Below are 57294 nucleotides of genomic sequence, written 5' to 3' on the forward strand. Positions count from 1 at the left end.
GTCCCTGACGGCCGGCGACGCGGAGCGGCCGGGCCTGCTCGGCTACATCAACGGGCTGCGGTTCATCCGTATCGAGGCGTTCGACACCGACGCCGCGGTCACCGCCACCGACCTGCTCCGGTTCGGGCACTCCTGGGCCGCCGTCCACGCCATCCACGCCGCCCGCCCCTTCCCCACCCACCCCACCGGCTGGTACCTGCTCACCCTGACGCCCAAGGCCTACGCCGGCACCGGCGTCCACCCCGACCCATAAACGCCGGCCGCCCGGCGACAGGGCCCGGGCCTGGTCGGCCGCGACCTGACAGCCGCGAACACCCGGTGCTGCCCAGAGTTGTGGCTGGATCAGGGCGAAGGCCAAGCAGACCGCGGCCACCACCGGCGGCATCATGACCGATGTCCAGGCCCGCTTCGGCTACACCGCCGCCCCCGGCACCACCGACGACGCCCGCATCCGCCACCTCACCCTCGCCCTGCCCCCACAACACGCCGCCCGCCGCTTTACGGCCCAACAGGACGGCCTCACCGAGGACCAGCCACCGGATCGCCGCCGAGGCCCTCGGCGAGGTCAACTTCCGCGACAACGGCCACCGCGCCCACGGCCTCGAAGTAGAACTCACCGACCTCCTCCACCTGGAATTCGAGCTGTGGCTGGGGCCGGCCGCGCGGGCGCCAGAACGCGGAGATGAACCAAGCGGAGTTGAGATCTCCGGTGGCCTGCGGGAGCGCACCTCCGGTGGTCGGGACCGCAGGTGCGCCGTGGGGGCAGCCCGGGTGAAGGATCCGGCTTACACGGCCAGCCAGGCCGCTTGGTCGGGCTCGAGCAGGCCGTTGTCGATGGGGCCGCTGGAGAGCAGCACCGAGGTGTGGGCCGGCAGGGGGCAGGCCTCGGGCGAGAGGTTGACCACGCAGGTGAAACCGGGGTCACGGGCGAGGGCCAGGACACCCTCGGGGGCGTCCAGCCAGGTGAGGGTGCCGTCGCCGAGCGCGGGGTGTTCGCGGCGCAGACGCAGAGCGCTGCGGTAGAGCTCCAGCATCGACGTGGTGTCGCCGGTCTGGGCCTCGACGCTCAGCTCCGCCCACGCGGCGGGCTGGGGCAGCCAGGGTGTGGCGGGGGAGCCCTCGGGGCTGAAGCCGTACGGTGCGGTGTCTCCGGACCAAGGGATGGGCACGCGGCAGCCGTCGCGGCCCCGGTCGGTGTGTCCGGACCGCTCCCAGACGGGGTCCTGGAGCACGTGCTCGGGCAGGTCCTCGACCTCGGGCAGGCCCAGTTCCTCGCCCTGGTAGATGTAGGCGCCGCCGGGCAGGGCGAGCATGAGCAGGGCCGCCGCACGGGCGCGCCGGGTGCCCAGTTCGAGGTCCGTGGGGCCCTCGGGGCGGTACGGCTCGTTGGTGGTCCACTGCCTGACCGCCCTGCGGCCGTAGCGGCTCGGGTGGCGCATGACGTCGTGGTTGGACAGCACCCAGGTGGCCGGCGCGCCCACCGCGCCAAGCATGGCGAGTGAGTCGTCGATGACCGCGCGCAGGTCCTTCGCGCTCCAACTGGACATCAGGAAGTCGAAGTTGAACGCGGTGTGCAGGCCGTCCCGGCGGACGTACGCGGCGAGCCGTTCGGGGGTGTCGGCCCAGGCCTCGGCGACGAACGAGCGGTCGCCGGGGAACTCGTCGGCCACCCTGCGCCAGGCACGGTAGATGTCGTGGACCTCCTCGCGGTCCCAGTGGGGGTGGTCGATGTGCTGCCTGGGTGCTGTGTCCGAGGGTTCCCGGGGGGCGAGGGGGCCCAGCACCGCCGGTTCATGGCGGGACGGGAGATCGGGCAGCTCGGGGTGCTTGACGAGTCCGTGGGCGACGTCGATACGGAAGCCGTCCACTCCGCGGCTGAACCAGAAGCGCAGGATCGACTCGAACTCGGCGTGAACGTCGGGGTGTTCCCAGTTGAGGTCGGGCTGCTGCGGGGCGAACAGGTGCAGGTACCACTCGCCGTCGGGCAGCCGGGTCCAGGCCGGGCCGCCGAAGCAGGAGACCCAGTCGTTGGGCGGTTCGGCGCCGTCGGTGCCGCGGCCGGGGCGGAAGATGTAGCGCTCACGTTCCGGGCTGCCGGGTCCGGCCGCCAGGGCGGCCTGGAACCAGGCGTGCTGGTCGGAGGTGTGGTTGGGCACGATGTCGGGGATGACACGGATTGCGTGCCGGTGCGCTTCGGCGATGAGTTCCTCGGCCTCGGTCACCGTGCCGAACAGCGGGTCGATCGCGCGGTAGTCCGCCACGTCGTAACCGTGGTCGGCCATCGGCGACTTATACCACGGATTGATCCAGATGGCGTCGATCCCGAGGGACTTGAGGTAGGGCAGTTTGGAGCGGATGCCGGCGATGTCGCCGACGCCGTCACCGTTGGCGTCGGCGAAACTGCGGATGTAGACCTGGTAGATGACGGCGCTGCGCCACCACGGTGCGGTGCTGGGCATGGTGTGGAGTGGGCCCTTCGAGGTGTGGGAGGGGCGGGGTCTACTTGGCTGCGCCGGCGGTGAGTCCGGCGACGATACGGCGCTGGAAGAGCAGCACCATCACCACCAGCGGAACGGTGACCAGGACGCCCGCCGCCATCTGGCTGGCGAACGGGGTCTCGAACTGGGTCGCGCCGGCGAACTTGGAGATGGCGACCGGTGCTGTCTGTATGGCGGACTTGTTCGTCATCGACAGGGCGATGAGGAACTCGTTCCAGGCGGCGATGAACGTGATGATCGCGGTGGTGAAGATGCCCGGCGCGGCGAGCGGGATGATGACCTTGCGGAACGCCTGGCCGCGGGTGCAGCCGTCGATCATCGCGGCGTGCTCCAGTTCGTCCGGCATCTGCCGGAAGAACGTGGTGAGGTTCCATACCGCCAGTGGCAGCGCGAACGACATGCTCGGCACGATCATCGCCTGGTAGGTGTTGATCCAGCCGATGTCGGTGAACAGCTTCAGCAGGGGAACCACGATCGACACCACCGGGAACATCGACGTGGCGATGATCAGCGTCAGGATCAACCGCTTGAACCGGAACTCCAGCCTGGCCATCGCATAGGCGGTGAACGTGGCCAGCAGCAGCGCCGATGCGGTGGTGATGCCCGCCACGATCAGGCTGTTGAGCAACGCACGGGTGAATCCCTGGGTCGGGTCGAACACCGCCCGGTAGTTCTCGAACGACACCGGCGTGGGCAGCAGCGAGGTGTCGAAGATGTCGGAGGTGCGCCGCAGACTGGAGACCACCATCCAGTAGAACGGGGCCAGGCAGTAGGCCACCACCGCGGCGACTCCCACGTACAGCAGCCGGGTGCGCCAGGTCGCCGTGCGGGTCATGCCGCCACCTCCGTGCGGCGCGGCGCCAGGACGTCCCGCAGCCTCCTACGGCTCGTCTTCCTGCCGTCGCGGGCGGCGACGAGGTCCGTGCCGAGCAGCCGGACGAAGGCGAGCGCGATGAGCAGGACGTAGAGAAAGAGGATCACGGCGTAGGCGGAGGCCGGTCCGAAGCGGACGTTGGAGGCCTCGTTCTGCGCGAGCATCGACAGGGTTTCCACCGAGTTCTTCTGCGCGCCGACGAGGATGTAGGGCAGGTCGAACATCCGCAGTGCGTCCAGGCAGCGGAACAGCACCGCCACCAGCAGTGCGGGCTTCACCAGGGGCAGGGTGACGTGCCAGAACCGGCGCAGGGCGCCGGCCCCGTCGATACGGGCGGCCTCGTGGACCTCCTTCGGGATCACCTGCAGGCCGGCCAGGACCAGCAGGCCGATGAAGGGGGCGGTCTTCCACACCTCGGCGACGATGACCGCGACCTTGGCGTGGAAGCCCTCGGTGGCCCACAGAATCTGGCGGCCGAGGATCGCGTTGGCGATGCCGTGGCTGTTGAAGATCCACCGCCACAGCAGGCCGGAGATGGCCGTGGGCACCGCCCAGGGCACGAGGATGCCCGCTCGCACCAGGGCGCGGCCCCTGAAGGCCTGGTGCATGATCAGCGCCATCGCGACACCGATCACGGTCTCCAGTCCCACCGTGACGACGGTGAAGAACGTGGTGTTCCAGAAGGCGTTCCAGAACCGCTGGCCGGCGACGCCGAAGATGTCGGCGTAGTTGTGCAGCCCGACGAACGGCTCCCTCGTGCGGATGAAGCCGGTGCTGGGGTCGAGGCCCTTGGGTCCGTAGAGCGACTCGTGCAGGGCCATCAGCGTCGGATAGAGCACCACGACGGTCAGCACCAGGATCGTCGGGGAGACGAGGAGTGCCGCCATCCGGCCCGAACCGGCGGTCGCCCGGACGTGTGTGCGGCGGCGCCGGTGCACCGGCGGGGACGGCTGCAGTGAGGCGCTGCCGCGTTCGTGCACCGTGGCGCCGGGCGGGATCGTGGTGTCCGTCATCGCCCGCTCCTCACTGCGCCGTGGACTTCTGCAGTGCGCTCTGCAGGTCCTTCAGCGCCTGGGCGCTGCTCTTGGCGCCGGTCAGCGCGGCGTACGCCTCCTGCTGGATCGCCGAGGTCGCGTCGCCGTACTGCACGACCCGCGGCCGGGGCACGGCGTGCAGGATGGACTGCTTGAGGACGGGCAGGTACGGATACTGCTTGACCAGTGAGGCGTCGTCGTACGACTTCGCGTACGGCGGGGCGAGGGAGGCGTCCTTCAAGAACGTGCTCGCACTGTCCTGGCTGCTGAAGAACTTCATGAAGTCCAGGGCCGTGGCCTTGTTCCTGGCCGAGGACGACAGGGCGAGGTTGTGACCGCCGAGGCTGGAGGAGCCGGGTCCGTTCAGACCGGGCAGCGGCGCGACCGCGAACTTGCCCGCCAGCTTGCTCTTTTCGGCGAGTGCGTACATGTAGGGCCAGTTGCGCAGGAAGATCAGCTTGCCGGACTCGAAGGCCTGGCGGCCGTCCTCCTCCTGGTAGGTGATGGCCTCCTTGGGGATCGTGCCGTCCTTGACGGCGCCGACGAGAAAGTCCAGGCCCTTGCGGGCGCCGGCCGTGTCGACGTCCGGCTTGCCGCTGGCGTCGGTGACGACGCCGCCCGCTGAGTCCACGGACTCGGCGAAGTTGACCGTCAGGCCCTCGTACTTCTGGAACTGACCGGCGTAACACGACATGCCCTTGGCCTCGGGCAGCCTCTTCACCTTGGCGCAGTCGGCTGTCATCTGGGACCAGGTGGCCGGAGACTTGGTGATGCCGGCCTTCTTCAGCAGGTCTGTGCGGTAGTACAGCAGCCCGCCGTCGGAGCTGGCGGGGACCGCGTAAAGGCCACCGCGGTACTTCGCCGTCTCCACCACCGGCTTGAGCATGTTCCGCAGCGGGAACCTCTGCTCGGGCAGGCGGTCGATCCACTGATGGGCGGCGAACTCCGACGTCCACACGACGTCGAGGGAGAGCACGGTGTAGGCGTCGGACTTCGTCTCCGCGTTCTGGATCATCTGCTGCCGCTGCGAGTCCGCGTCCGTGGGCAGTTGGACGAAGGTGACCTTCTCCTTCGGGTGCAGCATGTTCCAGCGGTCGATGACCTTCTGCACGACGCCGGAGGTGTCCTTTCCGGCCACGTACGTGATGGGGCCACGGCCCTCGAAGGACGTGCTCCCAGCGGGCTTCCCCGCATCACTGCCCCCGTTGGAGCCGCAGGCGGTGAGGAGGAGCCCGGCGGCGGCGAGCGTCGCCGCGCACTGGAGGGCTCTGGTGGTCCTGGTCTTCACTGTCTCTCTCCTGGTCGTGCGGGAACCGAGGCGCGAACGCCGTGCGAGACTGTGCTGTCACGTCACTTCAGTGATGGAAACTGCAGGTCAAAGCCGTTAATGAGCAATGGGTGAGGACGGCGTCGACCCCGTCGAGACAACGCTTGCACGCTAGGAGTGCACTCAGACGAAGTCAATCCGTAACTTGCCGGTAGCTCGAACAGTTTTGAGGCAGTGAACGGCTTATTCATGGGCAAACGGGGTGTTATCTCGGCGTGCATCCGTTGTGACAGCGCTGTCACGACAGAGGGGAGCAGGACACGTGCCTGTGCTAACTTCCGCTCATGTCACCCGCTCAACGGCACCCCACGATGACCGACGTCGCCGAACGGGCCGGCGTCTCCCCGTCCACCGTCTCCCGCACCCTGCGCGGTCTTCCGACCGTCTCGCCGGAGGTCCGCGCCCGGGTCGAACAGGCCGCCCGTGAGCTGAACTTCGCGGTCTCACGCCAGGCGGCGAGTCTCGTCACGGGAAAGACCGGAGTGGTGGCGGTGCTCGTCCCGACGCTCAACTCGTGGTTCATGGGATCGGCGCTGTCCAGCCTGGGCCCCCTGCTACGCGCGGCGGGCAGGGAACTGAACGTCTATCTCATCCCCGACATGACCGAGCGCACCTCCTTCTTCGAGCGCCTGCCGGCCCGCCGGAACGCCGACGCGCTGCTCGTCTTCGGCTTCGACCTCACCCACGAGGAGACCGCACGCCTGGACGACCTGGGAATGCCGGTCATCTACGTCAGCCAGCACGCCGAGGGCCGGCCGAGTGTCTACGTCGACGACGTCGACGGTGCCCTGAAGGCGACCCGGCACCTGCTCAACCTCGGACACCGCCGGATCGCGTTCGCGCCGACCACCGGGGCCACCGGTTTCAGCTTCAGCTCACGCGAACGCCTGCTCGGCTACCAGCAGGCGCTGACCGAGGCAGGCATCCCCCTGGACGACGAGCTCATTGTCACCATGGCGGCCGACGACACCCGCGGCCTCATCACCGGAATCGGACAGCTGCTGAGCCTGCGCGAGCCGCCCACCGCTCTCTTCGCCGAACAGGACGAGCTGGCCGTGGCCGTCATCCACACCCTGCGCCGGGCCGGCATCCACGTACCCGACCGGATGTCCGTCATCGGCTTCGACGATCACCAGGTGGCCCAGTGGTTCGACCTGTCCACCGTCGCCCAGTCACCCTCCGACATGGGCCGGCTCGCCGGAGAACTCGCCCTACACCTCATCGACGACACCGCGGCCGACCGCACCCGACACGTCATCCTGCCCACCCAGCTCATCCCACGGGCCACCACCGCGCCGAAGGCAACGCCCCAGCAGGACGAGGAGCCGGCACGGACGTCCCCGTGAGCACCGTCGGCACCGGTCCGCCCGCACGCCGTTCAGGTGCCCTGCCGGCCGTCGTCGTGCAGTACCTGCTCCAGGGGCAGTCACGGCCCCGGCCGGAAGGTGCCACGCAGCCGGTGCGCGCAGGGTGCGAAGGTTGGACGCCGACTCCGGCCAGACGGCGACGGTCCCATCGGCCCGCCGGTTCGCCGCCGCGTTCGCGTCGGCGCGGGTCTCGGTACCGATGAACTGGGCGAGCGAGCCGGCGTAGCCCAGACCGAAGTGGCTTTCGAGGTTGGTCGAGTCACGCCAGTACTCGTACGTGCGCTCGGGCGTCCACGGCGCCACGATGCTGTGCACGATGAACTGCGTCGGCCGGATCGCGGGCTGCGCGTCGCTCTCGGGCCGGAGCTCCATCGTCTTCGCAAACGGACACCAGGCCATTACGACTCCCCCGGTCCGGGCCGGGACGCGTCGGCACCCGTGTGATCGGCTCTGCCATGAGTCGCCTACTCGGCGTAGTGGATGATCAGCTTGAACTCGGCGATCCTCAGCGCAACGGGGGCGCTCGCGTTGTGCGCAACGCGCAGGGCGAGGGGGGTCGCTGGATCCACGAAGATCCCCCACACCTTCGTCCAGTACTGGCCGCCGGACGTCACCGCCCGATGGTCGGTTGCGGTGGTGTCGTTCGGGTTCGGCGTAAAGCCGAACGGGTCCCGCACGAACTGATCCCTGAACTCGGTGGCATCGGAGGGGTCCCACTGCATCAGCGCCTGTAGCGTTCCCCAGCCGGCCCGCTCCGGCCAGATCAGACCCGACCGCGGGTCCGAGTCCCAGTTAGCCGAGTCGATCACATAGCCGTTCGGCTGCCGCCTCTGGTGCATGTTGTACCGGTCCGACGGCTCGGCCGTTCCGAACGGGAACTGCACGATCTGGTACGTCGTGCCCGGGGCGATCATCTGCCGGGTGCTGCGCTTCAGCGAGCAGACGCGAACGCCGAAACCCTGCGTGGATCCACTGGTTGCCATGGCGGCCCTACTCTCCTGTGTAGCCGGACATACGGCGGGCGGTCTCGTCAGGGAGGCCGAGACCGACCAGGGCGTCTAGTCCGTCTTCGTGCGCTGCTCGTCGTCGGCCAGGAGCCGCGCGTTCGATGCGCTGCGCGTACTCCTCGGCGCTCACGAGCCTGCCAGACGTCGTCAGCTCCGGTACGCCCGCGACGGTCGTTTCCATCCCGCTCAGCGATCCGTCATCGCTTACACCGTGTCCTACATGGTCAGTTTGCCGAGGCGTTTGTAGCAGCAGAGGGCCGCTGCGGGTCCGAGGAAGGCCAGGTAGTTGCGGTGGTGTCGCTCGTAACGGGGTGACAGGCGGCGGTAGCCGGTCAGCCAGGAGTCGTGCGCTCGATGACCCACCGGCGGCGGCCCAGTCGTTCGCTTGAGTCGATTCCCTTGCGGGCGATGCGGACGCCGATCCGCTGGCTGTGCAGCCATCGCCGCAGGTCAGGAACGTCGTACGCTTTGTCGGCGTGCAGGCGCTGAGGTTTGGAATGGTCGCTGTGGGATTCGTGTCCTACGTGGAAATGAGCGACCATCGGCTTCAGCGCGAGGCTGTCGTGAGTGTTCGCCGCAGAGAGTCCGACGCGTAGGGGCAGACCGTTGGCGTCGGACAGGATGTGCATCTTGGAACCCGGCTTGCCCCGGTCCACGGGCGATGGACCTGCAAGTTCGCCCCCTTTTTGGCGCGGACGAGAGCGGAGTCGAGCACTGCCCGGGAGAGGTCGACCAGGCCCTGACTGTCAGGCAGTTCGAGCACCTTCTGGTGCAGCCGGCCCCAGACACCCGCACGCGACCAGATCAGGAACCGGCGGTGCACCGTGGACTTCGACGCCCCGAAGCACGGCGCAGGGCCCGCCAGGCGCAGCCGCTGACCAGGACGTAGATGATGGCCGCGAACACCGCCTCGTCATCGATGTTGGCCACCCCTCCGCCCTGCGGCCGAACCCGCGCCAGCGGCAGCATAGGCCTGGCGATCTCCCAGAGTCCGTCCGGAACGATCCATCCCCACCGTCCACTCCCCATGCCCAGCTCAACTGCAAACTGGCCATGTAGGACCCGGTGTTAGACCATGTCCTATGTGGTGAGGCGTCGTTGAACTTGGCATGGGGCGGGGTACGTGGAGTTGGATTGTTCCGGACGGGTTGTGGGAGATCGCGAAGCCGCTGATCCCTCCGTCGAAGGTGCGGCCGCAGGCTGGGGGAACGCAGGACACGCCTGATGAGACGCTCTTCGCCGCGATCATCCACGTCCTCGTATCCGGCTGTGCCCGGCGTGCGTTGCCGCCGTGCTTTGGTATCTCGAAGTCGACCGCCCACCGGCGGTTCTTGATCTCGTCCAGAGCCGGTGTCTGGGGCCGTCTCCGCGAGGCCGTGCTGCCCCGGCTCGACGACGCCGGCCTGGTCGACGTCACCCGGATCGTCCTCGGCACCGCCCACGTCCGGGCTGAAAAGGGGGGCGAACACACGGGTCCGAGCCCCGTGGACCGGTGCATGCCGAATTCCAAGATGCACGTCCCGTCGGACGCGAACGGCCTGCCCCTCCTCGTCGGCGTCTCCGCCGGCAACACCCACGACAGCGAAGGACTGAAGCCGATGGTGGAGGGTCACCAAACGAGACACGACCCTCACCGCGGCCGGTACTTCAAGCCCCAGCGCTTGCACGCGGACAAAGCCTACGACCGCGCTGATCTGCGTAGATGGCTGCGCGGTAAGCGCATCGGAGTGCGCATCGCCCGCAAGGGCATCGAGTCCAGCGAACGATTAGGGCGACGCCGCTGGGTCGTCGAGCGCACCATGTCCTGGCTGTCCGGCTACCGGCGGCTCAGCCCCCGCTACGAACGCGATCCCCGGAACTACCTGGCCTTTCTCGGACTCGCCGCCACCCTGTGCTGCTACAAGCGACTCGTCCGCCTCACCACATAGGACAATGGTCCTAGCAGTCCGCGGCTGTTCGGCAGGGCGGCCGCGGCCGTGGTGCGGGCCAGGTCGGCGGTCGCGACGACCGGCTGCCCGGCGCGTGTTCACCGCCGGTGCCCGCATGCTCATGCGCTGAGCTCGGTCCGTGTCGTTCGGATCAGGTCGGCTCAACGGTCCACGGCCAAGCGGCCTCGCGGCCGGCCTCGATGAGGCCGACCATCCGGAACGCGGCGTCCGTGAGGCCACCGAAGGTGTGCCGGTTAGGGCCGGTGGGGCCGTGGGCGGGCCGGTACCCCGCCAGGTTCCAGATGTAGACCGGGATGTCGGCCGGAACTGGCTCGCCCGGCTCGCCGGGGCCGTAGGGGGCGGCCTGCTCGTCGGTGACGATCAGGACCCGATCGTGGTCCCGGTAATGGGTCCGCACCGCCTTCGTGGTGTGGGTGCCTCCGAGACTGCGGAAGCGTTTCAGCACCTCGAGCACCGGCTCGCCCGGCTCGAACGGCACCTCTGCGCTGCTCCAGCCGAACTCCACTAGATCCGCCTGCTCGGCGCGCATGGCCAGCGCGGTGCCGAACACGGCCGCCGCGTCCGCCCGAGTCAGCTTGGACCGCTCGGAGACGGTGTCCCAGAACATGGAGTCGGACCGGTCCACCAGGATCAGAGTCCGGCCGGGCAGGGGCGGTACGTTGGCCAGGGAGTGCCCCAGTGCCCGTTCCAGCGCGGCCGCCCAGCGCTGCGACGGCGCGTGCTGGTGGGCGGCCAGGTAGCGGAAGGGGAACTGCCGGGACCGGGCGACTTCGGAGGCATCCGAGAGCCGTGCGGCGACCCGGGCCGCGACTTCGTCCGAGACCCCCGCCTCGTCGAAGTTCCGCAGGTTCCGCAGGAGCGCCATCGGCGCCATCGTGGGGATCACGGCTTCCCAGACCACGGCGTCCATCGGTCCGTGGAGCCAGCCCGCCAGGGCCTCCCACGTCATGCCTGCCGCGGCCAGCCGCTCGGAGCCGCCCGGTCCGGTCACCATCGCCCGCCGCTCGTCCGCAGCCGACTCCATCAGCGCCTGGTGGGCGGTCAGCAGGTGGTCGGAGGCCGGCGGAACCGCCTGCTCCGGTTGGTGGCGGCGGTCCAGGGCGTACCGGAAGAGCGCGCCCTGCCAGGGCTTGTCCGGGTCGGGGCAGGCGTGCACGAGGTTGAGCACGTCGCCGAAGCGGAAGCCCTTGGACGCGGTGTCGTACTTCAGCAAGGACCGGGACGTGTACAGTCGGCGCACGCCGTCGGCGATTCCCCGCTTCACGGGCTGCGGCACCTTCCGCCCGTGCACCGAGATCCAGTGGGCGAGCAGTTCGCCGGGCTCGTCAGCGCGCTGGAGCACCGAGTCGATCACGGACCGGTTGGACGGGCCTGCGGACGCCCCGGCCTCAAGCCGGGCCTGCACGTACGCGGCTGCGCCCACCATGGATGCCGTACGCATGTTGCCCTCGCCGCGAAGCCAGCGCAGCAAGCCGGCCGTCCACACGGGGTCCTGGACAGCGAGTTCACCGACGAGACGGGCGTACCGGTCGTCCCGCTCCTCACCGCTCTCGTAAAAGGTCCGCTGGGAGACAATGTTGCCGACCGCAAGGAGAAAAAGCTCCTCGCGGGGCTCCCGGACGAAGGCCGGACCGCCCTCGTAGGTGCACAAGTTGGACCTGGCGGGCCCGTGATGGAGCCGTGGTGGAAGCAGAGAGCCGGCGGCCGCCGAGACGTGCGGGGCCACGAGCATCTCGGGCCAGATCTTGGAGACGCGTGGGATGTAACGAGGCAGCGAATCCCCCCCGGATTCGAAAGATGGGACGGCCCCGGCCAAAAGGTCCGACGGGGCGAAGACGCCCGCGCCTGCCGAGATCAAAGAGGGCGGCGGCGTCACTTGGTTGTCAGAAGGAAGTAGCCGCAGCCGAGCGCATCGGAGGCGCGGTCGCGATGCCAACGTACAGCTGCCACCAGGCCGCACACCAGCGATTAACGCAGGCCCATGGGAGCACGCATCCCGCCCGCCCGGGCAGCACGGCAGGGTCCGGGTCGACAGCGTGTGCGCCGTCGTCGACGCCTCGGGGGCGTGGTTTCGGGCCTGGGCGGATGGTCCACCTCGCGGGCGGGCCGGCTGGAACCGCTGGTCGAGCCGATCGCCACGACCCAGTACCTGGCCGCCGCCGCGTCCGTGAAGCTGGAGGCCATCGAGAACCCGTAGTTTAGGCGGCCGATCGACGTCGCCCAGTACGGTGCCGGATCCGCCCGCCGCATGATCAGCGCCTGCGTCGCCGCGCTGAACGGACCCATCTTCCTGATGTCCACGGCCGGCGTCCCGACGATCCCCCATCCCGTCCTGTTGCCGATGCTGCTCCTGATCGCGGCGCCGCGCGGCCGGGGCGCGATGCGAGTGGCGCAGGAACGGTACGTGCCGGTGATGAGCTGGGTCGAGCACGTGCGGGCCAGCCGCCTCCTCGCAGCAGCTGATCCATGTGTTCCCTTATCAGGTCCTGTCGGTGCTCGTATGGCGATGCGTCCTACATCAGGATGTCGAACGGGACGTGGCTAGATCGACAGCGGCTCCTCAGTTCTTCCAAAGCGTGCCCCGCACGACGGTTTACCTGTGTCGTTCGGCGGCATGCCGGTGCCCACTGGTGCCGTGCCGAGTCAGTCGGTCGGAGTTCTCTCCGCATCTGGTGGAGTTCCGCCCGGATCCGCTCCCTCACCGGCCGGGGCAGCGGCCGCCCGATGAGAAGCTCCACGTTGGACCGGCCGAGCACCCAGGCGACGTACAGCAGCAGCACGCCGATGGACAGGGAGGCGATGCCGTCCCAGAGCCCGGATCCCGTGAGCTGCCCGCCCAGCAGGCCGCCCGCCGCCAGCACCAGGCCGATCAGCGCAGCCGAGTCCTCCAGAACCACCGCCTTCACGGCGGTGTCGGGCGTGTGCCGCAGATAGAGCCTGAAGGGCATCCCGCGGCGGTCCGCGTCACCGCGCGCCTGACGCACCCCGGTCCGCAGCGAGAAGCCCTCCAGCACAAAGGCGACCGCGAGGACGATGTACGACACCCGCGGGTCACCGAGCGTCTCGCCCCTCGTCAGGGTGTGGATGCCGTCGTAGAGGGAGAAGACCGCGCCGCCGACAAAGGTGGCGACTGCGGCGAGCAGCGCCCAGACGTAGCGTTCGGGGCCGTATCCGAGGGGATGGTCCTCGTCGGGGGGTTTCCGGCTGCGCTTGAGAGCCGTCAGCAGCAACACCTCGGTGACCGTGTCGGCGACCGAGTGCGCGGCCTCGGAGAGCATGGCGCTGGAGCCGCTGATGAGGCCGGCCGCCACCTTGGCCATCGCGATGCCGAGGTTGGCGAGGGCGGCGACAACGACCGTGAGGGTACTTCCGACGTCGGTGTCCCGCCGGTCCGGGTGCAGAGCTTTCGCCATGTCCCTCAGTGTTCCCGCGGAACCCGTACCACGCCCTCCTGGATGACCGAGATGGCCAGGCGCCGAGACGTATCTGCGTGCCCGTGCACCCCTGTCACGTACGTATCGCGTACCAGACTGCGCGCGAGGCCGCTGCCTGCGGCGGGAGTGGGCAGGTGCGTGTCCAGGAGGGTGCAGATCAAGCTCCGGTGGCCAGCGCGGAACATGCGAACAATCCGCCGCGGGGCCCTCCGCCAGCGAACTAGCCTTGTCGGCCCGCTCATCAACACGCCGCGGCAATGAAGGACGGGCGCGCCGGATCGTCCACCGGAAGCCCTTCGGTCAGTCGCACAGCGGGTGGATGCGACGGCCGGGGCGCTGCGAAGTGGCGGTCGCGGCTGCTCCGGGGAAGGTCGCCGCGACGGCCACCGGGTCGTCCGCCGACCGGCTCTGAGTCTGGGCGGCGAGGTGGTGGCACGCCGTCCGACAGTCGGTGGTCCTCGAACCGCCGCGCCAGCATGCGCTCGGCCAGCCATAGGTGCCACACCCATCGGTGACGCCTGTCCGGGGTGTCGCTGTCGCTCGACGGCCGGACGGCGGCGCGCCACCGCGGCACGAGAGTTCCGGTCGGCCGTCGGACCTGTGCCTACCTGGAGCGCGTCGACGTGGGCGAGGGTGCTGTTCGGGGCGCGGCGTCCACCGAGGCGGCTGCGCCGTAAGCCCGAGGCGCCCGCAGTCCCCCGATCAGCCCCCCGATCACCACCGCGATCCCCAGCCACACCGAGGATCCCGGCACCCCCGAGCCCGTCGCCGTGCCGGCCGCTGCCGCCGCGAGCGGGGCGATGCCCGCGAGGAGGCCGGCGCGGCCGGTGCCGACGGTGCGTACGGTCGAGTACCAGAGCACGAAGGCGACCGCCGTGACCAGCAGCGCCAGGTAGCCCACGGCCGCCCACTGCGCCCCCGTCAACTCCCCCGCCGCCGTGGGGCCTTCGCGCTCTACTCCGAGGACGGCGAACAGCACCGCGCCCAGCCACGACGCGTGCACCGACACCCCCCACGGCGTGTGCCGGCCGAGCACCGGTACCGCCAGCAGCGTGAACGCCGCCTCGCAGCCCAGGGCCAGGGCTGCCCAGGCCACCCCGGCCGCATCCGTACGGCCCGTGCCCTCCACCAGGACCGCGCCCGCCACCACCACGGGCGCCGCTAGCAGCACCTGCCGGCTCGGAGCGCGCCGTTCCAGGAGCGGGCCCAGGACCCCGAGGACCACCGGCACAGACGCTACCGCGACCGCGATCACCGCGGGCTCCGCGTGCGCGACCCCCCGCACCACGGCCACGTTGAACAGCAGCAGCCCCGTCACCGCGAGCCCCGCCAGCCACAGCCACTCTTGGCCGCGCGGCCGGACCGGGCGGGTACCGGCGAGCCGGGCGAGGAGCAGCAGGATCGCGGTCGCGGCCGCGTAGCGCACGGCCTGGGCGGTGAACAGCGGCGCGTCGACGAGCGCGTGCGACACGCTGACGCTGCTGCCGACCAGCACCATCCCGACCATGCCGGGGATCAAGGGCGCGAAGGATGCGGAAGGGGTGTCCATGGGTCCACCCTGGCCGCACAATGGACGCCATGGGCAGGTCCAGAGAGCCGTCGGTCAAGGGGTCCAAAACCTCCACAACGGACGCGACGGTGAGATCGACCGGTGCGGCTTCCGGCGTCGGCGGCGCGGCCGACGGCCGTCCGCCTCGGCCCGGTGCCTCCCTCGGCTCCGATTTCCTCCAGCTCGACATCGCCGACGCGCCCCCGGGCGGGCGGACCGCCTGGCTCGCCGACCGACTGCGGTCGGCCATCGCCGACGGCCGACTGCCGGTCGGGACGCGGCTCCCCGCCAGCCGCGTGCTCGCCGAGGAGCTTCGCGTCACCCGGGGCGTGGTCACCGAGGCCTACCGTCGGCTGTCCGAGTCAGGTCAGATCGCCGGCCGGGGCAGAGGCGGCACGGTGGTCGTCGCCGCCCCGGCGCCCCCGGCGTCTCCCTCAGCACCGCCCACAGCCTCCACGGCATCCGGCCGCCCCTCATCCTCGTCACCGCCCGCCGCCGAGCATCGGGCCTCCCACCCTCGCACCCCCACCCCCGCCCCCGCCCCCGACGCCTTCTTCGCCTCCCCCCACCGCGACGGCCTTGTCGACGCCCTGCGCGGCCTGTCCTGCCGGATCGACCTCTCCCCGGGCGTGCCCGACCTCGCCGCCTTTCCCCGGACCGCCTGGCTGCGCGCCGAACGCGCCGTCCTCGCTGCCGTCACCCCGGCCGACTTCGGCTACGGCAGCCCCCAGGGCGCGCCCGCGCTGCGGCGGGCCGTCGTCGGCTGGCTGGCCCGCAACCGCGGCATCCGCGCCGACCCGGACGAGGTCGTGGTGGTCGCCGGTGTGGCGCAGGCCCTGGGGCTGCTCGGGCAACTGCTGCGTGCCGACGGCGTCGACCGCGTCGCCGTCGAGGACCCCGGCTCGCTCGGCGCGCGCCAGCAGCTGGAGTACGGTGGCCACACGACCGTCCCCGTCCCCGTTGACGCCGGCGGCCTCGACGTCGACGCGCTGCAGGTCTGCGGGGCCAGGGCCGTGCTGATGACCCCGGCGCACCAGTTCCCCACCGGCGTTGTCCTCGACGGGGGACGCCGGCGCGAGCTGCTGCGCTGGGCGGCCGAGGGCGGCGTCGTGATCGAGGACGACTACGACGCCGAGCACCGCTACGACCGGCCCCCCGTACCGGCACTGCGCTCGCTGCTGCCCGACGGGGTCTGCTACGCGGGCAGCGTCTCCAAGTTGCTCGCCCCGGCACTGCGAGTCGGCTGGCTCCTGGTCCCTCCGCACCTGCGCGACGCCCTCGTCACCGCCAAGCGGTACGCCGACCTCGGCAACGGCATCCTCACCCAACTGGTCCTGGCCAAGCTCATGGACTCGGGCGAGCTCGAACGACACCTGCGCCACGTCCGGCGCCGCCACCGAAGGCGCCGGGACGTGATGCTGCGGGCCGTCGAGGCACACTTGCCCGGCGCCCGCGTCCACGGGGCGGCCGCCGGACTGCACCTCATGGTCACCTTCACCGACGAGCCCAGCAGCCGCGTCCGCGACACCGACCTCGCCGCGGCCGCGCTCGCCCGGGGTGTGAAGGCCCACCCCCTGTCCTGGCACCGCCTCACCCCCGGCCAGCCCGGCCTGGTCCTCGGCTACGCGGCGGGCGCCGCCCACGAGATCGAGGAGGGCATCGCCCTCATCGGGGAGGCGCTGCGGACCCTGCCCGCTGCCGCCTGACCCCGCCCCCGGTGCCCTCGCCTGGCCCGTCCCTGGCCCGGGCTGCGCGCGAGCTGAGCGCCGACGCGGACGAGCTGGTCGCCCGGTGAGCGGCTGGGTCGTGCGTGGCTGGGGCCGCTGGCCGCAGCGGACCACGACCCGTGGTGGCTGCGCCAGGAACACCAGGCGCGACCATGGCCGGCCAGCCGCGGGTGCTGGGCAAGGAGAAGAAGGCACCCGGTTCAGGGACGATGTGGCGGGCAGCGGTACCCGACGCATAGCGTGGTCCCCGTTGATGAGGTTGATGCCGGCGTGGGCTAGCCGTTCGGGCCTGCTTGACGTAGGCGGTGGAGGCGTGGGGGCTGGTGGCCCGGTCGCGCTCGCCGTGCACGAGGCCAGCCGCCTTTCCGCTCAGCTGCGCATAGGGTTCACCTGACGGCAGCCAGGGAGCGAGTGCCAGGACACCGTGTACTGCCGCCAAGTGCAGCCCGTCGTGGCCACAAAGATGATCGCCGCGAGGACTCGCGGTCACCGTACCGCCGCCGACCGCCGCCTTGCGGCCGTGCTGGAGCAGGTGGAACCACCCGCTGAAACAGCTCCCACAATCCGTCCGGCACCATGCGCTCGACCAGCACCCTATGATGCACAGCCGAAGCCGGATGATTGTCACTACCGGCGACCGTTGACCTGCGGCTCCAGGGTGACGAGGCATGACAGGTGTCGCCGCATCGACGTGTTCCTTGTCACCAGCCACAGACTCGGGTCAGAGGGCGGCGCTCTGAACTAGGGGCGGGGCGGTCGGATTCGAACCGACGTCCTCCGAGATGATGTCGCGGCGCACTACCTCTGTGCTACGACCCCGCCTTGCTGGTGATCATAGTCCTCACCCATGGCGATGAACAGGCGATATCAGCTGCCGGCGTCGCCACCAGCTCTCCGCCCGTCTCCCCCTCACGGACGCCGCACACGTGCCTCGGCGGCTGCTCGGTAGGGGGCACAGCTACATGTGTCTCAGGCGGACTTCGACGGCCAGCCCTACGTCAAACGCGCCATCGACGGATCGGTGCGCCACCTGCCGGACCACATCCGCGGCAAGGGCAGCTCCGTCATCGACAACAGCGGCGGCACCGCGCGCATCCATCAGCGACTTGCGCTCCTACCAGCTCAACGACACCACCCACAGCCTGCGCAACAACGACACACCCTGCGGCGCCTCATGACCGCCCCAAGCCTGACGAACTGACACTCACACTCGCCGACGTCGCCAACCTCACCGTGCACCCAGCAGGCTGGCTACTGGACTGCCCGCCCGTCGTGCACTCCCTGGCCGGCCCGCGGGGAGCACTCCCTCGATGCGTGGCGCGTGGCTGCAGCAGGGCCCATCTCCGCGGGCGCGGGGCGCACTCGACGGTCACTGAGCCGTCCGTGAAGGGGAGGGGGGCCATTCCCGCGAACGCGGTAAGCACATCGTGACGGGGTGGAGGACATCGTCGACGAGGGGACCGCGAGGTGCTGGCTGCGATCATCTTTGTGGCCACCTCGGGCTGCACCTGGAACCAACTACGGCCGGGCTTCAGGCTGTCAGGCGTGACAGCCTTCCGCCGATTCACTGATTGGACCGAGTCGCGGGTACCCAAGCTCCACCGCCTGGCCTTGGACGAACTCGGCTCCCGGGGCGAGCTGGGCTGGTCACGGTGCGCGATGGTCACGCGATAAGTCCGGGCGGGTGCGTCCAACCTCCGGCTGTCGTCGGCGCGCCGGACGAGGCGGTCCCCATATTCCTTGAACCGCAGTGCACCGAGCCCCAGGCGCCGTGGCGGCACACGAGGGACCAGGTGGCAACTCGTCGCCCGCCGACTGACCAACCGCGAGGTCGCGGAGGGCATCGTCGGGTGACGGTGCCGTCTCTGCACGCTCCGCGCTCGGTGTTGTGGGCCATTCGGGGGTACATGCGCGCCATGAGCACCGATTCTCCCTCCACCTCCGCAGTCCCTGCCGGGGGCTTCCTGGCCGAACTACGGGACGCCATCAGCTTCCGTGCCTTCGGACTCGTCCTGGGCGGTCTGCTGATCCAACTCGCCTTCACCGTCTCTTATCTGGGCGCCTTTCACTCCCCCACCCCACACCGGATCCCGGTGGCGGTGGTGGCCCCGGGGCAGGCCTCGGCGCAGATCGTGGCCAAGCTCAACGGGCTCGACGGCGACCCCGTGAAGGCGACCGCCGCCGCCGGCGAGTCCACCGCCCGGCAGCGGATCATGGACCGTAGGGCGGACGCCGCGTTCCTGTTCAACGCGAGCGGCACGAAGGACACGCTGCTGGTCGCCTCGGCCGGCGGCCCCTCGGTGTCACAGACCGCCTCACAGCTCGCCCAGAAGATCGAGGCCGTGCAGAAGCGGCAGGTCGCGGTCACCGACATCCAAGCCCCCAACAGCGGCGACGGGCGCGGCATGACCTCCTTCTACCTGGTGCTCGGCTGGGTGATCGGCGGCTACCTGACGGCGACGATCATGAATATGGCCGCCGGTTCACGACCGGTCAACCGGCACCGGATCACGATCAGGCTGGTGGTGCTGGGTATGTACGCGATCGTGTCCGGGGTCGCCGGCGCGGTGATCGTGGGCCCGGTGTTCGACGCGCTGAGCGGTCACTTCTGGGCGCTGACCGGGATCGGCACGCTGGTGGTGTTCGCGTCGGCGGCGACTTCACTCGGGCTACAGACGCTGCTGGGCATGCTCGGCACCGGGCTGACCATCCTGCTGTTCGTGGTGCTGGGCAACCCGGGCTCGGGCGGGGTGTACCCGTCGGTGCTGCTGCCGGGGTTCTGGAGCGCGATCGGACAGGCACTGCCGCCGGGCGCGGGCACCACGCTGGTCCGCAACACCGTGTACTTCGATGCGCACGCCACGTCGGTCGCCTGGTGGGTGCTCGCCGCCTACGCAGCGGGCGGTACCGCGGTCGCGCTGGTCGCGGCCTGGTGGCGGGAGCGACGCAAGGCGTCGGCCGTCAGCGCCGTCGGACCGGACGGCGGCGGACCGGACCCCGTCCCTGCAGGGTGACGGCCGTGCCGACCGGCATCACGCGGTCCACGGGGCCGGCTCGTGGTCCCGCACCAGCATGGACAGGACGAGCACCGACTCCGGCATGGAGAGTGGGCCGGACGCGCGGCGCTCCGCCACGAGCGAGGCCCCGCGACGGGCCTGAATCCATGGACTCCCCCACTCCGAAGCGCGAGGACGACCGGATCACACCGAGCCGGCGCCGGGCGTGCCCGGACACGTCCGGGCACGCCCGGGATGGAAAGCTCAGCCCAGCAGCTCAGCGCTGCCGGCCGGTTCGCGCCGCTCTTGTCCGTTGATGCGGTGCCTTTCGACGGACGAGCGCCGGTACACCTCCTGCCGCACCCTCTGGATCTCGCCGATGGGTCGGTGTTCCTCGCGTGATCGCCACGGCGTGATCGACGTGGCGTCGGCGGCCGCCAGGTTGTCGTTCCTGCCGATGTCCTGGCGCGGGAGATCCACACGGGCGACCGTCACCCACGGGGACAGCTCCTCGGTCCACTTGACGGACGTGTTGTCCACCGGCATCCGGACCAGATCGGTGTTGAGCTGGACCTGCAGCTCGAAGGAGTGGTCTCGCTCCGCGGCCTCGGCCACCAAGGTGCGACGGAATGCCTCGTTGTCCGCGCGCACGTCCACGATCTGGTGCGTGAGGGAGGCCAGGGAGGCGGCCGTCGGCACCGTACGGATCTTGGCGATGTGGTCGCCGTACCGGAAGGCGCCCATGCTGTTGTAGGTGTACGACAGCAGGTTCCTGCGTGGGACGGCAGTGAACGACAGCATCGCGAGCAGTTCGTCCCACAGCCAGCTGCCGGGATCGGTGAGCGTCTGTCGGCGGGTCAGGAACTCCGCCATCCAGGTCTTGCGGCGGGCTGGATCCACCAGGGCCTCGGGCAGTTCGGCGAACAGATCCTCGATCACCATGTAGTCGTAGGCAGTGTTCGCGAAGAAGACCTCGTTGTTGATCAGGTTGAGGTCGAAGGTGCCGCTGTCTCGTTCGTCGTCCAGCAGTGAGGGGCCGGCGACGCCGAACATCTTGATGCCCATTCCGCACGCCGCGCCCAGTTGGTGGTCGGGGCGGTGGTGGCCCAGGCCGTTCGAGTAGCGGACGACGGCGTCGTACACGGTGGGCCGGGCGAAGATGCCCTGACCGTAGAAGCCGGGGTTGTCACCGACCGTGACCGTGGCCTTGAGAAGGCCGTAGGTCTTTGCGTGGGCAGCGCGGACAGCCCGGTCGACGTTCTCACGCTCGACCGAGGCGCGAGTACGGCGCGCCACCTGGGCGACAACTGCCTCCATCTCCTCCTGGTACGACGGACGTTCGATGGGACGGTATTCCTCGTAGCGGACGGGCTTCATGGTGCCGCCTCCCTGTCGCGGATGTCTGCCCACAGAAACTAGTCCGCAATTCGGTTGTGCACAATATAACTGTGGGCAATCGCACGCTGACGCCGGTCATGGGTGCGCTCCTTGTGCGCGGCGACGGCGCCGGCCTCGATCACGGAACAACCGCACTCACCGCAAAGTCCCCGGGCGTGGGTCATGCCAGCGGCCGAATGAAGAGCTACAAGATGCTCCGCGACCACCGCCGGTGCGGCGCCGACCGTCGTCTCCCGAGCGCAGCCTTGCGTAACGCGCTCAGTACCCGCGGCCCGGGTTGAGGATACCGCCGGGGTCGAAGACGCCCTTGATGCCAGTCATCAACTCCCGCTCCGTGGGACCGAGTTGGGCGTCGAGGTAAGGTGTCTTGAGCGAGCCCACGCCGTGCTCGCCGGTGATCGTGCCGCCGAGCACGAGCGCGGCGGCCACGATGTCGTCGAAAGCGGCACGGGCACGGTCGGCAGCGTCACGGTCGGTGGCGTCGTAGACGACGGTCGGATGCAGGTTGCCGTCGGCGGCGTGGCCGAAGGTGCCGACCAGCACACCGTGGTCGGCGGCAGTTCGCTCGATCGCGGCAAGCAATCGGGGAAGGTCCTGGACCGCGACGCCGACGTCGTCGAGCAGCGTGGTGCCCAGCCGCTCCAGAGCCGGGTACACCATTCGTCTGGCCTGCATGAACATCTCGCCTTCCGTCGGGTCGGCGGTGTGCAGCACCTCGGTGGCGCCGCCGGCTTCGGCCAGCCTCGCACAGGTGGCGGCCTCCTGATCGGCGGACGGCCCATCGCACTGGACGAGCAGGAGTGCCCCGGACGACTCGTCCAACCCCATCCGTGTCAGGCGGTTGACGGCGCGGATGCACGTGCGGTCCATGAGCTCCACCGCCGCCGGGTCGGCGACCGCCGCGATCCGCAGCACGCTGTCGACCGCCTGTTGGGGCGTCGGAAAGGCGGCCACTGCGGTAGCGGTGGCCGCCGGGAGCGGTCGCAGCCGCACGGTGGCGTCCACGATCACCGCGAGGGTGCCTTCGGAGCCGACGAGGAGCCGGGTCAGGTCGAGCCCGGTGACGTTCTTGCGGGTCGGCGGACCGGTACGGATCACGCGGCCATCGGCGAGCACGGCCGTCAGCGCGGCGACATGGTCGGCGGTGACCCCGTACTTCGCGCAGCACATGCCGCCTGCGTTGGTCGCCAGGTTGCCGCCGATGGTGGAGATCGCCTTGCTTCCCGGGTCCGGCGGATACCACAGGCCGTGTTCGCGGGCGCGGGCGTCGAGAACGCCGGTGAGGACGCCCGGCTCGACGATTGCCGTCCGGCCGGGCACGTCCAAGGAGAGGATCCGGTCCATCCCGGTGAGCGACAGTACGACGCAGTCGTCGATCGCATTGGCCGCGCCGGCCAACCCGGTGCCGGCCCCCCGGGTCACCACCGGGGCGTGATGGTCGCCGGCGGTGCGCAGCGTGGTGATCACATCATCGGTCGAGCGGGCACGCACCACCGCCGCCGGACGGCCCGCGGGGGCCAACAGGCACTGGTCACGGCGGTAGGCCTCCATCGCGTGCCGGTCGGTGACCACCCGGCCCGGCAGCGCGGCGGCGAGGGCGGCGGCGACGTCCGCGACAACCTCGGTCATGGCGTCCCCGGCTCGTAGAAACCGCGGATGTGAGCCACGACCGCTTCGGCGGCACGGTCGTTCTCACCCACGTCCAGCGCATCGACGATCGACTGGTGTTCGGCCAGCAGTCGCACGAGCACCGTTCTGCGATCGGCCACGGCGGCGAGCGCGTCGAGCAGGTAGCCGGCGATGCAGTCGCGCAGCACACCAATGACGAACCCCAGTGCCTGATTACCGCAGGCGTAGGCGAGTTGTACGTGGAAGTCCACGTCAGCGGCGTGGAAGGTATGGATGTCGCCGTTCTCCACCGCTGCCGCCATGGTCACCAGGCAGGACCGAGCCGCCTCCGGCACGGACGTGGTCTGACGTATCGCCTCCGCCTCCAGCAGCGTGCGCAGCGCCACCAGGTCTGCCAGCGGGATCGCGCCGACCTGCAGCGCCGTGCTCAGTGCCAAGCCCGCCGCGCCCGCCGTGCGCTCATGGGTGACGCGCGGACGCGCGGTGGAAACGGTATCCGCGCCGCTGATCAGACCGTGCGCCTGCAACACCCGGAGCGCCTCGCGGATGGTGGACCGCCCGACACCGAAGGACTGGGCGAGTTCCGTTTCCGTGGGCAGCTCGGTGTCGGCGGGGAATGTGCCGTCGAGGATGGCCGCCCGCAGGCGCTGAGCCACCTCGAGGCTCAGGGGCACGCGCGAGACCGGTGAGATCGTCATGGGCACACCGTAGTGTCTTGTCTGTTTGTCGGACAAGCCACTACGGTGCTCATCGCTGTGCCTCAGGGCGCGGAAGGCCACTACCTCCAAGACGCGGAAGTCAGGTGTCGCCATGACCGAGAAACTCGAGCTCGACCCGGCAAGGACCGCGATCGTGTTCATCGAGTACCAGAACGAGTTCACCAGCGTCGGCGGGGTGCTGCACGAGGCGGTCGCCGGCGTCATGCGGCGCACCGGCATGCTCGCCAACACCGTCGCCGTGGTCGACGCCGCCCGGCGGGCCGGAGCGTCGATCATGCACGCGCCGATCACGTTCGCCGAAGGCTACGGGGAGCTGACCCGGCACCCGTACGGCATCCTCAAGGGCGTCGTCGACGGGAAGGCGTTCGTCAAGGGCACGTGGGGCGCCTCCATCGTCGACGAGCTCACGCCGGTGAACGGGGACATCGTCATCGAGGGCAAGCGCGGGCTCGACACCTTCGCCAGCACCAACCTCGACTTCATCCTGCGCAGCAAGGGCATCGACACGATCGTCCTCGGCGGCTTCCTCACCAACTGCTGCGTGGAGTCGACCATGCGCACCGGTTACGAACACGGCTTCCGTGTGATCACCCTGACCGACTGCGTAGCCGCCACCTCACAGGAGGAGCATGACAACGCCATCTCCTACGACTACCCGATGTTCTCACTGCCGATGACCTCGGCCGACGTCATCGCCGCCCTGTAATCAGACCGTCGCCACGCCCCAGCGGCTCGCCCGGAGTGCTCTCCTTCGCTTCGGTTGCCCGCCGTCTGCGGCGCTGGTGCGCAGGCAGTTGCATCGCCTGGAGCGGACGGCGTGAGAGCCGCGCTCGAGCTCCAGGCGGTGATCCACTCGCCGGCGGCTGGACCGTCACCGCCCCGGACTTCGACTGAGGCGTGGGTTACAGCCGACCGGGCGATGAGGGCATAGCCGCGCGGCCTACGTATTGCCCTCCCAGAGGAGAGAACCCACCACCGGGTGTCCCGCGCAGAGCCCTCGCAGTGATCACAACTCGGCACCTGGTCCCTGACCGCCGCTGACGAAAGAAGCGCCGTCGAAAAACAAGACGAGCCGAGGAGGACCCGGTGCGTAGCAACGACCCGACCCTGGGCGGACTCCCGCCGCAGGTCCTGACTTCACGCAAGAGATCAGGGACTCCTTCCGAGTCGTGCTGGACGCTTTGGATGCCGCACGGCGACGGTCTTGCCCCGGCCCGGGTCGCCGAACACACACACCGCGCCCTGAGCCGCCATCGCCGGCCCGACCGCCTCGGCCACCGTCCGCACCGACGACGTCCGCACCCAGCCGCGCGCCCGCCGACAACGCCACACGCACCAGCGCTCCGCTCTCCTCCGCCGGCACGCCCGCAACCGCCGCCGGCGCAGAGTGCGGCAACCGTCCCGCCGGCTCCTTCGCCGCGCCACCCTCCCGCGGGCCGGCCAGAGCAAGGTCAGCCAGCGCCTGCCTGCCGCTGGTCGCGTGTCCTTGGCGGAGTGCGCTGGTCCGCACGTCGTAACGGTGGGGCAAGCGTCGGTGACGAACATTCAGTCATTGTGCGGAGGGCCTTCCACACGACGACTGCAATGGACCGCTCTGCCACCGCGCCTACGCCGTCTCCTGAGCCTCCAGTCTTCGACAGAACACCTCCACGATCCCGTCCAAGAAGGCCCGCGCTTCCTCGCCGGCGTTCAGTGTGATCGTGCCGGCGCCCCAGTCGAGGGTGCCGGTGAGGGACTGGTAGTCGGCGTGCAGGTGATGCAGGGCGCCTTCGATGCGGGGGCGCGGGCGGGGCACCAGGCGGTGGACCGGGCGCACGCAACCTTGCCACCGGGCGGTGACCGCACGGCGCAGCAGCTCGGCCAGTCGCCCGGCCTGGCCGTTCACTTCCAGGTGGGCCGCAAGCGGCAGCGCCAGCATCTCGGCGAGCAGGGCGGCCTGAGACCGAGCCAGTTGCCAGCGGCCGCTTCGTTCCATCTCCTCGTAGACCGCCGGCGTGATTCCGAGCCGCAGCGCGACGTCGGCGACGGCATTCCCGGCGGCCAGCCGGTGCTCGCGTGCGGTGCGCGGCGCCGCCATCAGATCGCCGACCGAACACCACAGTGCCCCTGCCAGGGCGATCAGTTCCTCCTCGGTCGGCGCTTCCCGGCCCGATTCCCAGCGCGTCACGGTCAACGGCGACACGTGCAGGCCGTAGGCGGCCCCCATCACGGCCGCCACCTGTGCGGGGTGCATCCGCAGCAGCAAGCGCGTCCGGTGCGCTGCGCCGGGGTTGAAGGGTGGCCTGCCAGGCACTTGCGGGGTCACCGCTCACTCCCCGGCCGGGGCAGGCATGCCCAGGCGCAGGAGCCCACCGGGGTGCGCTGCACGCCGCAGTCGGTGGCGTGCGCATGCACCAGGTGCAGGCCTCGGCCGCTCTCGGCGAGTAGCCCGGCCGGGTCGGAGTGGTATGCGGTGGTCCGCTCCCGCCAGATCCCGTCGTCCTGGACGCGGATCACGATCTTCTCCGCGGTACAGTCCAGGCGCAGGGTCACCCCGGCCGCGCCGCTGTGCAGCACAGCGTTGGTGACCAACTCGGAGACCACGATGCGGGCGGCGTCGGCCACCTCGTCCCCCACGTGCCACCGGCTGAGCTGGGCGGTGGTGAACGACCGGGCCAGCGCGGCCGCGCGGCACTCGGCGCGCATCGCGCACACCGCCACGCTGTGCGAGGGCGGATCGCCGCGGAACCTGCGCCGCCGTCCGGGCGACGGCCGGTCCGGCCGGGAGGTCGGCTCGGCTCGTCGGGTCGGGTCGGGCAGGGCCGCAACCGGTACGAGGTGACGCACAAGACGACGCATGGACATCACGGCTCCGCAGGGTCGTAGATGGGCCGGTGGTCTCCGGGTGGCGGGGGCGGCGGTTCGGCGGCGACGACCAGGACCTCGAGCGTGCGCGGACCGTGTACGCCCTCCACCCGCTTCATCTCGATGTCGCTGGTGGCCGACGGGCCGGAGACGAAGGTCAGCGGCCGGACCGGATCGAGGAGGGCCACGGCCTCGGGCACCGAGCGCACGATCCGGTCGGCGGGGATCACGCACAGGTGGTAGTCGGGCACCAGGGTCAGCGCCCGGCGCCCCTGCCCTGGGCCGCCGTCGAGGACGAACGTGCCGGTGGCCGCCACGCCGGTTGCCGCGGTGGTGACCACGCCGTCGACGGTGTCCAGCGCGTCCAGGCCAACGGGCGGGTCGTCGCCGAGCACCCGAACCTCGGCCAGGCCGGCGTGCCACGGCTCGGGGAACCCGTGCGGAACCACCACCGTGCCGGCGCTCCGCCCGGTGAGCGCCTCGGCGATCGCGGAGGGCGCCGCGCTTGCGTCAACCAGGCGTGCCGACGCGCCGTAGTCGGCGAGGCGTTCCAGGAAGAGCGCGACCGTCTGCGGCGACCCGGCCTCCCCCGGGCGTTGCGCGCCGCCCGCGTTGCGGTAGCCCCGCGGCACCTGCGCGTACCTCTGCTCGACTGCGGACGAGCCGCCTACGGCGCGCCGGATACGGGCCAGTACCTCCTCGCGCGCGGCCGAACGAAATGAAGCCGTCACGGGTTCGTCCTCCTCCACCAGGTACGGAAGCTCTCCGGAGCGGGAGCCGGCAGGTCGCGCGCGTCGGTCCACCCCGCGAGGGGCCCGGGCAGCCGTCGGATCCGCCCGTTGTGGCGCACCAGCCTGGCCGCGGCGGCCGCCATGCGCTGCGCCCCGGCCAGCCGTCGCGGGGAGGACAGCGTCCAGCGCGCCGCCGCCATCGCCAGCCGTTCCAGTCCCGGGAGCGGGCGCCGACGCTTGCCGTCCACCACGCGGGCGCGCAGGTGGACCAGGACCTCGGGGATGTTGATCTTGACCGGGCAGACCTCGTAGCAGGCACCGCACAGCGTCGAGGCGTAGGGCAGCGAGCGGTCCACCGGGGAGGCGGTGCCGCGCAGTTGGGGGCCGAGGATCGCGCCGATCGGGCCGGGGTAGACCGACCCGTAGGCGTGGCCGCCCACCCGCTCATAGACCGGACAGACGTTGAGGCAGGCCGAGCAGCGGATGCAGTTGAGCGCCTGCCGGCCGATCGGGTCGGCCAGGGTTGCGGTGCGCCCGCCGTCGAGGAGGACGACGTGGAACTCCCGGGGCCCGTCGTGGTCGGCCGTCCCGGTCCACGTCGAGGTGTAGGGGTTCATCCTCTCGCCCGTGGAGGAGCGGGGCAGCAGTTGGAGGAAGACCTCCAGGTCCTGCCAGCGCGGGACGACCTTCTCGATGCCGGCCAGGCAGATAAGGGTCTGCGGAAGGCTCAGGCACATGCGCCCGTTGCCCTCCGACTCGGCCACGACGACCGTCCCGGTCTCGGCGACCAGGAAGTTGGCGCCGCAGATGCCCACCTCGGCGCGCAGGAATTTCTCCCGCAGATGCCGCCGGGCCGCCTCCGCGAGCTCCTGCGGGTCGTCACCGAGGGCGCCGGCGCCGCCCAGGTCGTCACCGGCTGCGCGCGTGCCCATCTCACGGCGGAAGATCTCCCGGATCTCCGCGCGGTTGCGGTGGATGGCGGGCACCAGGATGTGCGAGGGCCGGTCCTGGCCGAGCTGCACGATCAGTTCGGCCAGGTCCGTCTCGTACGCCCGGATGCCGGCCTGCTCCAGCGCAGTGTTGAGGCCGGTCTCCTGGGTGGCCATCGACTTGACCTTGACCACCTCGTTCCGGCCGGTCCGCTTTACCAGGTCCGCCACGATGCGATTGGCCTCCGCCGAGTCGCGGGCCCAGTGCACCGTGCCGCCCGCGGCGGTGACCTGCTCTTCGAACTGCAGGAGGTAGCGGTCCAGGTGGAGCAGGGTGTGCTCCTTGAGTGCGCGTCCGGCCTCGCGCAGCTCCTCCCAGTCAGGCAGCTCACCGACCGCCTCGTCGCGCTTGTCGCGGATGGTGCGGGTCGCCTCGGCGAGGTTGCGGCGCAGTTGTGCGTCGCCGAGGGCGTCCCGCGCCGCCCGGGGGAACGCCGGCATGCCGAGGAACGTCGTGCCGTTCACCGGTGGGCCCCCCCTTCCGCGGTACGGGGCGCGGACGCCGGCTCGTCCTCGGTGGACGCCAGGATCTCGGCGAGGTGGAGGGTGCGCACACCGGTGCGCAGCCGGGTCAGGGCGCCGCCGATGTGCATCAGGCAGGAGTTGTCCGTGGCGCACAGCACCTCGGCTCCGGTGCCAAGGACGTGCCGGACCTTGTCCGCGCACATGGCCACAGAGGTGTCGGCGTTCTTCAGCGCGAAGGTGCCGCCGAAGCCGCAGCACTCCGTGGCCGACGGCAGCTCCACCAGGTCGATGCCACGTACGGCCCGCAGCAGCGCCGGAGGTTGGCGGACCGCCTTGAGCATCCGCAGCGTGTGGCAAGTGGGGTGGTAGGTGACCCGGTGAGGGAAGTAAGCCCCGACGTCCACCACGCCGAGAACGTCGACCAGGAACTCAGAAAGCTCGTAGACCGGTGGGGTGTGGCGCACCGCAGCCGCCAGCCGGGTGTCGCCGGCCACCTCGGCCACCCGCCCGTGGTACTCGCGGACCATGGCGGCGCACGAGCCGGAGGGGGTCACGACGGCGTCGTAGCCCTCGAAGACCTCCGTGAAGCGGCGGACCAGCGGCACGCATTCGCGCTGGTAGCCGGTGTTGAAGTGCATCTGGCCGCAGCAGGTCTGCCCCAGCGGGAAGTCCACGGTGCAGCCCAGCCGTTCCAGCAGCCTGACCATCGCCCGGCCGGTGCCGGGGAAGAGGGTGTCGTTGAAGCAGGTGACGAACAACGCGGTGCGCATGGTCTCTCCGGTACGGAAGTTCACGGGAGCATCCCCGCCAGGACGCCGGACTGCAGGTAGACCAGCGTGCACAGCGCCAGCAGCAGGCCCAGGCTCCATCTGACCGCTCCGCGCAACAGGTCCGACTCACGGCCGGCCAGGCCCACGGCGGTGGCCGCGATGGTGAGGTTCTGCGGGCTGATCATCTTGCCGAGGACGCCTCCGGAGGTGTTGGCGGCGACCAATAGCGTGGGCGACAGCCCGGCCTTGGCTGCGGCAGTCTGCTGCAGGGTGGCGAAGAGCGCGTTGGCGGAGGTGTCCGACCCAGTGACGGCGGTGCCCAGCCAGCCGAGTACCGGCGAGAGGAACGCGAAGGCGGCGCCGGTGCCGGCGATCCAGGATCCGATGGTGATGGTCTGGCCGGAGAGGTTCATCACGTAGGCCAGGGCGAGCACCGCGGCGATGGTGAGTACGGCCCAGCGCAGTCTGACGAGCGTGGCGCCGAACTCGCGGGCGGCCGTGGCCGGGCTGATGCGGTAGGCGGCGGTGACGAGCAGGCCGGACAGGAGCAGCAGGGTGCCCGGGGAGGACAGCCAGGAAAGGTGGTAGACGGTGGTCGAGCTGACCTTGCCGGCCACGGTGAGGACCTGCCCGTCGAGACCGGGCCAAGGGATGTCCGCGGTCGTTGCGGCCAGCGCCTGCTGCACCGGCTTGACCAGGTTGGCGACCGAGAAGACGGCGATCACCACGAGGTACGGCAGGAACGCCATGAACAGGCGGGGGCCGGTGATCGCCTCCTGTGGTGCGTGTGTGGTGCCGGACGCCGCCGGCCGGGTCCGGATGCCCACCGCGGCGGCGGGGCCGGGGGCCGGGGCGGAGCCTGCCGGGCCGTCGGGAGCCTGCGGGTCGTGGGCGGCGCTCAGTTCGGCGCGGGCCTGCTCGCCGCCGCGCGGCTGCCACAGACGCAGGAAGACTACGACGGCGGCCAGGGCGGCGAGTGAGGCGATGATGTCGGTGAGTTCGACCGAGAGGAAGTTGGAGCTGGCGAATTGGGCCAGCGCGAAGACCGCCCCGCACACCAGGGCCACCGGCCAGGTCTGGCGGACACCGCGCCGGCCGTCGACCAGCGCGACCAGCAGCAGCGGCACGAGGAGCGCGAGCAGCGGTGTCTGCCGTCCCACGTACGCGCCGATCTCGGTGTAGGGGATCTTCGTCAGACCGCCGGCGGTGATGATCGGTATGCCGATGGCGCCGAAGGCGACGGGGGCGGTGTTGGCCACCAGTACGGTGACCGCGGCGCGCAGCGGCGGCAAGCCGACGGCCATGAGCATCACGCCGGTGATCGCCACCGGGGCGCCGAACCCGGCGAGCGCCTCCAGCAGGCCGCCGAAGCAGAAGGCGATGATCATCGCCTGGACCCGAGGATCGTCGCTGATCAAGTGAAAAGCCTGGCGCAGATCCTCGAAGCGCCCGGTGACGACGGTCAGCTGGTACAGCCAGATGGCGGTGACCAGGATCCACACGATCGGGAAGAGGCCGAACGCGGCGCCCTCACCGGCGGACAGTAGCGCTAGTCGGGCGGGCATGCGGTACCCCGCGACCGCGACGACGACCGCCACGGCGAGGGAGGCGAGCCCGGCCCAGTGGGCGCGCAGCCGCGCGCCGCCGAGCAGCGCGAACAAGGTGAGCAAGGGAAGAGCGGCCACGAGAGCGGACAACGCAAGGCTGCCTGCGACGGGGGCGAGATGAGGTTGGTACATAGCGGACCCTCATTAGCTTGGTCAGACCATAGCCTGGACGTCTTCAAAATTAGGTCCGTCTCCCTTTCCGGTCCAGAGGTGCGACAGCAATTTCTTGTTTGGTCCGACCAAGCAATGGGCATATACCGGCTATCATCGAGTCCTGGCGGGCGGACACGACCTCGCCCCCACCTTGACGAGAAGGGCTTTCATGGCTGAGCCGACGCTCTGGGAACCTGTGCCGCGCTCGCGCACCTACGAGCTGGTCCTCGCGCGGATCGAGGAGCAGATCCTGGCCGGCAAGCTGCGCGTCGGGGACCGGTTGCCGCCCGAGCGCGAGCTCGTCGAGCTGCTCGAGGTCAGCCGCGCCGCCATCCGCGAGGCCTTGCGGGTGCTGGAGGCCCAGGGGGTGCTGCGGGCCCGGGTGGGCACCGGTCCCGACTCCGGCAGCGTCATCGCCGCCATGCCCAGCGCGGGCCTGACCCAGCTGCTGCGGCTGCACATCGCACTGGCGAACTTCCCCGTCAAGGACGTCGTGGAGGCCCGCGCCGCGCTGGAGCGGTCTAGCGCCCGCCTCGCCGCCGACCAGGCCACGGAGGCGGACCTGGACCGAATGGCCGAATGCCTGGCACACATGGACGTCCCCGAGGTCTCCCGCGAGGAGTTCAACGACCATGACACTCGCTTCCACGTCGCCATTGCCGAGGCAGGGGGCAACCGCCTGGTCACAGATCTGACCGTCGCGGTCCGCAACGCGGTGCGGCACACCCTCATGACGGCCTTCCACCGGCTGGATGACTGGGAGGCCGAACGAGACCGCCTGCGCGCGGAACACCACGCCATACACGACGCCATCGCGGCCGGGGACGCCGAACGCGCCGGCGACCTGGTCGAGTCCCACATCCACCGCTTCCACCACGACGTGGTGCGAACGGTCCTTCAGTCCCCCGAGGGCACCTCCGCCCAGTCGGCGATCTGGGACGGCCCCCCACGGGAGCGATGAGGCGCAACGCGTGGGTCGGCAGCACCATCGACGGTCAGCGTCCCGGTGTGGACTTGTGACCACGGGGGTGGGGAAACGACTCCATGAGGAGCCTCCTGCGCGTCCACCCTCACCCCGACGGCGTCAGCTGCACGGTCGTCGGCGACGTCGGCACCCCGTCAGCGGACCAGGTAGACCCCTGGCGGACGGCGCGCGGAAGGCCGTGGACGAGATCGGGCACCACCAGCAGACTCACTTATGGAATACGCTCGTTGGGGTCAGCCCGTCCACCGGGCAGGGATTCCACCCCTTGGGGCAGATCAGGCCGACAGACGAGGGCCGCTGACCCTCGCCCCCGGTGGTGTCCACATGCGCGAGTTCCGAGAGCAGGACCGCGTCGACTCACAGTTCGTCACGATCTCCCACAGCTTCCTCGTCGTCGCCACCGGCCAGGTCGAGGCCTACCACTGGGACCCCGTTGTCCCGGTCGCTCAGGCGCAGTTGCGCCGCCTCTGCGCTCCCCTGACGCTGCACCGGAGGCAACCGTGGGAGCCCCGGACGCTCCCCTGGCCTCAGGGCCCTGACGGGTCGGTTCTGAAGATCCCGACTTCGCTCGGTCCCGAATTCCCGAGCCCGCACGGGGAGGAGTGGACCGGGCAGGCCCCTCCGGGGACAGGAAACTGGAGGCCGCCGCTGTGGGTGCTTGGGGCATGGGAGAGGCCGGACGGCGACCCCGAACTGGAGACCGCGCTCAGCGCGTACTACGAGGCCATACGCCTGGGGAGACGTCATCCGTCGCTCTCGCTGCTCACCTTCGTAGCCGCGACCGAGATGTCGCGCCGGGCTCCCTCTTGTCTCCGACGGCACGGCACCCATACGCTCACCATCCGTACCGACTGACCGGTATGCTCTGTCCAAGCGTCAGTGCGCGCCGATGCCGGCCTGCCGACCGTGTCGGCCGCCGAACCAACGCGACCGTCGAAGGAGCCGCCGGAGTTGAGCGGAAGCAACGGCCAGGTGCGCCTGACCGCACGTCCCATGGGAGAGCCGCGGCCCACCGACTGGCAGCACGTCGAGGAGACGATCCCGATGCGACTGTTCCGTGGTGATAACCACGGCAAGCTGGTGCTGAAGATCGCGGACCGACCGACCTGAGGGGGAAACACGATGAAAGCACTGACCTACCATGGCCGTCACGACATCCGCTACGGGGATGTCTCCGACCCGGCCGTCACAAGCCCTACCGACGCGGTGGTGCAGGTGACAGCGGCCGGCATCTGCGGCAGCGACCTGCACATCTACCGCGGCAACCCGTTCAGCCCGGAACTGGGCTACACGCCGGGGCACGAGTGCGTCGGCGTAGTTGTCGACACCGGCGGCCAGGTGACCCGCTTCAGGCCCGGCGACCGGGTTCTGGTGCCCGCCTCTGTCGGCTGTGACCAGTGCCGCTCGTGCGCGGCCGGGTTCACCGCCCGATGCGAGCGCGCCACGTCCAGCACGGACCTCTGCTACGGAGTGAGCCCGCAGCTCCCGGGCAGCCAGGCCCAGGCCCTGGCGGTGCCATACGCCGACGTCAATCTGGTGCACTTGCCCGAGGGCATCTCCGACGAGGCCGCCGTCGTCCTGACGGACAACGCCCCCACGGCCTGGTACGGCTGCCGCCGAGCCCGCATCCAGCCCGGCGAGACCGTCCTGGTCATCGGCCTCGGCCCGGTCGGCCTCATGGCCGCCCAGTCCGCCTTCGCGATGGGCGCCGCGCGGGTGCTGGGCGCGGACCTGGTCGCGGAGCGCCGCGCCTTCGCCGCCACCCTGGGTGTCGAGCCGGTCGAGGGCGAGCACGCGCGGACGGCCATACGGGACATGACCGACGGACGCGGGCCGGACGCCGTGGTGGAGGCCGTGGGTTCGGACGCCACCATCGAGCTCGCCCTCAAGGCCGTCCGGCAGGCCGGCCGGGTCAGCGTCATCGGGGTCAGCCAGAGCAAGGCCTTCCCCTTTCATATGGGACTTGCGCAGATCAAGGAACTGGAGTTCGCCATCGGGCTGTGCTCTGTGCACTACGAACTCCCTGCCCTGATCGCCCTCACCCGTGCCGGCCGGATCAAGCCAGAGGTCGTGGTCTCCCACCGCTTCGCTCTCTCCGAAGGCCCGGCGGCGTACGAACTGTTCGCAGGCCGCTCCGACGGCGTCCGCAAGATCCTTCTCGACCCCACCCGCTGACTCTCCTGCGCAGGGCCGCCTCGTCCGATCCCCCGCGGCAGGCCCTGCGCCTCTTGCGCGGCCCGGGGAATCCCGCCGCGTCGCCCCGCAGGACCTCGGGTAGCCGGTTCGGGGGGGACAGGTTCCGCCGCCGAAACCGAGCGGCTCCGCCCGCCGCGCCGAGGGCAGGACCTGGCACGGGTGCGCCGTTCCGGCGTGGACGTGGCCAGGACACCCTCGGCCTTCCCGCTTACGAGCGTGCGCTGGGCGCACTTCAAGACCGTGCAGCAGACGCTGCCGGCGCCATCCGGTCGAAACACCCCGCATCATGAGCGCGAACGTTCCGCAGGACGACTGGTCGCCGCTGGGCGAGATGGCCGTTCCCGAGCAGGGGGCAGGGCGCACTCCCCCAGAACGACTGGCGTGGTTGCAGTTAGTCCGTCTGGCGTGTGCGGGCGGCGCAGCTGCGGTCATGCGACGGCGATGACACGACTCCGCCGCGCCCCTGAAGGAGGCAGGCCGTCGACCAAGCCGAGCCGACGCCGCCCACAGCCACTCCCAGGGCCCCACCGTGCGGGCGGTTCACGCCACTTGGGAGGGCCCGCCGCTACACGTCGTCACGCTCCGGGAAGAGCACGTGAGCGGCATCGAAAATCCGTTGCCGGGTCGCTTGTCGCCCTGCCGCAGTCCCAGTGCGGTCGGCGTAGGCGGCGGGACGCGGCTGAGCCGGCTCATCGACCACGGAGGCCGGACACGACGTCGTGGTCGCGACACCCGACGGTGCGGTGCCGACCGTCGGCATGATGAGCCTTCGCCCCTCGATGGCGGGCGGTGAGGACGGAGCCCTGCAGCTGGAAGCCATCATTCGTTCCGCCGAGGTGATGCGGCGGCCCCTCAAGCTGTTCGGACGTCCGCCTCGAGGACTACGCCGCGGTGTACCTGCCGGGCGGCCACGGCCCGATGTCCGACCTGGCCTTCGACGCCGATGCGGGCAGGTTGCTGACGGCCCAGTTGGCCTCGGGCAAGCCGCTCGCCATCGTGTGCCACGCCCCGTCCGCCATCCTGGCCACCAGGATCCACGGCGAGTCCCCGTTCAGGGGCTACCGGGTGACGTGCTTCACCGACGAGGAGGAAGAGGCCGTCGGGCTGGCCTCCCGGGCGCCGCGGCCGGCCGCCGCTGGAGAGTGGCCGGATGCCAGGTAGTGGTGCTGGCCGCTTGCCGGCACCCGCGTTCTCGGCAGCAGCGGGTTGAGCGGTGCACAGCTACTTGGAAGTGGGTCACTTATGCGAAGTGTGGACGTTCATCGGCCTGTCCTGACGGCGAGGATCGGGCGGCCCTCCGTGTAAATCCTTGAGCGATGATGCGAGCAATGCCCAGCATCGGCGTCGACGAGGACCACGACTCCTCAATGTTTTCGCTTCGCTGCGTAGTTGAACGTATGCGCAGAGCAGTCAATGTGGCGCGAAGTCCTCTTGAGGCGACCTGCAGGCGGCAAAAGACTGTTGCGGTAGCAAGGCCGCGCCTTCATCCCGGGAGCCGCGGCACAGCAGTCACGATCGCAACGAGAGGAGAACGCCGATGCCCGACGCCAGCCGTCGAGACGCCGCACACTCGATCACGCTGACCGACGGCACCGCCACGCGGACCCGTGAGGCGGGCCCCGTCGACCTGGTGCCGGTCCAGGAACTGCACCGCCGCTGCTCGCCAGGCAGCCGAGCCCTGCGGTACCACGCGGGCAAGTCCGGGCTGTCACCTGCCGAATGGGGTCAGTTGTCCAGCCCGGAGCGCGGCACCACGCTGGTGACCGCTCCGGCCGAGCGTACGGACCACATCATCGCCATGACCAACGTCATGCGCACACATCAGCAAGGGGTGGGGGAACTCGCGATCCTGGTCGAGGACGCGTGGCAGGCCAGGGGGCTCGGCACCGCGCTGGCCGAACATGCGGCGACCCTAGCCCGCCGCGAGGGACACCACACGCTGACCGCCGCGGTGGTGGCGAGCAACAAGCCGATGCTCCATGTCCTGGGGAAACTGGATGCGACGCCGCTCGACGCCACCGGGCCCGTGCTCGACCTCCGCATCCTGCTCTAGGTCCGGCTTCGACGATCACTGGTGATGGATCACGGTGGGGTAGCCGGACAGGTTCCTGGCCCCCGAGCCGCTCGCGGACTTCGCCGTCTTCCGGCTCGAGAGAACGGGGCGGGGCGGAGTACGCGGGACTGCGGACCCGCATCCTGCCGGGGCGGCACCGACCCCGTCCAGCGGAACGGCCGGTGACAGGGAGAGCACTCAGCCGCTGAACCGACCGTTGTCGCCACCCAGTTCCTGACGGAGGGGAGACGACACCTGTCTCAGGAACCGGCGGGGCCGGAGGGCGGGGGGCCCGTCAGGAGGCGGTGCGCCTCCAGAGCGAGGTGGATCTCGCTCGCCCCCACCGGGTCGGTGGGTGAGCGCCCCGTGAGTTCCTGCACGCGCCGCAGACGGTACGTCACAGTGTTGCGGTGGCAGTACATCCGGGCAGCGGTCTCGGTGGCGGATCCGCCCGATGCGAACCACTGGCTCAGCGTCTCCAGCAGCAGCTCCCTCTCGTGCTGCGGGAGTTCGAGAACAGGGCGGAGCACCTTGCGCACCGCGTGCTGGGCCGAGTCGGGGGCGCTCACCACCATCAGGCGGACTGGTGAGTCACCGTAGGAGGCCACCTCGCGGGCGCCCGACTCGACGCAGGCGCAGGCGAGCCGCGCCTGGCGGAAGGCACCGGGCACCTGCTCCAGACCGTGGAAGAGCGTGCTCACGCCCGCCCGCGCGATGCTCCGCCGGCGAAGGAGGTCCACGGCCTGCGCAAGACTCCCGGGCGACCGGAGCGAGAGCAGTCCCACCTGCGCGTCGCCCTCCTGGCGCCAGACCGACCAGACGCCGAGGACTCGCAGTGCGCCCTCCACGTCGTGCAGGGCGTCCTCGTCTGCCGGACGGCCCACGGCGGCGGTCTCGGCGCTGACCACGGCGAAGACTCCCCGCTGCGGCAGCCGCAGCGCGTCGGCGCACTCCCACAGGTGGGTGCCCTCATCCAGCCTGCCGTCGAGCAGCGCGGCCAGCAGCAGGCTCTTGACCTGCCGGTCACGGTGGGCTCTTTCGGACATGGTCTCGCGGTAGGCCACGGCCACCGCGTCGGTGAAGGTGTCACTGACCGACCAGACCGCGGCGGCGACGTGCGGCATCTCCTTGGTGACGGTGTCCCCCGCCTCGTTCAGGATGCACTCCCACATGAACCGTCCGGCGACCCGGTAGGCGTGTGTCACCGCGGACAGCGGCACCCCGTGCTCGGCCTTGAAACGGCCGGTGTCGTGCGGCACGCGCAGGTCAAGAGCGTCCCGGCCCAGCTGGGTGATCATGGAGTGCAGGTTCTCCGCGCAGGAAGTGCGCAGCTGGTCGTGCGTCACGTGGCCGTGGTCGCCATAGGCGTCCTCCCCCTCCGTGATCCGGTCCGTGAGCAGGTCGGCGAAACGGTCGATCCCGGGCAGCAGCACGTCGACCAACCTGCGCAGGCCGTCGTCCACGCCGCTGTCGCGTACGCCGTTGTCATGAGGGGTGACAGTCATTCGGGCTCCCGCAGCGAGGTCGGCGGGACCGCCGCGCCGGCTGTCCCACCACGACGTGCCAGTGGCCCGGAGCCGGCCGGACCACTGGCAGAGTAACCACACGACGTGGTTGTGGCGACAGTCCGCCCACGTCGACAATCCGCCCGCGTCAGACGTCGGCGGACACTGTGTCGCGGATGAGGTCCGCAGCCCGTTCCGCGATCATGATCGTCGGTGCGTTGGTGTTGCCCCTGACCACGGTCGGCATGACCGAGGCATCGACCACCCGTAGCCCCGCCACACCGTGCACGCGCAGCTCGTGGTCGACCACCGGGCCGATCGCGCAGGTGCTCGTCGGGTGGTACAGGGTCTGCAGCTCGCGCCGCGCGTAAGCCAGTAGGTCGGCGTCGCTTTCGGACGGCGGCGTCAGGAAGTCCGACCGGCGGTGGAGGCGCAGGGCGGGCTGTCCGACGATGTCCAGTACCAGCCGCAGCGCTCGGATCGCTGTGGCCCGGTCCTCCGCGGTGGACAGGTAGTTGTGCAGGATGCGCGGCTTGGCGCTGGGCAGCGTCGAGCGCAGCGTGACCTTTCCGCGGCTGGTGGGTGCGAGCAGCACCGCGCCGATGTGGAAGGCGTGGTCGGTGGCGGCTCCCAGCCCCTCCTGGTGGAACATGGCCGGTACGGCGTGGATCTGCACGTCCGGGGCGTCGAGACCGCCGGTGGTGCGGAAGAACCCGCCGCCCTCACCGACGTTCGAGGTGAGGGGCCCGCGGCCTTCGGCTTCCAGCAGCCGGAGGTTCTCGGAGGTCTCAGCGGTGAGCAGGGATTCGGTGTCGGTGAGATGGACGACGGCCAGATGCGGGTGGTCCTGGAGATTCTCGCCGACCGGCAGGTTCACCTTGGGGGTGATGCCGAGGGCCGCGAGCTCGTCGGCGACACCGATGCCCGAGAGCATGAGCAGCTGGGGTGAGTTGTAGGCACCCGCTGAGAGGACGACCTCCCGTTCGCACCGAAGTTCCTGCGTCGCCCCGTCCCGGTCCACCTCGACACCGACGGCCCGTTCCCCGTCGAGGAGGACGCGGGTGCACTGCACCCCGGTGAGCACGGACAGGTTGGGCCGTTCGGCGGCGGGCCGCAGGTAGGCGTCGGCCGTGCTGCACCGCAGGCCGCCGCGCTGGGTGAGCTCGTAATACCCGACGCCGTCCTGCTCAGGGCCGTTGAAGTCGGGGTTGACCGGATGCCCCGCCTGCTGAGCCGCTGCCAGGAAGGCGTCGATGAGGGGGTTGCGGGAGCGCCCAGGGTTGACCGGGAGCGGGCCGCCGGCGCCGTGCCATTCGGAGGCGCCGGCGTGGTGGTCCTCCGACCGCAGGAAGTACGGCAATACGTCGTTCCAGCCCCAGCCCTTGGCACCGGCGGTGGCCCATGAGTCGTAGTCGCGGCGGTGGCCGCGGATGTAGATCATGGCGTTCATCGAAGAGGAGCCGCCGAGCATGCGGCCACGCGGCAGATAGCGCCGTCGGCCCTCGAGGCCGGGCTCGGGCTCGCTGAGGTAGTCCCAGTCGTACTTGGTCCGGAACAGCTTCGAGAACGCGGCCGGAACGTGGATCTCCTGGGCGTCGTCGGCCGGGCCGGCCTCCAGGAGCAGGACGCGTACGTCGGGGTCCTCGCTGAGCCGGGCGGCGAGCACACAGCCCGCGGATCCCGCACCCACGATGATGTAGTCGTACATGGTGTGCCCTCTCTCTCGGCAGCCGGCCACGCGGTCAGTACTGGATGGCCTTGGTCTCCAGGAACTCCTCGAAGCCCAGGCGCCCGGCCTCCCGGCCCACGCCAGACTGCTTGTAACCCCCGAACGGGGCAAGGGGGTTGAACGCGCCACCGTTCACGTCGACCATCCCGGCCCGGATCCGGCCAGCAACCGAGCGCGCCCGTTCGGGATCGCCCGACCACACCGCGCCGGCGAGCCCGTAGGGCGTGTCGTTGGCGATGGCCACGGCCTCCTCCTCGGTGTCGTAGGGCAGGATCGACAGGACGGGTCCGAAGATCTCCTCGCGGGCGATGGTCATGTCGTTGGTGACGTCGGTGAAGACGGTAGGAGCGACGAAGTAGCCGGGCCCGTCCTGCGGCGCGTCGGGACCGCCGGTGAGCAGGGTGGCGCCCTCGGCGATGCCGGCCGCGATGTAGTCGCGCACGCGCTTGAGTTGGATGTCGGAGACCAATGGACCGATCCGTGTCTCCTCGTCCTGCGGGTCACCGACGCGGTATCCGCGCGCCGTCTCGGCGGCGATCCGGCCGGCCTCCACGAGCTTGTCACGGGGGACGAGCAAGCGGGTGAGAGCGATGCAGGTCTGGCCGGCGTTTAGGTAGCACTTGGCCACTCCGTCGGTGACCGCGGCCTTCAGGTCGGCGTCGTCCAGAATGATGTTGGGAGACTTGCCGCCGAGTTCCAGCGCCACCTTCTTGACGGTCTCCGCCGCCAGCGCCGCCACCCGCCGGTCTGCCCGGGTCGATCCGGTGAACGAGACCATCGCCACGTCGGCGTGGCTCACCAGCGCCTCACCCACCACCGGCCCGTATCCGGTCACCACGTTGAGCACTCCGGCGGGCAGCCCCACGGCCTCGGCGATCTCCGCCAGGAGCATGGCGGACAGAGGAGCGACCTCGGAGGGCTTGAGCACGACGGTGCACCCCGCGGCCAGCGCCAGCGCCACCTTCAACGAGACCTGGTGCAGCGGAAAGTTCCACGGCGTGATGCAGCCGACGACTCCGACGGGCTCGCGGACGACATGTGAGTTGCCGACCTCCTCCGGCCCGAAGTCGAAACCGGCCGCCAGTTCGGCGGCCTGGCCGAAGGTGAACACGGGCAGCCCCGACTGCAGGACCCGACTCTCCTGGACAGGAGTACCGACCTCGCTTGCCACCAGGCGTGCGATGTCCTCCGCGCGCTCCTCCAACGCACGGTGGATACGGCGCAGATAGTCCGCACGAGCCTCTTGGGAGGCCAGGGACCACTCCTCGAATGCCCGGGCGGCGGCACGCACCGCCCGGTCGACATCCTCGGGCGTACCGGCCGGGACCGAGCCGATCACACGTTCGTCCGCGGGGTTGACGATTTCGATCACTTCGGCGTTCGGCGCCTTCGTCCATTCCCCGTTGATGAAGTGCCCGCTGTATGTCTTCATGGCTGTGCTCCTTGCTCGGCCCGGTTTCCCGGCAGTGTGCGCGAGCCGTTACGGCGGGGTCGATGGAGCGGTGAAGCCGGATCGGCTCACCCGATTGTGCATCTGCACAAGGCCGTACTCGACTCCCGAGCTTCGCTGAGGAGTCGAATACGGCCTTGCGGTCACTCGAGGAGGTGGCGGCGGGGTCCGAAGTGGGGTGAGATGCCGCTGAAAGCGGACAGGAACCGCTGGGCTTCGCCGACGGAGCGGAAGCCCTTCATGGCACGCTCGCGCTACCGGGTGGGCTGGTGGGAGTTCTCCGCCCGGTTGTTGAGGCCCTTGTGCGAGCGGTGTTCCACGGAGGGCATGACCTCGCGGTGGGCGGCGCCGTAGGAGCGCAGCTTGTCCGTGACGATCACCCGGGGCACCGAACGTGTCTTCTTCATCAGCCTGCGGAAGAAACGCCTGGCCGCGGTCTTGTCCCGGCGGCTCTGCACGAGGATGTCGAGCACGTTCCCGTCCTGGTCGACGGCCCGCCAAAGGTACTTCGATTCTCCGCTGACCTTGATGAAGACCTCGTCCAAGTGCCATTTGTCCCCGGGCCGAGGTCGGCGGCAACGCAGTCCGTTGGCGTAGGTCTGTCCGCACTTCGCGCACCAGCGGCGGACGGTCTCGTAGGAGACGATCACGCCGCGCTGCAACATCAGCTCCTCGACCTCGCGGAAGCTGAACGGGTAGCGGAATTACGGCCACACGCAGTGCGTGATGATCTCCACCGGGTAACCGGTGCCCCTTGTACGACGGCGGCGCGCTGTCCACGGACGGTCCCCCTCCACCGTGATCAACCCGAAAATCATCCCACCCGGTCAGTCAACGTGACAGTGCCGTTCGGGGGCGCGCGGGGGCCGGACGAGGGTTGGTACAGCTGCTCGCCCCGGACTTCCCGTGTGCGGAGCCCACTCTGATCGTCGCACGTCTTCCGCCATCCCTCGACGCCCTCCGCCAACTCGGCGAGAACGCGATGCGAGGTCGGGCCCTCGAGGACGGGCTCCTGCTCCTGGTCGACGTCGTCGACGCCCGGGGCGGTGCGGCCTCGGCTTCGGCGCGGACCTCGCCGCCGCCTGCCGGGCCTGGACCTGCCGAGCTGCTTGGCCGCCTTGCCATCTCGGCCCGGATCAGCTCCACCCCGCCCAGCCCGCCGGCTTCCTCATCACCGAGGTTGACCTGGTAGTAGCCGCCGTACGCGCTGGCACCCATGTGGACGCCGTTCTCGAGTGCACCTACTACTCGACGGCTGTCGCCGCCTGCCCCGCGCCCGGGCGCCCTGTCGCCTTGCGGAAGAACACTGAGAAGTTCGATGCATCGGGAAAGCCGAGCGTGGCGGCGCAGCGAGCGCGGTGAGGCGGTCGTGCGCGAGGAGTCGTTTGGCCTCCAGGCCAGGGACATGAAGTCCCCCGCATCTTCGCCGGGCTGTCGCCCACCGCTTTGAGAAGCGGCTCCACGCTCTCGGGTGCCCCAGCCCAGCCCAGCGGCATAGCCAGATGGGCAGGTAGGCCGACGGATCATCCCCCATGCCGAGGCGCCGTCCCTCTCCCCGTCCGCCCACCAATCGGCGTCCGGCAGCGCAGCCAGCGCCTGCGAGCTCAGCGCGCCCGCACGAGCGAGGGTCTCGGCGCGGTCGGCCGCCAGGGGTGCGGACGGTCGAGAAGGGCTCCTCCTGGCCGTAGCGGGATGCATCGTCCATGCCGAGGCTACGCTGATGCACGGTTCCCGATTCCCGCAGGTACCCGCCCAGTGGGGCGGGCCGTTCTGCGCGTCTGTCGTGTCGGTGGGGTGGCTACTGGTTGGGCCTGGCCGCGCTGATGCCGCCGAGTGCCGACTCCGCGTCCCGTTCGATCGCCATGTCGCCGAGAGAGACGATGCCCACCGGGTGGCCCTCTTCCAGGACCGGAAGGCGGCGGACGGAGTGCTCGCGCATGAGCTCCACCGCACGATCGAGGTCCTCGTCCGGGGTCACCGTAATCAGATCGCCGCTGCAGGCAGAAGCAACAGTCCTCTGCTCCAGGTCGCCCCCCTCCGCCAGCGCACGGACCACCAGGTCGCGGTCGCTGACCAGACCGCGCAGCTCGTCGTCCTCGATGACCAGGACGGCCCCGATGTCCTCGTCACGCATCCTCTGAGCCACCGCCGTCACCGACGCCTGCGGCTCCACCGTCACCAGCCGGCTGGTCATGATGTCCCGCACATGCTGAGTCATGATCCCTCCCTTGCTCTGGTTGTTGCGCACTCTGCGCCACGCCGGCCGAGTACCCCACGGCCCGCCGCATGCCACGACACACCCGGACCAGGCCACCGGGCGACGATCTTGCCCGGCTGGTTCCTCTCCGCTGGGGTCGATGACGCGTCGCTGGCCGAGCCCGAGTCGGCTTACTGAGCTTCGTCGCGTGATGTTGCGGGCCGGCGGCGTGCGCGAATGCGAGGACGGACATCCACCGAGCGGTGTCACATAAGGCTTACAGGCGGTCGGCGGGGGCGGTCGGCAGGCCCTGGCGGGCGGCCAGCCGGTCGAGCAGGCGGGTGAGTACGACGCTCTCTGTCACGGTCAGATCCGCGGCGAATTCGGCGTCGGCGGACTCCGCCAGTTCTGCGCAGGTTGCGAGCAGTTCCCGGCCGCGCTCGGTGAGTGTCAGCACCTGCCGTCGGCGATCGGCCGGGTCCCTTACCCGCTGAATCGCACCGAGCTTCTCCAGGTGGTCGGCGAGTGCCACGACCAGGCTGGGCGCGACGCCCATCACCCTGGCGATCTCAAGCTGCGACGAGGCCCTCCCGGTCTCCAGCACAACCATCAAGCCAACATGCTTGGGCTTGAGTCCATGGGCCTCGACGCGGGCCGCGAAGAGATCGGACGCCATCGCCCCGAGTACGCCAAGGCGGAAAACAACACTGGAGTTTACCTTGCCAGGAGCCACAGGCATCATGCTACATTAGGCAAATCATTCAGACTCTGAACGATTCACCCAATGCTTAAACACAAAGGAGCCGGCCGTGCTCGACCCCGCCACCGTCCAGCTGCACTTCGCCGACCTCCAGGAAGACATCGTCGAGCTCAGCGCCACGACTCCACCGGCCACGATCAGGCGATCCGTCGGCCTCCTTGCCCACCTCGCCCAGTTGCTGGACATCCCGGTCACCCTCTCGGCGGCGCCACGCCCGGGTGGCCCCGCGGTCATCGAGGAGGCATCCGTCCCCGCACCTCCCGTCTTCATTCGCAGCGGGCCCTGTGCCTGGGACGATGTGGCCACCCGCCAGGCCATCACCGCCCAGCTCCGGAAGAACCTCGCCCTCTGCGGCGTGACCAGCGAGATCGTCGTACTGCACACGGCACTTGACGCGATCGCCGCAGGCTTTGAGGTCTCCGTGCTTCTCGACGCCTGCGGTGGACTCTCGCCACGCACCGAACAGGCCGCCTTCCGCCAGATCGAAGCGGCCGGAGGCCGGATCACCAGCGTCGCCAGCTTCGCCACCGACCTGGTACGCGACTTCACCACCCCGACTGGCCGTCAGGTCATCGCGGCCCTGCACGGTCTGATGGAGCAGCCTGCGGCCGAACCGGCAAGGTAGCCACCACCGCACACCACGGCCCGACAGGGAAGCCTCTTCCGCGACACCGTCACCCACCACCCCACGACACCGCCGCGGCCGAGGGGGCGCAACCCGCTGCCAACGAGTGAGGTCGACGGGCGCGGGAGTTGGACCTTCCGTAGATTGAAGAGCGAGCGACTGGCAGGGAAAAGCGTGTGACACCGACGATCGACTACCCGGGGGTGTTCGCCGCCCTTCCGAGCCCGTGCCTGGTGCTCGGCACGGACCTGGTGATCGCCGCTGCCAACCCGGCCTTTTGCGAGGTGACCGGACGGAGCCAGACCGAGCTGGTCGGGCAGTACCTCTTCGACGCCTTCCCGGACAACCCCGCCGCCCCGGAGGCCGACGGGGTGGAGACCCTGAAAGACTCCCTGCACCGTGTCTTGTCCACCGGCCAGACCGATCACATGGCGTTGCAGAAGTACGACATCCCGGTCCCCGGCAACCCCGAGGTGTTCAAGGAGCGGTGGTGGACCGCGATCAACGTGCCCGTCCTCGGTCCGGACGGCAAAGTCGCCTGGATCATCCACCGGTCCGAGGACATGACCGACGTCGTCCGCGCCCACCGCACCGCGCACCTGCCGTCGGTCAGCCCCGGACGGGAAGCGGCCATGGAAGCCGAGCTGTACGCCCGGGCGCGGGAACTGCAGCGGCTGAACGAGGAACTGCGACAAGCCCACGCCCGTGAACGGCGCGTCGCCGTCGCCCTCCAGGAAGCCATGCTCCACTCCCCCGACCTGTCCCGGCACCCGAACATCGCCGTGCGCTACCTGCCCGCGACCGGATCACTGAACGTGTGCGGAGACTGGTACGACGCGGTCGACCTGCCCGCGGACCGCTTCACCGTCACGGTCGGCGACGTGGTCGGCCACGGCCTGATGGCTGCCACCATCATGGGCAGGCTCCGCAGCGCACTGAGCGCCGCCACCCGCACCGTCCACGGCCCCGCCCAGGCCCTGGAAGTCCTGGGGCTGTACGCCCGCTCGGTCGAGGGAGCACTGGCCGCCACCGCCGTCCAGGTCCTCGTCGACTGCCACAGCCACCTGCTCATCTACAGCAGCGCCGGCCACCCCCCTCCCGTCCTGCTGCACCCGGACGGCTCGTGCGAGCTGCTCGACCAGGCCACCGATCCGCCGCTGGGCGCCCGCCCCGACCACGTCCCCCGCCCCCAGGCCACCACCACCTACACCCCCGGCGACACCCTCGTCCTCTACACCGACGGCCTGATCGAACGCCGCGATGAGGACATCGACGCCGGCCTGACCCGCCTGACCGCCACGCTCGCCACCTGCACCGCCTTCGGCGCGGAACACCTCGCCGACGCCCTCCTCGCCCGCCTCGGCCTCGCCAGCGGCGCCGACGACGACATCGCCATCGTCGTCGTCCGCCTGGAACGAACGACCCGACCGTACTGACCAGGCCGAAGCCGTCGGGGAGGTAATGACGGGCTGCTGGCCGGGTGCTGCACGAGGCTCTGAGCTGGGCGTCTCCTTTGACAGTTTTCGGGTCCGTTGAAGGTGGTGTAACAGGAGCGGGACGGCAATGGCACGTTGCGGGGCCGGAGTGTGGCGGCCACCTTCCGCAACTACTGGTTCTCGGCGAACGAGCAGGTCATCGTGGACACCGACACCTGGCTGGTGATCGCGGCAGCCCGTCCGGTGCCGGGGACGACCGCGGACGCCCACGCCTCGCGGGAGTCCGGACCGAGCCGGCACTGCGAGGGAGTGACCGTGCTGGGCGACCGCGCCTATCTCAGCTACAGGATGGCACCGCAAGCAACCGGTGACGGGCCCTGCTGCAGGCCGAGGTGTGCCCGAGTGGAACACGTCATCGGCCGGAGCAAGAACTACAAGATCCTGCGCGACTGCCGCCAGCGGGGCGATGGTCTCCATCACGAAGTCCAAGCCGTCGCCCACATGCACAACCTCGCCCTCGCGTCATGAGCAGAAAGAGCCCGTTACCCGCCCTGACCTGCCCGCACTCGGCCTCGTGCAACACTCTGCAGCTGCCTCACCTACTCAATGGGCACCCATCGGCCACGCTGTCGTGGTTCAACGCGCATGTATCCAGCTTGCCAAGGAATTCCACCAGCGCTGTCGGGGCACCGCCCCGGATCTGGGTTCCCGCCCCGTGGATGTCGATGACGGCGGGACCGCTGACGACAGGACCGGGTTCGCCGCTCCTTCGCCGCCTGTGTTCGGCCGGCCCGCGGGGCGGACCGGGGGGGGAAGCGCACGGGTAGGGCGGACAGGGCCCGGTGGAAGGGACCTTGCCGCCACTGCAAGTCCTCGTACGAACGTCTTCGGCCGAGGCCCTGCCGACACCATCAGGTCCACGTTGTACGGCAACGGCGGGTCCGCCCGCCGGGCTAGCCGACCGTGTCGGCCGCAATGACCTGCTCCGTCCAGATGATCTTGCCGGTCTTCGTGTACCGAGTGCCCCATCGGCGGGCCATCTGGGCCACGATCAGCAGGCCCCGTCCCCCCTCGTCGGTGGTCCGCGCGTGACGCAGCCGTGGCGCGGTGCTGCTGGCGTCGGAAACTTCGCAGATCAGACCGCGATCCCGGATAAGGCGCAGGCAGACCGGTCCGGTCGCATGGCGGATCGCGTTGGTCACCAGTTCACTGACGATGAGTTCCGTCGTGAACGTCAGATCGGGGATGCCCCACTCCGTCAGCTGCCGGGCCGCGAGGTCGCGGGCGTGCGCGACGGCAGCCGGGTCGCTGGGCAGGTCCCAGGAGGCCACGCGGTCCGGGGCCAGGACCCGGGTCCGGGCGAGGAGCAGGGCCGCATCGTCGGCAGGCGGACCCGTCAATAGTCTGTCGATCACTCGTTGGCCTGTCTCCGCCAGTGTCGGCAGGGGCGCCGCGAGGGCATTGCCCAGCTGGGAAAGCCCTACATCGATGTCCCTGTCCACGGACTCTACGAGGCCGTCGGTGTAGAGGGCGATGAGGCTGCCGTCTTCCAGCTCGGTCTCAATGGACTCGAAGGGGAGGTATCCGAGGCCGAGCGGTGGTCCGGCGGGCAGGTCCAGAATGTCGGCGGCACCATCGGGAGCGACGACCATCGGGGGGAGGTGACCGGCCCGGGCCATAGTGCACCGCCGGCTGACCGGGTCGTAGACGGCGTACAGGCAGGTGGCGCCCAGGAACGCGGTGCCCGTCGCCTCGCCCTCGGCCGCCGCCGGAGCATCGATGTCGTGGGCCCCCATGAGGCCGATGACCAGGTCGTCCAGATGGGCCAGCAGTTCGTCCGGGGAGAGGTCGAGGTTGGCGAGCGTACGCACCGCGACACGCAGGCGCCCCATGGTCGCCGCGGCGTTGATGCCATGCCCGGCCACGTCCCCGACGACCAGGGCGACACGTGCTCCGGATAGCGGGATGACGTCGAACCAGTCACCGCCCACACCACTGGGGGCATCCGCCGGCAGGTACCAGGAGGCCACCGCGAGGGCGGACCCTCCCGTCAGGTCCTGCGGCAGCAGGTAGCGCTGCATGGAACGGGCCGCCGTGCGCTCACGAGTGAAGCGGCGTGCATTATCGATGCACACCGCCGCACGGGAGACGAGTTCCTCGGCGAGGCGGACGTCGTCGTCCTCGAACGGGCCCAGCCGCCTGCATCGGGCGAACGTCGCCACTCCCAGGGTGACACCGCGCGCCCTCACGGGCACCACCATGACCGAGCGGAAGTCGTAGTCCAGGAACGAGGCGCCCAGCGTCTCGTCCACGGTCACCCAGGGACTGTTGGTGCGGTCCAGGACCCGTTCGACCAGGGTCTTACTCTCGAGCAGGCAGCGGGTCACGGGCGTCGCGGGCGCACGTCGGACCGTCTCCCCCACGGCCAGTGACGCCTCGGGGCAGCCCTCGCGGACCGACTGCTGGGCCGCACGGCGGATTACGGGCGCCATGCCGACCGGCCCGGGTGTCGGCTCCTCGCCTCGCATGACCGAGTCCAACAGGTCGACGGCAACGAAGTCGGCGACGGCCGGCACCGCGTCGTCGGCCAGTTCCTGCGCGGTCCGAGTGACATCCAGAGTGCTACCGATGCGCGCGGCGGCATCGTTGAGCAGGGCCAGACGTTCCTGAGCCCGCCATCGCTCGGTGACGTCGATGATCATGTACCAGATGCCGACGTTCCGGTCATGGCGGTCCTGCATCGCGAAGAAGGAGGCGGAGATCGCGCGGCTTCTGTCGTGCACCGTGTAGCCGGCACCGCGGTACTCGAAGTCCATCACCGGCGCACCGGTCCGGAGTACTTCGCGCATCTTTGCCTCGAAGGCGTCGGCCTCGGCCTGTGGCAGGATCTCCGCCATCCGCCGCCCCAGCCGTCGTTTGAGGGAGATCTGGCGGTCCAGTGGCTCGTTCACCCAGACGTACCGTAGATCCGTGTCGAGGACGGCGATGCCGACCGGTGCATGGTTGAGGAATGGGGTGAGCATCAACTGGCTCACTCCGCCACCTGGCATCCGCCAGAAAGCCCGTCTCGGAGGCCGGCCGACGAACCTACCGAAGATCAACGCCGCGAGCGTGGCGACCAGGACGCCCGGAATCATCTCGTAGATCCCCGACCAGAAGGGGCCGTGCAGCGGCTTGACCACGCGCCAAAGAAGCACCGTGACTGCGCCGGACACGATCCCGGCCATGGCCCCCGCCCAGGTCATGCGCGGCCAGTAAAGCGAGAGCAGGACCACCGGGCCGAACGCGGCACCGAAGCCCGCCCAGGCGTACCCCACGATTCCAAGCAGCCCGCCGCCCCTCAGTGCGATCACGGAGGCCACCAGGGTCACGGCGACGACGGCCGCGCGACCCACCCACACCAGTGCCTCGTCCGAGGCGCGCCGCTTGAGGAACGCGTGGTAGAAGTCCTCCGTGAGCGCGACGGACGACACAAGGAGCTGACTGTCCGCAGTCGAGATAATCGCTGCGAGCACCGCAATCAGCATCACCCCGGCGCCCCACGGACTGAACAGTGTCCGGCTCAGAGTGATGTATGCGGTCTGCGGGTCATGGAGCGGCGTGCCGAACTGCGCGATCCCCAGCAGGCCCACGAACGTGGCACCGGCCAGCACCACGACCACCCACCCGGTCTCGATACGGCGGGCCGCGGGGACGGCACCGGTACTGCGGATGCCCATGAAGCGGGCCAGGATATGCGGCTGGCCGAAATAGCCGAGGCCCCAGGAGAGCAACGAGATGATCGCGACGGCGCCAAGCGACCCGCCTCCCGACCACCGCCCGTTCACGAAGTCGACCTCGGCACCCATGTCCAACAGGCTGGGCGTCCTGCTGTTGACGGAGTCGCGAAGCGCACCGAAGCCACCGAGCGTCGCGATACCGACGAGGGGGACCACTAGCAGGGCGAGGAACATGAGTGTGGCCTGCATGACATGCGTCAGGCTCACAGCCAGGAAGCCGCCCAGGCATGAATAGACGACGATCACCAGGGCGGTCAGGGCCACCCCGAGCCGAAACCCGGCACCGAAGATGTGCCCGAACAGCAGCCCGCCGGCCACCAGCCCACTGGCGACATACACGGTGAAGAACACCAGAGTCACCGCCGCCGAGACCAACCGGAGCATCCGTGTGCGGTCCTCGAACCGCTCCTCCAGGTAGGCCGAAAGGCTCACCGCGTTCCCGGCGCGCTCGGTGTAGGTGCGCAGCCTCGGCGCGACGAACAGCCAGTTGAGGTACGTACCGAGCACCAGACCGACCGCGATCCAGCCGGCCCCGACACCAGCCGCGTACACCGCTCCGGGGAACGCGAGGAACAGCCAGCCGGACATGTCGCTGGCGCCGGCAGACAGGGCCGCGACGAACGCCGGGAGCCTGCGGCCGCCCAGGGCGAAGTCGGCGAAGGTGCGCGTGCGGCGATAGGCCCAGACACCTGTTCCGATCATGACGGCCACGTACACGAGGAACGTGGCCACGATCGGCGCACTCAAGTCGGACATAGTGCCTCGCTTGCGAGGTTCATGAGCACGGGCCTACAGCACGACCCACAACCGTAATGCCTACTGCATAAATTTACAGATTCCGGTCGCCGTTAGTGACTGGTGCCGCCCGCGCGGTGTCAGCACGGGCAGTGTCGTGCGTGACCATGTCCAGCAGGAGGCTCTTGTCAGCAGGTCCGCGGCCTGTCGATCTGGGCGTCGATGTCGGTGCCGGGCCTTTCGACCAGCCCGTCGGTGAGGACGGCCGGCATGATGCCCGGTGGCACCGGTCGGTTCGCCTACTGAACGGCACCCCCGCGCCGCACGGATCGTTTACGCCCAGCGTTCCCCCGACCGGCGTCCAGCACACGGTCTGAGTTCTACAACGGTTTTGGCTGTCATGGGCGAGTTCTCCGCCCTTTACCGGTTCTCCTACCAAGTTGTCCTCACTACCCGTGTTGTCGTCAGCGAAATCACCGGCGAACTCGGCTGGCCGTCAGAGTGCTTCGCCCGTCGTCACCGAGCCCGGCTGGCGTATCGGGAGTTTTCACCATCCCGGCGAACGAGAGGACCGTGACGTCCGCTGGCGGCCCGTTCGGGGTGAGATGCACCTGCACGCCAGGGAGATTGCGGACGCGCGTGATCTGGTGAGCGCCGGATACCACCGCCGCGGTGATGGTCTGGGCTGGGGGGCGGCCGTAAGGCGGCGGTTGCGGGTCTGGCGCCTTCCGCGGTTGGCGCCGCGCGTGTGACACGGGCAGGACGGCCGGTGTGGGTTCGGTCAGGCGGCATCAGAGCGCCGTCGGCAGGCGTGGGGACGCGTGAGGGAGTCTTGCCTGCCGCCGTCGATGAGGCGCAGGTGCCGGGTACGGGCGTGGCGGGGTGGCCGTGGGGTGCGCGTCAGCCAATCCTCGACACGGTCCATGCCATACAGCAGTACGGCCACGATGGGCAGCAGCGCGCAGGCGACGATGACCACGATCCCGGGCCCCCTCACGGCAGACAGCCGTGGACGGGTGCCCGCGTTGTACTCGGCCAGCCGTCTGCGCCATGGGCGTCTTGCGGTCAGGTGACGATGGTGGCCAGCCCGGCGATGCCGATGAGGTAGATGACCACCGCGGCGATACTGTCGACGCCCATGCGCGCGCACCGGCGGCGCGGCCGGTCGGTGAGCAAGAGGGCAGCACCCATAGGTTCGCGTATCCCCGAGCCGTACGCCTCGCTCTGCCCCGTCGGCAAAGGGGTATTCCCAAGCCCCCCCCAGGGAATCGTTTCCCTCCCTCACGGCTGGTGCCCGCAATAGCATGCACAGAACATGTCCGGGGACATTACGGTGTCGGACAGCAGAATGCGAAAGTGCGCACGACTCATGACCGATGGAGTACGCGAAGACGATCAGGGGGAGGCAGCGTGACGGACGCAGGATCGCGGAGCGAGACGCAGGTGAACAAGGAGGGCGACAGACGCGGGGCGTGGTGTTCCTGGTCCGCGTCACGTAGGCGCCGGAGCCTGCAGGACACAGCGACCGATGCCGGACTCGGCTCCGTGCGGCGGGTTCACCGCTCACGACTGCCGCTATGGACACGTCCGTTCTCACCGTTGCTGACCGCCGCCGTGGGCGGCCTCTGCCTCACCTTGGTGCTGATACGCAACCCCGTAGCGGCCCTCTGTGCCGTCTTGCTCATACCAGTAGGACTCTACGTCTACGCCGTCGCCGCACCGTCCAGGCTCCGCGGGGGCCGCCAGTTCATCGCGGTGTGCGACGGCGGACTTGTGATCGCGCACGAGTACCTGCCGGCACGTGCCGTGACGTGGGTCCAGGTGCAGGAGTGGCGAGCGGCGGTACCGAGGCCCGGCGTCGAGCAGTCGGCTGTGCTGGTCGTTGAGGTGGAGGGCGGGGAGACAGAGATTCCGGTCGGTGCGGTCGGTCGGCGAGGTGATCTGATCCGCGCCCTGTTGAGTCGTTCTCCGGCTCCGCCCAATTACCGGCGAGGCTCCACCATCGCAGCAGCCATGGCCGCCTTTGCGGGTTTGCTCGGCTGGCTGGTGCATTGGCAGTTCGATCCCCGTCACGAGGAGGCGCTGCCCGGGATCGATCGTCTCGGTGCAGCCTGCGATCACCCCGGTGTCGCGTACGACGACGCAGCGGCCTATGACAGTTCTCGGCCGCGGCAACTGGTCATCTACCAGAAGACGACCGGGGACTACTATCGCCATACGCTCTCCGAGCCCGCGAACACGTCGTCTGCCATCAATCCGGAAGCGGTCGACAAGGTGCAGTTGATCGCCTGTGTACGGCGTAGCGACGATCCCTATGGGGACATCACGGACACCGAGTGCAAGTACGTCAGAGACGGAATGCAAGCTCAGCCGGTCTTCGGCCAGCAGATGCCGGACCGAGTCCTCAGCATCCAGATCGTCCACTACGTCGTGGACGTCTACGAACTGCGCACCCATCGCAAGGTCACCTCACGGCAGCTCGACGGCGACGACATGACCTGCCCACGATCCATCACTGCCACAGAGTCCATCTACAGCCGGATCAGCGACGATGCCTTCCACCGCCTGCTCGACCCCCTGACACGTTAGGCACCTCGAACAGCGTCATGCGCTCGCGGCTGACAGGTGGACGGCTGCCAGCCGGGGCATCCGCACACCAGCGCGTTACGCCCCGCACCCTGTGGCCCTCCGTTTCGGTGACGTCCTGCTCATCCCGGCCGCAAGCCCCGCCTGACGGCAGGAGCAGGGTCAGCTCGTGCGGCGAGTACGCGGCGCCCTGGACGCGGTCGTCGACGCACACGCGCCGGCCGGAGCTCCAGGGGGGCCTCCACGCTCGCGGAACGCTGGGCCATCGTGCCCGAGCTGCCGCCTGCTGCGGGAGGCCGCAGGCGGCTGGGGTGAGTTCGGCGCCGCCGAACAGTTGTGCGTCGCCGGAGGGCAGACGGTGGAGATCCGGGTGAGGAGGTCGGGCCGCGCCGAGGGTGGCACGGTGGGCAGGGACGGATCCGGTGGCACATCACGCTGATCAGCCACGGCCGCGAGCGGTCAGGATGTGGCAGAGACTGCCGCATCGAGGCCGCGGGAGGCGACGAGCTGTGCGCCGCCATCGGCCAGACGGTAGCGCAGGCCCACCACGGCCGCCTGACCGCCGGTGACCTTCTCGGCCAGTACCCGGGAACGGTCCAGCAGCAGGTCGACGGTGTGGCGCACGTGCTCGTCGAGGACCTCCTCGGGCTGCATCCGTCCGGCGGCCCGCGCGGCCAGCACGCTCGGAGTCACCCGCTCGACCACGTCCCGGATGAAGCCGCCCGGCGTCTGCCCGTCCTCCAGCGCGGCGCACGCCGCGCCGACCGCACCGCACGAGTCGTGACCGAGAACCACGACCAGCGGGCAGCCCAGCACCTCCACGCCGAACTCGATACTGCCCAATACCTCCGTGCCCATGACATGGCCCGCGGTGCGCACCACGAACAGATCGCCCAGGCCGCGGTCGAAAATGATCTCGGCGGCCAGCCGGGAGTCGGAACACCCGAACAGCACGGCGAAGGGCTGCTGGGACGGTGCGATCTCGCCGCGGCGGGTGGCGTCCTGGTTCGGGTGCTCGGGGGTGCCTGCGACGAAGCGCTGGTTACCGGCCAGCAGCAGCTCGAAGGCGTCGCGGGGCGTAGGGCTCCTGGTCTCGGTCATGGCCTCAGCCTACGACTGGCGCCAGCCGGGCATCGCCTGGTCTCCTCGGTCATCGCAGGCGGGGAGATCGGGGATCTGTGCTTCATGGTCGGAAAACCGCCCGATGAGCATGGTTGCCGAGGAGCGGGGCGGCTCTTCCGGCCGGGCCCGCGCGGCATAGCGCCTACCGACAACCGGTCTCGTGATCAGTCTGGCCTGCGAAGCGCGCCACCGTCAGTGCCGCGCGCGGCGGCCAGGTCGAACCCCGCCAGCCGCACTTTGAGAGACCCCGCACCGCCCTGGTAGGTCGTCTTGGCAGTGCGCGGGACGTGGTGCGGGTTGTCTCGAGCCGGCCTGGCGCCGCATGGCTGGTGATCCGGGTTGGACGGGCCAGTCCGCCGGGCTCCTCACCGGGCGGGACGAGACGCCGTAGCACGGGCTGCAGGGCGGGCTCAGCCGGGGAGGTAACAGCGAATCGTAGTGCCGTCGTGGCCGGTGTGGACACGGACGAGGTCGGCGAGTTGGTGGACAAGAAGGAGTCCGCGGCCGCCGGGCTGTGTGGGGTTGGGCGGCCTGCGGCCGGCCAGGGGATCATTCAGCTGTCCGCCGTCGTGGACCTCGCAGACGATCCGGTCGCTCTCGGCCCAGATCCGCAGTGTGCCCGAACCGGCGCCGTGGAGGACGCTGTTGGTGGTCAGCTCCGCCACGGCGAGTTCCAGATCTCCTAGGCGCACGCCGGACATACCCAGGGACCGCGCATGGGACACGGCGAAATCGCGGGCCTCGGGCAGTGTCTGGGCGGCGAAATCGCAGGCCGCAGCGGAGAGCGGGGCGAGCAGAGGCTCGTTGTAGCGGGCGATGATCTGCTCGGGACTGTAGGCGGTGGATGCCCTCTCGCCATCAGCGTCGAGGAGGAGCGGATGGGTCGCCAGGGCGTCGCTGAGCACCTGCTTCTCCAGCTGCCCGGCGTCGTAGGGGCACAGGATGGTTACCGCGCGCCCGGTGAAAGCAGCGTTGATCAGCGCTTCGTGCTGGACGCATGCCGGGTACTCGACGGCGGAACGACCCTGCCAGATCGGCTCGCCGATGATGCGGACCCGGCGGGCGCTCGGCTGGGCGTCCGCGAACTTGCGCAGCACGCTCGGGATGATGCGGCCGGGGTTGCGGCCGGCCTGGGTCATGTCGATGAAGCGCACCTCCGCCGCTCGCTCGCCCAGCCCCTCGCGGATCAGCTCCAGGCGATCCGGCGGAGCAGCGACGGCTGCGGGCTCGCCGGCGTCCAGCCCTTCCCTCAGGAAGGGAACCGTTCCCGCGATGTACTGGTCCGTGCCTCGGTAGAAGAGCGCTGGGTGGACGAACGGCTCGTGCGAGGGGGCTGTGCTCGTCATGCAGCCACCTCGATCGCGGCGATTCCAGGCCAGAAGAGCGCAAGGATGCGTGGCAGCTGCGCCGGAGGACGGTGAAGCACGATTCGCTGCCCTTCGGCGAGACGCTGGGCGGTTACCGCAAGGTCCGTCACACCAGCCACGTCCACGAACTTCACGCGGGACAGATCCACATGCAGCACATCCGTACGCCGCTCGACCAGCTGCTTCAGCGCCTGCTGCCAAACGGTTCGTGTGTTCATGCTGATCTCCCCGATCGCCGCCAGCCCGGAACTGTCAGGCAACGGATTGATCCGCAGTACCGCGCCACGTGGTTGCGCAACGGCGGGCCCGCTCACGCCAGGTGGGACGTTCACGCCCTTCCCCCACTTCCGCGGACTCGGCCACACGGCTGCCTACATCGATCACCTCGTACGATACCCGGTCGGGTTTTGGGCGCTCCGATCCGGCAGCGAAGGAATGCAGCGCGCACTCCCCTCACCTCTGACGGCCTGTGCCCCTCTCCATTGAGGGTCCCCTCGCATGTCGGCTTTCGGCCGGGCGGGTCAGATCACGGGGCTCGGCTCAGCATGGTCGGCATGGTTCGCCGCTGAGGCGAGCTGGTGGGTTCTGCCACCCACTACATCGAAGTCTTGCCGTACTGGCGCTGCGACTGGCTCACGCCTGCGAGGCGAGGCGATCTCAGAGGTCGAGGCTGAGTTCGGCCCAGACCGTTTTGCCTGGGTGGCGCGGGGTCACCCCCCAGCGTTGGGCGAGTCGCTCGAGCAGTTGCATGCCAAAGCCGCCGGGTTCGGTGTTCGGAGTGGCGCGCATGCGGGGCCAGCGGTCACTGGAATCGCTGACGGCTATGCGCAGCCAGCGGCCGTTCCAGGTGAGTCGGATCAAGGGCGGGCCCGCGCCGTGGCAGATGGCGTTGGTGATGAGTTCCGAGACGAGCAGTTCGGCGGCCTCGATCATGCGGCGCTTGCGCAGCGGGCCGCCGAAGGCTTCCACGCAGTCGCGGACCCAGTGCCGGGCGGCCGTGATGCTCGCCGTTACTGCGGGGAAACGCGACTCGCAGGTCGGGATGCTTGGTTCGCCGTTCACGAGGTCCCTCCAGCGGGGTGGCCCTGCTTTGCCTCCGACTGGTGCTGTGCCCGGCCGGTGGCTGTCATCTGTCGGGTTACCCCTGCCTGACTGGTGAACCATCTGTGCCAGCCGGAGAATCGTCGCATTTGCGAAGGGTCACCTGTCGCAAGATGGGCGGCACTGCTGGTGTCGGGCGGGAGGGCGCTGGCAGAATCAGGTGCCGTCGCACGAAATGAGGCCATGCCGGTCCCGCTGCCGCCGTGGTCCGAGGGTGAGGGAGCCGGCGTGGAACAGGTTTCGGATGTGGAGATTCCACTGGACCGTGATGTGTTCCTGCGGACTTTGGTGCGTGAGTTGGCAACGTCGCTGGAGTCGGTGATCGGTCTGGAGGAGGCGTCCGGCTACGTCAGTCTGGTGGGGCAGGCCGTCGGCACGCAGATCGACGAGATGTACCTCAGGGCGCTGGGAGTCGACCGGCTCACAGATGAGCAGGTGGCCGAGGCACTCGTGGATCTCAAGCGCCGCATCAACGGTGACTTCTACGTCATAGAGCACGACGAGAAGAAGATCGTGCTGGGCAACCGGGTGTGCCCGTTCGCGGAGAAGGTGGTGGGCCGGGAGTCGATGTGCATGATGACGTCCAACGTCTTCGGCACCA

The 57294-nt window shown here is 69.8% G+C and carries 45 protein-coding genes and 9 pseudogenes (2 of these 54 running past the window's edge); 22 read left to right on the top strand and 32 right to left on the bottom strand.

Annotated features, from left to right (window positions below; all coding sequences use genetic code 11):
* Positions 1-253 carry the 3' portion of a PIN domain-containing protein gene (locus IE177_RS18825; RefSeq protein ID WP_190016494.1) on the top strand. Its footprint begins 137 nt before the window's first position, so 253 of the gene's 390 nt are visible here — the last part of the coding sequence; its start codon lies off the left edge, out of view; its stop codon occupies positions 251-253.
* A gap of 88 nt (positions 254-341) precedes the next feature.
* A pseudogene (tpg, locus tag IE177_RS34990) lies at positions 342-645 on the top strand (telomere-protecting terminal protein Tpg); the annotation flags it as partial.
* Positions 646-785: 140 nt separating this feature from the next.
* On the opposite strand, the gene IE177_RS18830 reads toward tpg, so the two are convergent.
* From IE177_RS18830 to IE177_RS18845, 4 genes are read right to left on the bottom strand one after another with little or no spacing between them, the layout of a single operon-like run.
* Complete coding sequence (locus tag IE177_RS18830; protein WP_190016495.1) at positions 786-2459, bottom strand: glycoside hydrolase family 13 protein; 1674 nt, start codon at positions 2457-2459, stop codon at positions 786-788.
* A 40-nt stretch (positions 2460-2499) separates the two neighbouring features.
* Positions 2500-3333, bottom strand: a complete 834-nt coding sequence (locus IE177_RS18835) for a carbohydrate ABC transporter permease (RefSeq protein ID WP_190016496.1) — start codon at positions 3331-3333, stop codon at positions 2500-2502.
* On the bottom strand, positions 3330-4385 hold the full coding sequence (locus IE177_RS18840; RefSeq protein WP_190016497.1) for a carbohydrate ABC transporter permease: 1056 nt from the start codon (positions 4383-4385) through the stop codon (positions 3330-3332). The genes IE177_RS18835 and IE177_RS18840 overlap by 4 nt, the downstream gene beginning before the upstream one ends.
* Positions 4386-4395: 10 nt before the next feature.
* A complete protein-coding gene (locus tag IE177_RS18845; RefSeq protein WP_190016498.1) occupies positions 4396-5694 on the bottom strand; it encodes an ABC transporter substrate-binding protein in 1299 nt (432 codons plus the stop codon).
* Between the two features lie 323 nt (positions 5695-6017).
* Between IE177_RS18845 and IE177_RS18850 the strand changes: the two genes are divergently transcribed.
* On the top strand, positions 6018-7079 hold the full coding sequence (locus tag IE177_RS18850) for a LacI family DNA-binding transcriptional regulator (protein WP_308431576.1): 1062 nt from the start codon (positions 6018-6020) through the stop codon (positions 7077-7079).
* Positions 7080-7564: 485 nt separating this feature from the next.
* Here IE177_RS18850 and IE177_RS18855 read toward each other — a convergent pair whose 3' ends face one another.
* The gene (locus tag IE177_RS18855) at positions 7565-8083 is read right to left on the bottom strand and encodes a hypothetical protein (protein WP_190016499.1); all 519 of its coding nucleotides are present in this window, start codon (positions 8081-8083) and stop codon (positions 7565-7567) included.
* A 240-nt stretch (positions 8084-8323) separates the two neighbouring features.
* Positions 8324-9136 (bottom strand): annotated as a pseudogene (locus IE177_RS18860) (IS5 family transposase).
* A gap of 80 nt (positions 9137-9216) precedes the next feature.
* On the opposite strand from IE177_RS18860, the gene IE177_RS18865 reads away from it, so the two are divergent.
* Positions 9217-10035, top strand: a complete 819-nt coding sequence (locus IE177_RS18865; RefSeq protein ID WP_190016500.1) for an IS5 family transposase — start codon at positions 9217-9219, stop codon at positions 10033-10035.
* Positions 10036-10186: 151 nt separating this feature from the next.
* Here the strand turns inward: IE177_RS18865 and IE177_RS18870 are convergent, their stop codons facing one another.
* Entirely contained in the window at positions 10187-11788 is a 1602-nt protein-coding gene (locus tag IE177_RS18870) for a TROVE domain-containing protein (protein ID WP_190016501.1), read from the bottom strand.
* Between the two features lie 333 nt (positions 11789-12121).
* Here IE177_RS18870 and IE177_RS18875 point away from each other — a divergent pair.
* Positions 12122-12508, top strand: a pseudogene (locus tag IE177_RS18875) (ABC transporter ATP-binding protein); the annotation flags it as partial.
* Between the two features lie 61 nt (positions 12509-12569).
* Here IE177_RS18875 and IE177_RS18880 read toward each other — a convergent pair.
* Complete coding sequence (locus tag IE177_RS18880) at positions 12570-13469, bottom strand: cation diffusion facilitator family transporter (protein WP_190016502.1); 900 nt, start codon at positions 13467-13469, stop codon at positions 12570-12572.
* A 625-nt stretch (positions 13470-14094) separates the two neighbouring features.
* Complete coding sequence (locus IE177_RS35445) at positions 14095-15039, bottom strand: EamA family transporter (RefSeq protein ID WP_190016503.1); 945 nt, start codon at positions 15037-15039, stop codon at positions 14095-14097.
* A gap of 20 nt (positions 15040-15059) precedes the next feature.
* Between IE177_RS35445 and pdxR the strand changes: the two genes are divergently transcribed.
* Positions 15060-16745, top strand: coding sequence for a MocR-like pyridoxine biosynthesis transcription factor PdxR (gene pdxR, locus IE177_RS18890; protein WP_190016504.1), 1686 nt, complete (start codon positions 15060-15062; stop codon positions 16743-16745).
* Positions 16746-17195: 450 nt separating this feature from the next.
* Here the strand turns inward: pdxR and IE177_RS18895 are convergent.
* A pseudogene (locus IE177_RS18895) lies at positions 17196-17344 on the bottom strand (transposase); the annotation flags it as partial.
* Positions 17345-17730: 386 nt separating this feature from the next.
* Between IE177_RS18895 and IE177_RS18900 the strand changes: the two are divergent.
* The 3 genes and pseudogenes from IE177_RS18900 to IE177_RS18910 all read left to right on the top strand — a co-directional run bounded on the left by IE177_RS18900 (position 17731) and on the right by IE177_RS18910 (position 19780).
* A complete protein-coding gene (locus IE177_RS18900) occupies positions 17731-17967 on the top strand; it encodes a hypothetical protein (protein WP_229816121.1) in 237 nt (78 codons plus the stop codon).
* A 230-nt stretch (positions 17968-18197) separates the two neighbouring features.
* Positions 18198-18428 (top strand): annotated as a pseudogene (locus IE177_RS18905) (transposase); the annotation flags it as partial.
* Between the two features lie 254 nt (positions 18429-18682).
* Positions 18683-19780: an SNG1 family protein gene (locus tag IE177_RS18910; RefSeq protein WP_229816122.1), complete on the top strand. Its 1098-nt coding sequence runs from the start codon at positions 18683-18685 to the stop codon at positions 19778-19780.
* A 246-nt stretch (positions 19781-20026) separates the two neighbouring features.
* Here the strand turns inward: IE177_RS18910 and IE177_RS18915 are convergent, their stop codons facing one another.
* From IE177_RS18915 to IE177_RS18925, 3 genes are all read right to left on the bottom strand, one after another.
* Positions 20027-21139 carry a catalase family protein gene (locus IE177_RS18915; protein ID WP_190016506.1) on the bottom strand — a complete coding sequence of 371 codons (1113 nt, stop codon included), beginning with the start codon at positions 21137-21139 and terminating at the stop codon, positions 20027-20029.
* Positions 21140-21418: 279 nt separating this feature from the next.
* Complete coding sequence (locus IE177_RS18920; protein WP_190016507.1) at positions 21419-22789, bottom strand: FAD-binding oxidoreductase; 1371 nt, start codon at positions 22787-22789, stop codon at positions 21419-21421.
* Positions 22786-23487, bottom strand: coding sequence for a FadR/GntR family transcriptional regulator (locus IE177_RS18925; protein ID WP_190016508.1), 702 nt, complete (start codon positions 23485-23487; stop codon positions 22786-22788). Before IE177_RS18925 ends, IE177_RS18920 begins: the two co-directional genes overlap by 4 nt.
* A gap of 112 nt (positions 23488-23599) precedes the next feature.
* Between IE177_RS18925 and IE177_RS18930 the strand changes: the two genes are divergently transcribed.
* Positions 23600-24214, top strand: coding sequence for a cysteine hydrolase family protein (locus IE177_RS18930; protein WP_190016509.1), 615 nt, complete (start codon positions 23600-23602; stop codon positions 24212-24214).
* A gap of 900 nt (positions 24215-25114) precedes the next feature.
* On the opposite strand, the gene IE177_RS18935 is transcribed toward IE177_RS18930, so the two are convergent.
* The 6 genes from IE177_RS18935 to IE177_RS18960 form a co-directional block, all read right to left on the bottom strand.
* Positions 25115-25741, bottom strand: a complete 627-nt coding sequence (locus tag IE177_RS18935) for a helix-turn-helix domain-containing protein (protein WP_190016510.1) — start codon at positions 25739-25741, stop codon at positions 25115-25117.
* Between the two features lie 68 nt (positions 25742-25809).
* The gene (locus IE177_RS18940; protein ID WP_190016511.1) at positions 25810-26346 is read right to left on the bottom strand and encodes an ATP-binding protein; all 537 of its coding nucleotides are present in this window, start codon (positions 26344-26346) and stop codon (positions 25810-25812) included.
* A 5-nt stretch (positions 26347-26351) separates the two neighbouring features.
* Entirely contained in the window at positions 26352-27083 is a 732-nt protein-coding gene (locus IE177_RS18945; RefSeq protein ID WP_229816123.1) for a LutC/YkgG family protein, read from the bottom strand.
* Positions 27080-28513, bottom strand: coding sequence for a lactate utilization protein B (locus tag IE177_RS18950; RefSeq protein WP_373305120.1), 1434 nt, complete (start codon positions 28511-28513; stop codon positions 27080-27082). Before IE177_RS18950 ends, IE177_RS18945 begins: the two co-directional genes overlap by 4 nt.
* Before the next feature lie 20 nt (positions 28514-28533).
* Positions 28534-29307 carry a (Fe-S)-binding protein gene (locus IE177_RS18955; protein ID WP_190016567.1) on the bottom strand — a complete coding sequence of 258 codons (774 nt, stop codon included), beginning with the start codon at positions 29305-29307 and terminating at the stop codon, positions 28534-28536.
* Positions 29308-29327: 20 nt separating this feature from the next.
* Positions 29328-31046: an L-lactate permease gene (locus tag IE177_RS18960; RefSeq protein WP_190016513.1), complete on the bottom strand. Its 1719-nt coding sequence runs from the start codon at positions 31044-31046 to the stop codon at positions 29328-29330.
* Between the two features lie 190 nt (positions 31047-31236).
* Between IE177_RS18960 and IE177_RS18965 the strand changes: the two genes are divergently transcribed.
* The 6 genes from IE177_RS18965 (at position 31237) to IE177_RS18990 (ending at position 36301) form a co-directional block, all read left to right on the top strand.
* Positions 31237-32028 carry a FadR/GntR family transcriptional regulator gene (locus IE177_RS18965; protein WP_190016514.1) on the top strand — a complete coding sequence of 264 codons (792 nt, stop codon included), beginning with the start codon at positions 31237-31239 and terminating at the stop codon, positions 32026-32028.
* A 348-nt stretch (positions 32029-32376) separates the two neighbouring features.
* Entirely contained in the window at positions 32377-32907 is a 531-nt protein-coding gene (locus IE177_RS18970) for a hypothetical protein (RefSeq protein ID WP_190016515.1), read from the top strand.
* A gap of 96 nt (positions 32908-33003) precedes the next feature.
* A complete protein-coding gene (locus IE177_RS18975; protein WP_190016573.1) occupies positions 33004-33162 on the top strand; it encodes a hypothetical protein in 159 nt (52 codons plus the stop codon).
* A gap of 12 nt (positions 33163-33174) precedes the next feature.
* On the top strand, positions 33175-34227 hold the full coding sequence (locus IE177_RS18980; protein WP_190016516.1) for an alcohol dehydrogenase catalytic domain-containing protein: 1053 nt from the start codon (positions 33175-33177) through the stop codon (positions 34225-34227).
* A gap of 912 nt (positions 34228-35139) precedes the next feature.
* Positions 35140-35409, top strand: a complete 270-nt coding sequence (locus tag IE177_RS35005; RefSeq protein WP_229816124.1) for a type 1 glutamine amidotransferase family protein — start codon at positions 35140-35142, stop codon at positions 35407-35409.
* Between the two features lie 376 nt (positions 35410-35785).
* Positions 35786-36301: a GNAT family N-acetyltransferase gene (locus IE177_RS18990; protein WP_190016517.1), complete on the top strand. Its 516-nt coding sequence runs from the start codon at positions 35786-35788 to the stop codon at positions 36299-36301.
* Positions 36302-36561: 260 nt separating this feature from the next.
* Here the strand turns inward: IE177_RS18990 and IE177_RS18995 are convergent, their stop codons facing one another.
* The 7 genes and pseudogenes from IE177_RS18995 to IE177_RS19020 all read right to left on the bottom strand — a co-directional run bounded on the left by IE177_RS18995 (position 36562) and on the right by IE177_RS19020 (position 43921).
* A complete protein-coding gene (locus IE177_RS18995; protein ID WP_190016518.1) occupies positions 36562-37806 on the bottom strand; it encodes a PucR family transcriptional regulator in 1245 nt (414 codons plus the stop codon).
* 148 nt (positions 37807-37954) lie between these two features.
* Positions 37955-39514 carry a GMC family oxidoreductase gene (locus IE177_RS19000; RefSeq protein ID WP_190016519.1) on the bottom strand — a complete coding sequence of 520 codons (1560 nt, stop codon included), beginning with the start codon at positions 39512-39514 and terminating at the stop codon, positions 37955-37957.
* Positions 39515-39548: 34 nt separating this feature from the next.
* Positions 39549-40967 (bottom strand): aldehyde dehydrogenase family protein, encoded by a 1419-nt coding sequence (locus IE177_RS19005; protein WP_190016520.1) that lies wholly within the window; start codon positions 40965-40967, stop codon positions 39549-39551.
* A gap of 182 nt (positions 40968-41149) precedes the next feature.
* Positions 41150-41803: pseudogene (locus IE177_RS19010) on the bottom strand (IS6 family transposase); the annotation flags it as partial.
* A 426-nt stretch (positions 41804-42229) separates the two neighbouring features.
* Positions 42230-42381 (bottom strand): annotated as a pseudogene (locus IE177_RS35010) (helix-turn-helix domain-containing protein); the annotation flags it as partial.
* A 402-nt stretch (positions 42382-42783) separates the two neighbouring features.
* Positions 42784-43203, bottom strand: a complete 420-nt coding sequence (locus IE177_RS19015) for a CBS domain-containing protein (protein WP_190016521.1) — start codon at positions 43201-43203, stop codon at positions 42784-42786.
* Positions 43204-43459: 256 nt separating this feature from the next.
* Entirely contained in the window at positions 43460-43921 is a 462-nt protein-coding gene (locus IE177_RS19020) for a MarR family winged helix-turn-helix transcriptional regulator (protein WP_373305115.1), read from the bottom strand.
* A gap of 70 nt (positions 43922-43991) precedes the next feature.
* On the opposite strand from IE177_RS19020, the gene IE177_RS19025 reads away from it, so the two are divergent.
* The 4 genes and pseudogenes from IE177_RS19025 to IE177_RS35760 all read left to right on the top strand — a co-directional run.
* The gene (locus tag IE177_RS19025; RefSeq protein WP_229816126.1) at positions 43992-44567 is read left to right on the top strand and encodes an isochorismatase family protein; all 576 of its coding nucleotides are present in this window, start codon (positions 43992-43994) and stop codon (positions 44565-44567) included.
* Positions 44568-44743: 176 nt separating this feature from the next.
* Positions 44744-46003, top strand: a complete 1260-nt coding sequence (locus IE177_RS19030) for a SpoIIE family protein phosphatase (RefSeq protein WP_190016523.1) — start codon at positions 44744-44746, stop codon at positions 46001-46003.
* A gap of 126 nt (positions 46004-46129) precedes the next feature.
* A pseudogene (locus tag IE177_RS35755) lies at positions 46130-46345 on the top strand (IS5/IS1182 family transposase); the annotation flags it as partial.
* A gap of 48 nt (positions 46346-46393) precedes the next feature.
* Positions 46394-46531 (top strand): annotated as a pseudogene (locus IE177_RS35760) (IS5/IS1182 family transposase); the annotation flags it as partial.
* 425 nt (positions 46532-46956) lie between these two features.
* Here IE177_RS35760 and putP read toward each other — a convergent pair.
* On the bottom strand, positions 46957-50538 hold the full coding sequence (putP, locus tag IE177_RS19040) for a sodium/proline symporter PutP (RefSeq protein WP_190016525.1): 3582 nt from the start codon (positions 50536-50538) through the stop codon (positions 46957-46959).
* Between the two features lie 1044 nt (positions 50539-51582).
* Positions 51583-51708 carry a hypothetical protein gene (locus IE177_RS35450; RefSeq protein WP_268253171.1) on the bottom strand — a complete coding sequence of 42 codons (126 nt, stop codon included), beginning with the start codon at positions 51706-51708 and terminating at the stop codon, positions 51583-51585.
* Between the two features lie 408 nt (positions 51709-52116).
* Here IE177_RS35450 and IE177_RS19045 point away from each other — a divergent pair, with 408 nt between their 5' ends.
* Complete coding sequence (locus IE177_RS19045; RefSeq protein ID WP_190016526.1) at positions 52117-53106, top strand: hypothetical protein; 990 nt, start codon at positions 52117-52119, stop codon at positions 53104-53106.
* Positions 53107-53562: 456 nt separating this feature from the next.
* On the opposite strand, the gene IE177_RS19050 is transcribed toward IE177_RS19045, so the two are convergent.
* From IE177_RS19050 to IE177_RS19065, 4 genes are all read right to left on the bottom strand, one after another.
* A complete protein-coding gene (locus tag IE177_RS19050) occupies positions 53563-54204 on the bottom strand; it encodes a carbonic anhydrase (RefSeq protein WP_190016527.1) in 642 nt (213 codons plus the stop codon).
* 431 nt (positions 54205-54635) lie between these two features.
* Positions 54636-55571, bottom strand: coding sequence for an anti-sigma factor RsbA family regulatory protein (locus IE177_RS19055; protein ID WP_190016528.1), 936 nt, complete (start codon positions 55569-55571; stop codon positions 54636-54638).
* On the bottom strand, positions 55568-55957 hold the full coding sequence (locus tag IE177_RS35920; protein WP_506005057.1) for an STAS domain-containing protein: 390 nt from the start codon (positions 55955-55957) through the stop codon (positions 55568-55570). Before IE177_RS35920 ends, IE177_RS19055 begins: the two co-directional genes overlap by 4 nt.
* 292 nt (positions 55958-56249) lie before the next feature.
* On the bottom strand, positions 56250-56654 hold the full coding sequence (locus IE177_RS19065) for an ATP-binding protein (RefSeq protein ID WP_190016530.1): 405 nt from the start codon (positions 56652-56654) through the stop codon (positions 56250-56252).
* A gap of 267 nt (positions 56655-56921) precedes the next feature.
* On the opposite strand from IE177_RS19065, the gene IE177_RS19070 reads away from it, so the two are divergent.
* Positions 56922-57294, top strand: partial view of a methanogen output domain 1-containing protein gene (locus IE177_RS19070; protein ID WP_229816128.1) — the 5' portion only. The gene runs 158 nt beyond the window's last position; the window shows 373 of its 531 coding nt (coding positions 1-373); its start codon is at positions 56922-56924; the stop codon falls past the right edge of the window.

The organism is Streptomyces lucensis JCM 4490, assembly GCF_014650035.1.
In the GTDB taxonomy this organism is placed as follows: Bacteria; Actinomycetota; Actinomycetes; order Streptomycetales; family Streptomycetaceae; genus Streptomyces; species Streptomyces lucensis.

What these genes read in the sequence shown, in the direction of transcription:
- IE177_RS18830 (WP_190016495.1), bottom strand. Translation starts at nt 2,459, where the DNA reads ATGCCCAGCACCGCACCGTGGTGGCGCAGCGCCGTCATCTACCAGGTC.
- IE177_RS18835 (WP_190016496.1), bottom strand. Translation starts at nt 3,333, where the DNA reads ATGACCCGCACGGCGACCTGGCGCACCCGGCTGCTGTACGTGGGAGTC.
- IE177_RS18840 (WP_190016497.1), bottom strand. Translation starts at nt 4,385, where the DNA reads ATGACGGACACCACGATCCCGCCCGGCGCCACGGTGCACGAACGCGGC.
- IE177_RS18850 (WP_308431576.1), top strand. Translation starts at nt 6,018, where the DNA reads ATGTCACCCGCTCAACGGCACCCCACGATGACCGACGTCGCCGAACGG.
- IE177_RS18855 (WP_190016499.1), bottom strand. Translation starts at nt 8,083, where the DNA reads ATGGCAACCAGTGGATCCACGCAGGGTTTCGGCGTTCGCGTCTGCTCG.
- IE177_RS18865 (WP_190016500.1), top strand. Translation starts at nt 9,217, where the DNA reads ATGGGGCGGGGTACGTGGAGTTGGATTGTTCCGGACGGGTTGTGGGAG.
- IE177_RS18870 (WP_190016501.1), bottom strand. Translation starts at nt 11,788, where the DNA reads ATGCTCGTGGCCCCGCACGTCTCGGCGGCCGCCGGCTCTCTGCTTCCA.
- IE177_RS18880 (WP_190016502.1), bottom strand. Translation starts at nt 13,469, where the DNA reads ATGGCGAAAGCTCTGCACCCGGACCGGCGGGACACCGACGTCGGAAGT.
- IE177_RS35445 (WP_190016503.1), bottom strand. Translation starts at nt 15,039, where the DNA reads ATGGACACCCCTTCCGCATCCTTCGCGCCCTTGATCCCCGGCATGGTC.
- pdxR (WP_190016504.1), top strand. Translation starts at nt 15,060, where the DNA reads ATGGACGCCATGGGCAGGTCCAGAGAGCCGTCGGTCAAGGGGTCCAAA.
- IE177_RS18910 (WP_229816122.1), top strand. Translation starts at nt 18,683, where the DNA reads ATGAGCACCGATTCTCCCTCCACCTCCGCAGTCCCTGCCGGGGGCTTC.
- IE177_RS18915 (WP_190016506.1), bottom strand. Translation starts at nt 21,139, where the DNA reads ATGAAGCCCGTCCGCTACGAGGAATACCGTCCCATCGAACGTCCGTCG.
- IE177_RS18920 (WP_190016507.1), bottom strand. Translation starts at nt 22,789, where the DNA reads ATGACCGAGGTTGTCGCGGACGTCGCCGCCGCCCTCGCCGCCGCGCTG.
- IE177_RS18925 (WP_190016508.1), bottom strand. Translation starts at nt 23,487, where the DNA reads ATGACGATCTCACCGGTCTCGCGCGTGCCCCTGAGCCTCGAGGTGGCT.
- IE177_RS18930 (WP_190016509.1), top strand. Translation starts at nt 23,600, where the DNA reads ATGACCGAGAAACTCGAGCTCGACCCGGCAAGGACCGCGATCGTGTTC.
- IE177_RS18935 (WP_190016510.1), bottom strand. Translation starts at nt 25,741, where the DNA reads ATGCACCCCGCACAGGTGGCGGCCGTGATGGGGGCCGCCTACGGCCTG.
- IE177_RS18940 (WP_190016511.1), bottom strand. Translation starts at nt 26,346, where the DNA reads ATGCGTCGTCTTGTGCGTCACCTCGTACCGGTTGCGGCCCTGCCCGAC.
- IE177_RS18950 (WP_373305120.1), bottom strand. Translation starts at nt 28,513, where the DNA reads ATGCCGGCGTTCCCCCGGGCGGCGCGGGACGCCCTCGGCGACGCACAA.
- IE177_RS18955 (WP_190016567.1), bottom strand. Translation starts at nt 29,307, where the DNA reads ATGCGCACCGCGTTGTTCGTCACCTGCTTCAACGACACCCTCTTCCCC.
- IE177_RS18960 (WP_190016513.1), bottom strand. Translation starts at nt 31,046, where the DNA reads ATGTACCAACCTCATCTCGCCCCCGTCGCAGGCAGCCTTGCGTTGTCC.
- IE177_RS18965 (WP_190016514.1), top strand. Translation starts at nt 31,237, where the DNA reads ATGGCTGAGCCGACGCTCTGGGAACCTGTGCCGCGCTCGCGCACCTAC.
- IE177_RS18970 (WP_190016515.1), top strand. Translation starts at nt 32,377, where the DNA reads ATGCGCGAGTTCCGAGAGCAGGACCGCGTCGACTCACAGTTCGTCACG.
- IE177_RS18980 (WP_190016516.1), top strand. Translation starts at nt 33,175, where the DNA reads ATGAAAGCACTGACCTACCATGGCCGTCACGACATCCGCTACGGGGAT.
- IE177_RS18990 (WP_190016517.1), top strand. Translation starts at nt 35,786, where the DNA reads ATGCCCGACGCCAGCCGTCGAGACGCCGCACACTCGATCACGCTGACC.
- IE177_RS18995 (WP_190016518.1), bottom strand. Translation starts at nt 37,806, where the DNA reads ATGACTGTCACCCCTCATGACAACGGCGTACGCGACAGCGGCGTGGAC.
- IE177_RS19000 (WP_190016519.1), bottom strand. Translation starts at nt 39,514, where the DNA reads ATGTACGACTACATCATCGTGGGTGCGGGATCCGCGGGCTGTGTGCTC.
- IE177_RS19005 (WP_190016520.1), bottom strand. Translation starts at nt 40,967, where the DNA reads ATGAAGACATACAGCGGGCACTTCATCAACGGGGAATGGACGAAGGCG.
- IE177_RS19015 (WP_190016521.1), bottom strand. Translation starts at nt 43,203, where the DNA reads ATGACTCAGCATGTGCGGGACATCATGACCAGCCGGCTGGTGACGGTG.
- IE177_RS19020 (WP_373305115.1), bottom strand. Translation starts at nt 43,921, where the DNA reads ATGCCTGTGGCTCCTGGCAAGGTAAACTCCAGTGTTGTTTTCCGCCTT.
- putP (WP_190016525.1), bottom strand. Translation starts at nt 50,538, where the DNA reads ATGTCCGACTTGAGTGCGCCGATCGTGGCCACGTTCCTCGTGTACGTG.
- IE177_RS35450 (WP_268253171.1), bottom strand. Translation starts at nt 51,708, where the DNA reads ATGGGTGCTGCCCTCTTGCTCACCGACCGGCCGCGCCGCCGGTGCGCG.
- IE177_RS19050 (WP_190016527.1), bottom strand. Translation starts at nt 54,204, where the DNA reads ATGACCGAGACCAGGAGCCCTACGCCCCGCGACGCCTTCGAGCTGCTG.
- IE177_RS19055 (WP_190016528.1), bottom strand. Translation starts at nt 55,571, where the DNA reads ATGACGAGCACAGCCCCCTCGCACGAGCCGTTCGTCCACCCAGCGCTC.